Source organism: Streptomyces sp. ISL-96 (genome assembly GCF_018614035.1).
Classification (GTDB): domain Bacteria; phylum Actinomycetota; class Actinomycetes; order Streptomycetales; family Streptomycetaceae; genus Streptomyces.
The window spans coordinates 1-40,385 of the sequence record NZ_JAGGPA010000071.1 but is presented as its reverse complement, the minus strand read 5'-3'; the positions used below and the strand labels follow the sequence as shown (position 1 = coordinate 40,385).

Sequence of the window (40,385 nt, the reverse complement as noted above, 5' to 3'; positions counted from 1 at the left end):
GCGAAGTCCGGGCCTAGACGGCGACGGGGGCGGCGTCCGCGGGCGCGGGGACGCGCCCGGTGATGGCGAGGAAGGTGTCCTGGAGGGTGGCGTCGATGGAGCCGCCGTACCGGAGCTTGAGCGCTCTCGGCGTTCCCTCGGCCGCGACCAGCCCTTTGTCGACGACGACGAGCCGGTCGGAGAGCGCGTCCGCCTCGTCGAGGTAGTGGGTGGTGAGGAAGACCGTGGTGCCGTACTCGTCGCGCAGTCGCCGCACCAGGTCCCACAGGTCGGCCCGGCTGCCCGGGTCCAGGCCCGTGGTCGGCTCGTCGAGGAACAGCACCTCGGGCCGGTGGGTGAGGCCCATGGCGATGTCGAGCCGCCGCCGCTGACCGCCCGACAGTGCGGCGCACCTGCGGTCCATCAGTTCGGTGAGCGCTAGGTCGCGCGCCAACTCGTCGGCGCGGGCGGACGCTTCGGTCCTGGTGAGGCGGTAGAGGCGGCCCTGGGTGATCAGTTCCTCCCGTACGGAGACCTGTGGGTCCAGGCCGCCGGACTGGGCGACGTAACCGATCTTCCGCCGTACGCCCGAGGGGTCCCGCAGCAGGTCGTGGCCCGCGACGGTGGCGGCGCCGCCGGTCGGTGCGAGGAGCGTGGTGAGCATCCGCAGGGTGGTCGTCTTGCCGGCGCCGTTCGGACCGAGGAAGCCGAGGATCTCGCCGGGTTCGACGGTCAGATCGATGCCGCGGACGGCTTCGACAGGGCCCGCTTTGGTGGTGAAGGTCCGGGTGAGTCCGGCCGTGCTGATGATTGCCATGCGCCCCAGAAAAGCAGAGTCACTTAAAATTTGCAATGACCCCAAGTTTGTGTAGCTCCCACCGAAGCTACGATGGGCGCATGGCCGAGGGACTCAGAGAGCGCAAGAAGCGGCAGACCAGGCAGCACATCTCCGATGTGGCCACGGGTCTGTTCCTGGAGCGGGGCTTCGACGCCGTGACGATCGCCGAGATCGCCGAGGCGGCGGACGTCTCCGTCAACACCGTCTACAACTACTTCCCCGCCAAGGAGGACCTCTTCTTCGACCGCAGCAAGGGCATCGTCGACCGGCTGCCGCGCTATGTCCGCGGCCGGGACAAGGGCGAGTCGGCGGCCCGGGCCGTCCTGCGTGAACTGAACCGCGAGGTCGAGGAGGTCGCCCCGTCCATCGGACTGATCGACGGATATGCGAACTTCATGCGCGTCGTGCTGGAGGCGCAGGCCCTGCGCTCCCGGCTGTGGGCCATCCAGCAGGAGGTCGTCGAGAGCCTGGAGCTCACCCTGCGCGAGGAGACGGGCGCGGCGGCCGACGATCCGCTGCCGACCCTGATGGCCGGCCAGCTCGCCTGGCTCCAGTCCACCCTGATGGGATGGATCGGCGGCCAGATGGTCAAGGGCCGCAAGGCCGTGGAGGTCTCCCGCGAAGCTCTGGTCCTGCTCGACGGGATGGAGGAACTGCTGAGCGAAAAGGCGCTCAACTACGCGGTGCGGGCCACCGAATGACGCGTACCGGTGTGATGTCCGTCATCCGAGACGTGACGCGCATCTCTTCGCCGCCATACGGCCCCTCACGGGCGCTAACCTCCGCCGGAGAGCCTGAAGTAAACAGGCGTTAAGGCATAAGGAATCAAGGGGTGTGTCGTGGCCAGGAAGCTCGCCGTCATCGGGGCCGGACTCATGGGGTCCGGTATCGCGCAGGTCTCGGCGCAGGCGGGCTGGGACGTCGTTCTGCGCGATGTCACCGATGCCGCGCTGACCCGCGGCCGTGACGGCATCAAGGCCTCGTACGACAAGTTCGTGTCCAAGGGCAAGCTGGACGCCGCGGACGCCGAGGCGGCGCTCGGCCGCATCACCACGACCACCGACCTCGACGCGGTCGCCGACGCCGACATCGTCGTCGAGGCCGTCTTCGAGAAGCTTGAGGTCAAGCACGAGATCTTCCGTGCGCTCGACAAGATCGTCCGGCCGGACGCGGTCCTCGCGTCCAACACCTCCGCCATCCCGATCACCAAGATCGCTGCCGTGACGGAGCGTCCGGAGCGGGTCGTCGGCGCGCACTTCTTCTCGCCCGTACCGATGATGCAGCTCTGCGAGCTCGTACGGGGCTACAAGACCAGCGACGAAACGCTCGCCACCACGCGGGAGTTCGCCGAGTCCGTCGGCAAGACCTGCATCGTCGTCAACCGCGACGTGGCCGGCTTCGTCACCACCCGCCTCATCTCGGCCCTCGTGGTCGAGGCCGCGAAACTGTACGAGTCGGGCGTCGCCTCGGCCGAGGACATCGACATCGCCTGCAAGCTGGGCTTCGGGCACGCCATGGGCCCGCTCGCGACCGCGGACCTGACCGGCGTCGACATCCTGCTGCACGCGACCAGCAACATCTACACGGAGTCGCAGGACGAGAAGTTCGCCCCGCCGGAGTTGATGCGCCGGATGGTTGATGCCGGTGACATCGGGCGCAAGAGCGGGCAGGGCTTCTACAAGCACCACTGATGCCGTGTCAGCTTCTGGGTCACCCTCAGGAGTGAATTCGGTATCGGTTCGCTTACGGACGGCAACTTCCTGACCCGTAAGGCAGTCAGTTGGGTGCAGGGAAAGAAACACGACACGGAGAACTGACGCACTCTCAGGGAGCGCATATGCACATCAGGGGCGACCACGTCGAGCTGGTCGTCGGGGGCCGCCTCGACGTCCGCAGCGCGGCGGACGCCCGTACGGTCCTGCACTCGGCCGTCGACGACGGTGTCGGCGATCTGGTGCTGGACCTGACCGAGCTGGATTCCTGGGACGCCACCGGACTGGGCGTGATCATGGGCGCCCACCGGCGGGCCGGACGGGCCGGCCGCAGGCTCGTGCTGCGCGGCGTACCGGCCCAGATGCAGCGCCTGCTGGTGGCCACCAGGCTGCACCGCATCCTCGCCATCGAGGGCGGTCTCGCCGCCGAGTCGCTGCCGCGGGTCTGAGCGGTACGGCGTACGGCGCGAAGCGGCGCGATCCGTACGGCGGGCGCACATTCCTCACGAGACTGTGACGTCCCGGACGGGGTGGCACCCCTCTGGTTCCCGAATACTGTGCGAAGGTCTAGGGTTCGGTCGCCTGCTGATTGACGAACCCGAGTACGGCGGGCACCGGACCAGAAGCGACAGCGCGCGTGGGAAAGGCCGGGAGGGGCATCCGCACGCGACGCATCTGGGGGGCTTGACCATGGACCCGATGAACCCGATGAACCCGATGAACCAGGGGCCGGAAGAGCACGGCCACGACAACGACCTGCTCGGCGAGAGCGGCACCGGTGACGGATCGCGCCGGCCGCCACGGGACGCGCTGCCACCAACCCTTGCCCAGAGCGGTCCCGGCAGCCCCGGCAGTCCGGGTGGTCCCGGCAAGGGGAGCGGGCAGGCCTCTTCGGCACCCGCCCGCACCGTGCAGGTCGTCGCGGGCGACTTCCTGCTCACCGTCAACCCCGTCGACGGCAGCGAGATCGAAGTCTGCCCGCCCGGCGAGCGTCCCGCGCGGCCGGTCAGGCACAGCGCCGACGACCGCGCCGAACTGCTGCGGGCGTCCAGGCCGCCCGTACCGCCGGGGCCCGTCGTTCCCGAGCTGCCGCTCCTGGAGCGGCAGGAGGAGCGTGAAAGGCTCGTACGGCTGCTCGCACGCGGCCGATCCGTGCGGCTGACCGGGCCGTCGGGATCCGGGCGTACGGCGCTGCTCGATGCCGTCGCCGACGACTGCGCGGACCTCGCGCCCGACGGAGTCGTACGGCTCAGCGGAGCCCACCGCACGCCCGAAGAGCTGCTCCACGACCTGTTCGCCGCCGTGTACAGCGCGCCGCTGCACCGCCCGGACCGGGCGGGGCTGCTCGACCTCGTTCATGCCATCGGCGCGGTCGTCGTCCTCGACGACCTGGAGTTCGGCGGGGCGGCCCTGGACGAGCTGCTGGAGGCCACGCCCGAGTGCGCCTTCCTGCTCGCGGCGACGCCCGGCGTCGCGGCTCCCTCGCCCGACTCGCACATCGAGGAGGTCTTCCTCGGCGGTCTCGGCCGCAGCGCCAGCCTGGAACTCCTGGAGCGGGCCGTGGAGCGGCCCCTCACCGAGGACGAGGCGAACTGGGCGGGCGACCTGTGGTTCGAGTCCGAGGGACTGCCGCTGCGCTTCACGCAGGCGGGTGCGCTGCTGCGGCAGCGCGACCGGCTGCGCGCCGACCCCAACGCCTTCGACGAGTACGGGTACTTCAGCGAGCAGCCGTTCGACGCGCCCTTCGACGCGGAGGACGGCCACGACGTACCCCTGCCGTCGCTCGCCGAGGGCGCGATGCCGGCTGCGCTGCTCGCGTCCCGGCTGAGCGAGTCGGCGCGGGCCACGCTGCGCTTCGCCATCGCGCTCGGCGGGGAGGTGCCGCACCAGGCGCACCTGCCCGCCCTGGTGGGCGACACCCACGCGGACGCCGCGCTCGGCGAGCTGATGAGCTGCGGGCTGCTCTCGCCGGTCGGGGCGCGTTTCCGGCTGGCGGCCGGTGTGGCCGTACAGCTGGAGGCCGCCGGGTTCGCCGACGAGGTGGCGGAGCAGGCGCACACCGCCGCTCAGCACTACACCTGGTGGGCCGGGCACCCCTCGGTGTCGCCCGAGCGGGCGACCGCTGAGGCGGACGCGATGCTCGCGGCGATGGGCGCCCTGGTGCCGGGCACGGAGGCGGGGCATCCGAGCGCCGCCGTCCTGCTGGCCCGTACGGCGGCGCCCGCCTTCGCCGCCGGGCTTTCCTGGGGCGCGTGGGAGCGGGCGCTGCGGGCGGGTCTTGAGGCCGCGCGCATCGCGGGTGAGGTCGCCGAAGAGGCGTACTTCCACCACGAGTTGGGCGTCCTCGCGCTCTGTACGGGCAGTCTGGACCGGGCCCGGGCCGAGCTGGAGGCGTCCATCGCGATGCGCGGCGCCGTGGCCGACAAGAGCGGCACCGTCGCCGGACGCAGGGCGCTGGCGCTGGTCGAGGACCGCTCCGGCGCGGGTGCCGGCGGGCTCCTGCTCGGCGGACGTACGCCCGCGGGGGAGGAGGTGCCGACGGCTCGGTACGAGGAGTCGGCGTCGCCGCCCGGTGGCGTACCGGCAGCGGTCGTACCCCTGTCGCTGTCGGCCAGGCCGGGGGAAGGGGCGGGTGGCGACAGCACGTTGGTCACCCACCGCTCGGCGGAGGCCGGTGCGGGTGGCGGTGCTGGCATTGGTGGCCGTCTCGCCGTACTCACCGGCGCCCGGCGCAACATGGTCGCGGCGGGCGCGGGCGCGCTGCTCGTCGCCGTACTCGGCACTGTGGTGACGCTCGGCGCGGCCTCGGACGGCGAGGAGCCGCCGAACCGGGTGACGTCCGAGCAGTCGGCCAATGAGGACGACGGGCAGGACGGGCTGATCGCGGACGAGCCGACCCAGGGCTCGACGAGGCGTCCGGGGGACCCGGGCCGTCCGTCGGGGCCCGGTACGTCGGGACTGCCGCGGCCGGGGCACAGCGGTGGCATTGGGGCCTCGGGTGATCCGTCGAAGAGCGGCACGCCGAAGGACGACGACTCGTCTTCGCCGGGGAGCAAGCCGCCGGCCTCCGACGACCCGACGTCGAGTGGCCCAACCTCTGGCAGCCCGACGACGGGCGGCTCCAGCGGCGGGGGCTCCAGCGACGGTGGCTCGTCCGACGGCGGGACCTCCGACGGCGGGAGTTCCGACGGGGGTACGTCCGACGGTGGCACCACCGATGGTGGAACCTCCGACGGCGGTACGTCCGATGGCGGGACCACCGATGGTGGCACCTCTGACGGGGGTACGTCCGACGGCGGAACGACCGACGGTGGCACGTCCGACGGCGGTACGACTGACGGTGGCTCGTCCGACGGCGGGACCACGGACAGCGGGGGCACCACCACCGGAGACACCACGGACGGTGGCACCACCACGGGCGGCAGCAGCCCCAGCAACAGCGCCCCTGGGTCCACGAGCGCTTCGTAGGAGGGCGGGGTGGCTGGGGCTCTGCTCCAGACCCCGCTCCTCAATCGCCGGAGGGGCTGGACAGTGCCGCGTTGCGGCAACCATTCAGCACCTCCGGCGATTGAGGACGGTCAGAACAGACGGAGCTTGTCGTCCTCGATGCCTCGCATCGCGTTGTAGTCCAGGACCACGCACCCGATCCCGCGGTCCGTCGCCAGTACGCGCGCCTGCGGCTTGATCTCCTGCGCCGCGAAAATGCCCTTCACCGGCGCGAGGTGCGGATCCCGGTTGAGGAGTTCCAGGTAGCGCGTCAGCTGCTCGACGCCGTCGATGTCGCCGCGTCGTTTCAGTTCCACCGCCACCGTCGCGCCGTCCGCGTCGCGGCACAGGATGTCCACCGGGCCGATGGCCGTGGGGTACTCGCGCCGGATCAGCGAATAGCCCTCGCCGAGTGTGTCGATGCGGTCGGCGAGCAGCTCCTGGAGGTGCGCTTCCACGCCGTCCTTGATCAGCCCGGGGTCGACGCCCAGTTCGTGGGACGAGTCGTGGAGGACTTCCTCCATCGTGATGATCAGTTTCTCGCCCGCCTTGTTGATCACCGTCCAGGTGCCGGCATCGTCCCCTGTGCCCTCCTTGAGGGTGCACGGCGGCGACATCCAGTTGAGCGGTTTGTACGCCCGGTCGTCGGCGTGGATCGAGACGCTGCCGTCCGCCTTCACCAAGATCAGACGGGGAGCGGAGGGCAGATGGGCGGTGAGCCGGCCCGCGTAGTCCACGGAGCAGCGGGCAATGACGAGACGCATGGGGCGCAACGCTACTCGACGACCCGTGCTCTACGCGATTCGCCCAGTAAGACCCCCTTCGTTGTTGGCTGGTTGTGTCCCAATCTCCTGGTGCGGCCCGGACCGCACGCTTAACTTGGATGCAGGAGGTCGTCGTACGTGCACTCTGCGTCGTCGTCCGTCTTCCCTGCCCGTAAGACCCCGGCCCCGGGGTCGCGAGAGGAGAACCCATGTCGCTCGACGTCTCACCGGCACTGTTGGAACAGGCCGAGCGAGGCGATGTCGACGAAGCCGCATTCGTCGACTGCGTCCGGACCTCCCTGCCTTTCGCATGGGAGATGATCAGCTCTCTGGTGGCACAGCTGAAGGTCGACGGTGGAGAGTTCGCCGACAACCAGACGCCGCCGCCGGACGAGCAGGCACGTGGTCAGCTGCTGCGTGCACTCGCGAGTGACGCGATTCGCGGTGCGTTGCAGCGGCACTTCGGCGTACGTCTTGCATTCCAGAACTGCCACCGCGTAGCGGTGTTCCCGCTGGACTCCTCGTCGGACGAGCGGCTCGGCCGCTTCACCTCGATCAGGGGTCAGCTTCTCAACCAGTCGCCGGAACTTCGGGACTGCTGAGGCATTGCTGCCGCTCCGCATCGCGGGAGGTCCACTGATGCGGGGCGGCGGCGACCCCGCCGGCACGGCACAGAACGGCACGGCACAGAACGGCACGGCACAGCACAGCACGGTCAGGACAGCAGGGGCAGCACTTCGGACCCCAGCAGTCGTACGTTCTCCTCGGTGGCCGCCAGGTCGCCCGAGCCTTCCACGAGCAGCGCGAAGCGTGTGATGCCGGTCCGCTCCGAGGTCGCCGCCAGCCGGTCGGCGGCCAGCCGGGGCGGACCCACCGGATGCAGCTCGCACAGCATTTCCGTGTACGCGACCGGGTCCCGCATCGCGCGGTGCCGCCCGTCGACCGTCACATGGGCGTCGAGGCCCTGCTTGAGCCAGCCGGGCATCGCCTTGGTCAGCGTTTCCGTGCCGTCGGCCGCGCTGCTCGCGATCTGAGCCACTCCGGCCGAAACATGGCCCGCCCGCGCGACCTTTTCCGGCTCATGTCCGGCGGCCAGCGCGAGCCTGCGCCACAGCGCGACCATCTCCGCCTTGTCCTCGTCACCGCAGTGCATGCCGAGCAGCATCGGCAGCCCGCGCTCGGCGGCCATCCGTACGCTCTTCGGGGAGGTGCACGCGAGCACGACCTCGGGGCCGCCCGCTTCCTCTCCTTCGGCCGGCGTCTCGCGCAGCAGCTCGTCCGGCCTCGGTACGACGGCGACTTCGCGGAAGTCGAACCGCTCGCCCCGCGCTTCGACGCGCGGTTCGCGCAGCCAGCGCAGCAGCAGGTCCAGCGACTCGGGGAACCCGTGCTCGTACGCCGAAAGACCCTGTCCGAACACCTCCAGGTCCACCCACGGCCCGCCCCGCCCGACGCCGAGCGTGAACCGCCCGCCGGAGGTGAGGTGCAGCAGCGCGGCCTGCTCGCCCAGGGCGACCGGGTGCACGGTCGGCAGGACGCTGACCGCCGTACCCACGCGGATGCGCCGGGTGCGGCCGAGCAGTAGCGCGGCGAGTGTCACAGCGGAGGGGCACACGCCGTACGGTACGAAGTGGTGCTCCGCGAGCCAGACCGAGTCCAGCCCGGCTTCCTCGGCGACCTCGGCGGACCGCACCGCGCGGTGCAGCGCCTCCCCCTGGCCCTGGCCCGGAAACTGGGCCGCCAGTACAAACGTTCCGACACGCATCGCCTTCTGCCTCCTTACGGCCGACGCGGCTTCCCCCTTACTGGCAACAACGTCTGACACGTGCCAAAGGCACGGGTGCGCGTGAAGTTGTTGCGATTTTCCGGTAAGCCGCGCCCGGGGGAGGGCGGCCCGCACGCGCTGCGGTACGTGTACCCCTGCCCGATGGCCCTAGGCTTGGGTGAAACCACTGCCCGTCCGACCCGTGAGGTTTCAGGTGTCCCCGCGTCGCAACCGCCCCAAGGGCCGCGAGAATCCGACCGAGTCCCCAAGTGGCGTGGCAGGAGAGAGGTTCGGGGTCCAGAGCACCGAATCGTGGCAGGGCGAGGAGTGGTCGCTGCGCCACGTCGCCGGCGCGAGCGCGGCGGGCAAGCGCTACCGCTGTCCGGGCTGCGACCAGGAGATCCCGTCCGGGGTCCCGCACCTGGTGGCCTGGTCGGAGTACGGCGGTGTCGACGACCGCAGGCACTGGCACAAGGCCTGCTGGAACGCGCGGGACCGCCGCACCACGAAGGTGCAGCGGTCCCGTAATGCCCCGCGCTACTGACCGGCGCGGCGCGCGCGGCCCGCGCCGTCACACGTCGCGCTTGTCCAGGGCGAGGAACGCGCCGCCGAGCACCACGGCGGTCACGCCCAGCAGGATCCACAGCGGCTCCCAGCCGGCCGGCCCGGAATCGGTGACCGAGACGTCGTAGAAGGCGCTGAGCTGGTTGGGGATCGAGTACTCGAAGAGCGCCTTCTGAAGGTCGGCCAGCGTCTCGGAGAACATGAACATCGCCAGCACCAGCGGCAGCAGAACCACGCCGATCATGATGGTGATCGCGCCCGCCGAGTGCCGGATGAGCGAGCCGACGGCGAGGGACAGCAGCCCGAGCGTCGCGATGTAGAGGCTGACGCCGATCGTCGCGCGCAGCCAGTCCGCGCCGGTGGGCGTGCCGCCGTCCAGCGCGGCCGTCTGGATCGCCCCGACGATGGCGGTGGTCACCAGCGTGATGGCGAAGGCCAGCACGAAGAAGACGATCGACTTGGCCGTCAGCACGCGGGAGCGGCTCGGGCAGGCCGTGAGGGTCGTACGGATCATGCCCGTGCCGTACTCGGACGCGACGGTCATCACGCCGAGCGTGATCACCGGGATGGCGCCCAGCAGCACACCGAAGAAGCCGAGGCTGAGCACCGGGGTCTCGCCGAGCTCGGCGCCGGACGAGCTGACGGCCACCGTCGAGAGCAGTCCGATGCCGAGGACGAGCACGATCATCACGCCGAGCGTCCACACGGTGGAGCGCACCGACCGGATCTTCGTCCACTCGGAGGTGAGCGCGTCCCCGAGCGTCGCCCTGCGCACCGGGATAGGCGAGACGTACGACGCGACGCCCTGCTGCTGGTAGTGCTGCGGGGCCTGCTGCTGGTGCGGGGTCGTCATCGGGCGTCCTCGGGGCTGTCGGTGTCGCGGTCGCTGTCGCTCTTGGTCAGGTCGGGGGCAGGCGCGGGCGCGGCTGCGGGTACGGGAGGCGCCGCCGGGGCGGCAGCGGGCGCCGCGTACGGGTTCTGGCCGGGGGCCGGGTAGCCCGGGGCGGGTGCCGGGCCGCCGGGCAGCTGGACGCCCGCGAAGGGCTGTCCGCCGGCCTGGGGCGGCGGCGGGGCGTACCAGCCGTTCTGCGGCGGCAGGGGCTGGGCGTAACCGCCGGGGTGCTGAAACTGCTGGGGCTGCTCGAAGCCGGCCAGCTGGTCGGCCGTGGAGCGGTAGTCCACCGCGCCCTGGGTCATCCGCATGTACGCCTCCTCCAGCGAGGCCTGGTGCGGCGAGAGCTCCCACAGCCGTACGCCGGCGTCGTGCGCGAGGTCGCTGATCCGCGCCAGCGGCAGCCCGGTGACGCGCATCGCGCCGTCCTGCTCGGTCATGACGTGTGCGCCGGCCTCGGTCAGCACCGACGACAGCTTCTCGCGCTGCTGCGGCTCGGTCTGCGGCGTACGCACCCGGGCGAAGTCGGCGGAGTTCGCCGAGATGAAGTCCTTGACGCTCATGTCGGAGAGCAGCTGCCCGCGCCCGATCACGATCAAGTGGTCGGCTGTGACCGCCATTTCGCTCATCAGGTGGCTGGAGACGAAGACCGTACGGCCCTCGGCGGCGAGCGTCTTCATGAGGTTGCGGACCCAGAGGATGCCCTCGGGGTCGAGGCCGTTGACCGGCTCGTCGAAGAGCAGCACCTGCGGGTCGCCGAGAAGCGCCGCCGCGATGCCCAGGCGCTGTCCCATGCCGAGCGAGAAGCCGTTGGAGCGCCGCCTGGCGACGTCCTGGAGGCCGACGACCCCCAGCACCTCGTCGACGCGCTGGGCGGGGATGCCGGAGAGCTGCGCCAGCGACAGGAGGTGGTTGCGCGCGCTGCGTCCGCCGTGCACCGCCTTGGCGTCGAGCAGGGCGCCGACCTGGCGGGGGGCGTTGGGCAGCTTGCGGAAGGGATGGCCGCCGATGGTGACATGACCCGCGGTGGGCTCGTCGAGCCCGAGGATCATGCGCATGGTCGTGGACTTGCCGGAGCCGTTGGGGCCCAGGAAGCCCGTCACCATGCCCGGGCGCACCTGGAAGGAAAGGTTGTACACGGCTGTCTTGGCGCCGTAGCGCTTCGTCAGGCCGACTGCCTCGATCATTGTCTGAAGCCCCATCGACAGGTCGGGTGGTCGGGGCTGTGACCGTCTGGCCGAACGCGCCCCCGTAAGGGTTAGGAGGATAACCAGCGGCTGACGGTTCCTGCTAAGGCGGTACGCGGGGCGCCGGCGCTACGCGTCACGCTTCTTCAGCAGGACATATCCGCCCACCACGGCCGCCGCGACCCACAGCGCCATGATCAGCAGCCCGCCCCAGGGGCCGTACGGCGCGTCGTCATTGACCGGCGGAACCACCTGCATGATCTTGCTGCCCGCCTGGTCGGGGAGGTACTGGCCGACCTTCTTGGTCGCGGAGACGTTGCCCAGGATCGGGGCGAGCAGGAAGAAGAACGGCATCAGGACGCCGAGCGAGAGCACCTGGCTGCGCAGCATCGAGGCGACGCCCATCGAGAACAGCGCGATCAGGGTCATGTAGAGGCCGCCGCCGATGACCGCGCGCAGTACGCCCGGATCGCCGATGCTCGCCTTCAGGTCGCCGAGCATCGCCTGGCCGAGGAAGAAGGAGAGGAAACTCGTGGCCATTCCGACGACCAGTGCGAGGGTCGTGGCGACGGTGATCTTGCTGAAGAGGAAGGTGCCGCGCTGCGGGACCGCCGCGAGCGACATGCGGATCATTCCGGTGTTGTATTCGTTCGACACGACCAGCACACCGAAAACGATCATTGCGAGCTGCCCAAGACTCGTCCCCGCGAAACTCACAAAGGTCGGATCGAAGGCGAGCTTGTCCTCCGCGCTCATCCTCTGGAATTCGTTCCTGGAAAGAATACTGATCAGTACGCCGAGGCCGATGGTGACGATGGCGGCAAGGCTGAGTGTCCATACTGTGGACTGAACCGATTTGATCTTGGTCCATTCCGACTTGAGCACCTGTGCGACCGCCATGACTCAGGCCCCCCTCTTCTTCGTCTTCGGCTGCTGCACGCCGGCGCCCCAGCCGGCCCCTGGCGAACCGGGCCTCTCGCCGTCGGAATGCGCGTGGTACTCGACGGATCCGGCGGTCAGCCGCATGAACGCTTCCTCCAGCGAGGCCTGCTGAGGGCTCAGCTCGTGCAGTACGAGCTGATGCCTGGCGGCGAGATCACCGAGCTGCTCCGAGGTCACACCGTCCACTTCCAGGGACCCGTTGGCCGCGCTGACCGCCGTGATGCCGGCCTCGTGCATGACATCGCGCAGCCGCTCCTGCTGCGGGGACCGCAGGCGTACGTAACTGCGCGAGTTCTCCCGGATGAAGCCCGCCATCGACGTGTCGGCGAGCAGCCTGCCCTGGCCGATGACGACCAGGTGGTCGGCGGTGAGCGCCATTTCGCTCATCAGGTGGGAGGAGACGAAGACCGTACGCCCCTGGGAGGCCAGCGACTTCATCAGGTTGCGGATCCAGTGGATGCCCTCGGGGTCGAGCCCGTTCACCGGCTCGTCGAACATCAGGATCTCGGGGTCGCCCAGCAGCGCGCCCGCGATGCCCAGCCGCTGCCCCATACCCATCGAGAAGCCCTTCGCGCGCTTCTTCGCGACCGGCGTCAGGCCCACCGTGTCCAGGACCTCGGAAACCCGGCTGCGCGGGATGCCGTTGCTCTGGGCCAGGCAGAGGAGGTGGTTGTACGCGCTGCGGCCGCCGTGCATCGCCTTGGCGTCCAGGAGCGCGCCGATGTACTTCAGCGGATCCCTGAGGTCGGCGTAGTGCTTGCCGTCGATGCGGACGTCACCGGCGTTCGGGCTGTCCAGTCCCAGCAGCATGCGCATGGTCGTGGACTTGCCCGCCCCGTTCGGGCCCAGGAAGCCGGTGACCATGCCCGGCCGTACGGTGAAGGTCAGCTGGTCGACGGCCACCTTCTCGCCGTAACGCTTCGTCAGCCCCGTCAGCTCAATCATCCCGCCACGCTAAGGGCGCGCAAAGCCCCCCGCCACTGGAATGACGGGGGGCTTTCGCGGCACTTACGGCCTGATTGGTTCCGCTTCGGGCCTAGCGGGTCTGCTGGGCCGGGACGCCGCGCGTGATCGGCTCGTCGTCGGCCGGCGCGCCGGCGGCGGCGACGGCCGCACCGGTCAGCGTGGCCAGCATCTCGCGGACGTTGGTCAGCTGCGCGTTGATCGAGTCGCGGCGGTTGGTGAGCGCCGCCAGCTCGCGCTCCGATTCGCTGCGGATCCGGTCGGCCTTGGCGTTGGCGTCGGCCACGATGTCCTCGGCCTGGCGCTGCGCGGTCTCCACCGTCTGACGGGCGCGGCGCTCCGCGTCCGTACGCAGCTTCTCGGCCTCCAGGCGCAGCTGCTCCGCGCGGTGCTCGATCTCGGCCAGACGCTTCTCGGCCTTGGCCTGACGCGAAGCCAGGTCGCGCTCGGACTGCTCGCGGCGCTTCGCCAGGTTCGTCTCGAAGTCCGCGGCGGCCTGGGCGGCCTTGGCGCGGGTCTCCTCGAAGAGGGCGTCCGCCTCCTCACGCTTCTGCTGCGCGTCCTTCTGGGCCTCGCTGCGCAGCGTAGAGGCGTCACCCTTGGCCTTCTCGACGATACGAACGCCCTCGTCCTCGGCCTTCGCCTTGCGCTCGGAGGCAAACGATTCGGCGTCGTTGCGCACCTGCTGGGCGGCGGACTCGGCGAGCTCGCGGTGCTGCTCGGCGGCGCGACGGGCCTCCTCACGCAGGTCCTTCGCCTCCTCCTCGGCGAGCCGGAGGATCTTCTCGACGCGCGCACCGAGTCCGGCGTACGACGGCTCCGCGTCGCTCACCTGGGCCTGGGCGTTCTGCGTCTCGAGGTGGAGTTCCTCGATCCGCTTTTCCAGAGCAGTGATTCGGGCCAGAGCACTGTCACGGTCGGCGACGAGTTTGGTAATGCGGTCGTCCACCTGACCGCGGTCGTAACCACGCCGCACGAGCTCGAAGCCGAAGGGGGAGGAAGTGTCGCTCATGGGGTTCCTGGGTTCCTGTCGAATGTGACCGGTGAGGTGTTAGGGGGAATCCTAGGGGCCTAAGCGGCGTGTCATCGAGTCAATGCCCGTTTGATCTGGAGAATGACACCCCTTTTGAGTGGCTAACCGTCGGATGACTTGCCACCCGAACGGGTTGCGCCCGCCGCGGCGGCCGCTTTGACCCCGCCTGCCCCGGAGCCGCTGTTCGATGCCGCCTTGCCGCCCGCGGAAGGTGCCTCGAAGGACTCCAACGCCTCGAGTACGTCCTGGACACGGGAGATTTCAGCCTGAATGTCCTCCCGGCGGCGTACCAGCACATCGAGTTCGCGCTGGCCCTCTTCCACCATGCGCGCCGCCTCGGCCTTGGCCTCCGCGTGCATCCGCTCGGCCTCCCGTACCAGCTCGGCCTTCTTCAGACCGGCCTCCTTGAGCAGCGCCTCGGCCTTCCTGACCGCGGCGATGCGGACCTTGCCGGCCTCCGAACTCGCCTCGGAAATCATCGCCTTCGACTTCGCCTCGGCCTCGGCCTGCTGCTCCGTCGCCGCCTTCACGAGCTTGTCGACGCGCTCGCCCGCCGTCCGCAGCTGCTCGGACGTCTCCCGGCGGGCCCGCTCGTGCAGCTCCTCGATCTCGCTCTCGATGCGGGTACGCAGCTCCTCCGCCCGCTCCCTTATGGCGGTCGCGTCCCTGCGGGCACCGACCAGCAGTTCGTCGGCGTCCGTACGGGCCTTCTCCACCAGGGAGTTGCCCTCGACGGTCGACTCCGCGACCAGCCGCTCGGCCTCCTTGCGGGCCGCGCCGACCATCGTGTCGGCCTGCTCCTCCGCCCGTGTCGCGGCGAGCAGCGCCTCCTCCTGGGCCTTCGCGATCAACTGGTCGGCCTGCTCGGCGGCGTCCGAGCGGCGCTTGGACGCCGCCTGACGGGCCTCGTCGAGCAGCCGGTCCGCCTCGGTGCGGGCGTCGCCGCGCATGCGCTCCGCCGCTTCCTCGGCGTCCGCCTTGACCTTCTGGGCCTCGGACCTGATGCGCTCCGCCGCCTGCTGGGCGGAGCCCACCATCTCGGCGGCCTCCGCACGAAGGCGCTCGGCCTCGCCGCTCGCCTCGGCGATGAGCTGATCGGCCTGCGCCGCCGCGTCGCCGCGCCGCTTGTCGGCGGCCTTGCGCGCCTCGTCCAGGATCCGGTCCGACTCCGTCCGCGCCTCGGCGTGCACCCGCTCGGCCTCCGCGCGCAGCCGCTCCGCTTCGGCGTTCGCGTCGGCGATCAGCTTGTCCGCCTCGCCGCTCGCCTCGGAGACGAGCTTGTCCGCCTGGGAGGCGGCGTCGCCGCGCCGCTTGTCGGCCGCCTTGCGCGCCTCGTCGAGAACCCGCTCGCCCTCCTCGCGCGCCTCGGCCCGCAGCCGCTCGGCCCCGGCCTCGCCGTCCGCCTTGATCTGCTCCGCCTCGGCCCGCATGCGGGCCGCGTCCTGCCCGGCCGCCGTCAGCGACTGCACGGCCTCGGCCGCCATGCGCTCGGCCTCGCCCGTCGCCTCACCGACCAGCCGGTCCGCCTGCGCCGCCGCCTCGTTACGGATGCGGTTCGCGTCCTCACGGGCCTCGGCGCGCGAACGCGCCGCGTCCTGCTCGGCCGAAGCCAGCGCGTCGGAAGCCTCCGTGCGAAGCCTCTGTGCGTACTCGGAGGACTCCGAACGCAGCCGCTCCGCCTCCGTGATCGCGTCTGCGACCGTGCGCTCCGCGAGCGCCTTCGCGGCGTCCGTCTCCTCCTGCGCCCGGCGGCGCAGCCGGTTCGCGTCCTCGGTGGCCCGCTCCCGCTCCTCGTACGCGTCGGCGCGGAGCCGGTCCGCCTCCTCCTGCGCCTCGGTCTTCGTACGCTCCGCCACGTGCTCAGCGGCGGAACGCAGCCCGGCGATCTCCTGCTCGGCCTGCTCGTGCAGCCCGGCGACGGATTCCCGTACCTGCTGCGCGGTCTGCTCGGCGGCCGCGACCAGCTCGGTCGCCCGGTAGTCCGCCTCCTGGACCAGGCGCTGGGCCTCGGTCTGCGCGTCCTCGACCCGCTTGCGGGCGGACGCCAGCAGCTCCTCGCTCTGCTCGCGGGCCTGCGTACGCTCCCGCTCGGCCTCCTCGCGGGCGGCGGCCAGCGTCTCCTCGGCCTCCCGGCGGCGCCTCGCGGCCTCCTCCTGGGCGGCGGTCAGCGCCTCGGCGGCCTCGTTCCCGACGCGCTCGGCCGCGGCCGCGGCCTCCGCGCGAATCCGGTCCGCGCTCTCCTGCGCCTCCGACTTGAGCCGCTCGGCCTCGTTCGACGCCTCACTGCGCAGCCGTACGGCGACGGCCTCACCCTCGGCGCGCGACTGCGACGCGTCGGCGGCAGCCTCGTCCCGCAGCCGCTCCGCCTCCGTCTCGGCCTGCGCCTGGAGCGTACGTACCCGCTCGGCCGCTTCGGTCCGCAGCCGCTCGATCTCCTCGCCGGCCTCCCGGCGCAGCCGCTCGGCCTCGGTCCGCGCGTCGCCCAGCGCCTTCTCGGCGGCGGTGACGCGCTGCTCGGCCTCGGTGTGCAGCCGGGTCAGTTCCGCGGCGGCCTCCGCCTGGCGGGCCGCGATGGCGCGCTCGGCCTCCTCGCGCAGGGCGCGGGCGGCCTCCTCGGCGTCGGCGGTGGTGCTCGCCGCCTGCTCCTCGGCCTCGCTGCGCAGCCGGTCGGCCTCGGCGCGGGTGCGCTCCAGGGTCTCCTCGGCCTGCTTGCGCAGCGTCGTGGCGCGCTCGATGGCCTCGCCGCGCACACGCTCGCTCTCGGCGGAGGCGGACGTACGGAGCTCATCGGCGTCGCCCCGCGCCTTGGTCAGCAGCTCCTCGGCGGTCCTGGCCGCCTCCTCGATCTGCTGGACGGCCTCGCGGCGGGCCTCGCCGCGGATCCGCTCGCCCTCGGCGACCGCCTCGGACCGCAGCTGCTCGGCCTCGCCGCGCAGCCTGCGCGCCTCCTCCTGCAGCTCGACCGTCTTGGCCCGGTACTCCTTGGTGTCGTCCTTCGCCGCGCCCTTGAGCTGGTCGGCCTGGGCCGCCGCCTCGCTGCGCAGCCGCTCGATCTCCGCCTCGGCCTCGCGGCGGATCCGCTCGGCCTCCTCGGACGCCTTGCGGGTGGTCTCCTTGGCGTCGTTGGACGCCTTGGTGAGGACCTCTTCGGCGGTACGGGCGGCCTTGGCCAGCGCGGCCGCCGCATCCTCGGCGGCGACCGTACGGGCCTTCTCGGCGGCCTCGGCCACCAGCCGCTCGGCCTCGGCGACGGCGTCGGCGCGGGCCTGCTCGGCCTCCGCCTTCAGTGCCTCGGCGTCCTTCGTGGCCTCGCCGACCAGGCGGGCGATCTCGGACTTCGCCGTACGGGTGCGCTGTTCGTTGACGGACTCGGCCGTCGTCAGCTGCTTGGCCGCCGCTTCCTTCGCCTCGGTGAGGACCTTCTCGGCCTCGGCGCGCGCCTCGCGCAGCGCCGTCTCGGCCTCCTGCATCCGCTGCTCGGCGGTGCGGCTGAGCTCGGCGGCCTGCCGGCGTGCCTGCTCGGACTCGGCGGTCGTCGACGTACGCAGCTGCTCGGCGTGGGTCGTCGCCTCCTGCGCCTGGTTCGAGGCGGCGTTCAGCAGGCGCTCGGCGTCCTTGCGGGCGCGCAGCAGGATCGCTTCGGCTTCGGCGCGGGCGTTCTCCGCCTCGGAGCCGAGGCGCTGGCGGGCCTCCTGGGTGACCCGCTCGGCCTCCGCGCGGGCGGCGGCCAGTGCCTGCTCGGCCTCGGCGCGGGACTCCTCCAGGAGGCGGCGGGCCTGCGACTCGGTACGGGCGCGGAGCTGTTCGGCCCACGCCACGTTCTCGTTGACGTGCGCCTCGACGGTCTGCCGGCGCTCGGAGAGCTCCTGGTCGAGCCGCTGGCGGCGGGTGACCGCCTCCGTGTGCAACTCGGCCTGGAGCCTTGCCTGATGCTCGGCGTGCTCCTGGAGGATCCGCTGCGTCTGCGCCCGGGCGTCGCGCAGTTCGCGCTCGGCGTCGGTGCGCAGCTGATCGGCCTCGATCTGGGCGTTACGGAGCAACTGCTCGGCCTGGTAGCCGATGTCCGCCGCGTCGTAGGCAGGACGGGACGCGAGGTTGCGGCGCGCCTCGTGGAGCTTGGCGCGCAACACCTCGACCTGGTAACCCAGGTCCTCGGCGTGCTGAACCGCCTTCTCCCGCTCGGTCTTCAGCCGGTCCATCTCGGCTTCGAACCGCGAGAGATGGTCGGTTTCACCCCGCTGTTGGCTCTCCTGGCGTTCGTAGCCCCGCACTGCGCGGTCCCATCCGTCCCCTGGTCGCAACTCTTCCGAATACTCCGAACAAGCACCGCCCCGACATCGGGCGGCCCCCGGGGGAATGGTCTCAGATCAACAGTGAGGCATGGGTCACAGCCCCCGGTCCGGCCCCGGTCCGGCCCCGGACCGGAACCGCCCACTCTACCGGCGTGGAATACGGGGGACTGTGTTCCGGTCAGTGCTCCGGGGTTGAGGCGGGTGCCGAAGTGACCAGTTCCGTCAGTACGCCGTGGCAGTCCTTGGGGTGCAGGAACGTGATGCGCGAGCCCATCGAGCCGATGCGCGGCTCGTCGTAGAGGACCCGTACGCCCTTGTCGCGGATGTCCGCCGCGTCGGCGTCCACGTCCGGTGTCCCGAAGGCGATGTGGTGGACCCCCTCACCGTTCTTGGCCAGCCACTTTCCGACCGCGGAGTCCTCGCGGGTGGGCTCCAGGAGCTGGAGATAGGTGGCTCCGCCGTCGGACGTCTCGTTGATCTTGAGCATGGCCTCACGTACGCCCTGCTCCTCGTTGACCTCCGAGTGGTACACCTGGAAGCCATAGGTCGAGCGATAGAACTCGATGGTCTTGTCGAGGTCGAAACAGGCGATTCCGATGTGGTCGATTCGCGTCAGCATGGGACCAGTGCAGCGCTATTGGTGGTGGTTACGCAACGTGCGCGCGATCACACTCGCTGCCCGGTGACCGGGCCCGTACCGCTCAGTACATTGAGGTAAACCCTCGTTCACTCCTCATCCCAAGGGGCCGTGCCTCATGCCTGGAACGAACCGCACTACGTCAGTCATCGTCGCTGGTGCCCGTACACCCATGGGCCGACTGCTCGGCTCGCTGAAGTCCTTCTCCGGCGCGGACCTCGGCGGGTTCGCCATCAAGGCCGCCCTGGAGCGGGCCGGCATCGGCGGTGACCAGGTCCAGTACGTGATCATGGGCCAGGTGCTGCAGGCGGGCGCCGGGCAGATCCCGGCCCGGCAGGCGGCTGTGAAGGCCGGCATTCCGATGAGCGTGCCCGCTCTGACCATCAACAAGGTCTGTCTGTCCGGGCTCGACGCCATCGCCCTGGCCGATCAGCTGATCCGCGCCGGTGAGTTCGACGTGGTGGTCGCCGGCGGGCAGGAGTCCATGACCAACGCTCCGCACGTGCTGCCGAAGTCCCGTGACGGCTTCAAGTACGGCGCGATCGAGATGCTCGACTCGATGGCCCACGACGGGCTGACCGACTCCTTCGAAGGCATCGCGATGGGGGAGTCGACCGAGAAGCACAACACCCGGCTCGGGATCGCCCGCGGGCCGCAGGACGAGTTCGCCGCGCAGTCGCACCAGCGGGCCGCCGCCGCGCAGAAGAACGGGCTCTTCGAGGCGGAGATCACGCCCATCGAGATCCCGCAGCGCAAGGGCGACCCGGTTCTCTTCTCGAAGGACGAGGGCATCCGGCCGGAGACGACGGCGGAGTCGCTGGGGAAGCTGCGGCCCGCGTTCGCGAAGGACGGGACGATCACGGCCGGGACCGCCTCGCAGATCTCCGACGGTGCGGCCGCTGTGGTCGTGATGAGCAAGGCCAAGGCTGAGGCTCTCGGGCTTGAGTGGATCGCCGAGATCGGGGCGCACGGGAACGTGGCCGGCCCTGACAATTCGCTTCAGTCGCAGCCGTCGAACGCGATCGCGCACGCGCTGAGCAAGGAGGGGATCGGGGTTGAGGATCTCGACCTCATTGAGATCAATGAGGCTTTTGCGGCGGTTGCGGTCCAGTCAATGAAGGACCTCGGGGTGTCCCCGGAAAAGGTGAACGTCAACGGTGGCGCGATTGCCCTGGGGCATCCGATCGGGATGTCCGGTGCGCGGGTCGTGCTGCACCTCGCCCTTGAGCTGAAGCGGCGGGGCGGCGGCGTGGGCGCCGCCGCGCTGTGTGGCGGCGGCGGCCAGGGTGATGCGCTGATCATCAAGGTCGCGGGCAAGTAAACCCCGTAACCCTTCCGTAGTGCTTGATCGAGGAGCGGAGTTGTGATGCAGGACGTCCCCGAGCTGGTGGCTCAGGCGCGAGAGGGCCGGCCGCGTGCCGTTGCCCGGCTGATCTCGCTGGTCGAGGGGGCGTCCCCGCAGCTGCGTGAGGTGATGGCGGCGCTGGCTCCGCTCGCCGGCAACGCGTACGTGGTGGGGCTCACGGGGTCGCCCGGGGTCGGTAAGTCGACGTCCACGTCGGCGCTGGTATCGGCGTACCGGCGGGCCGGGAAGCGGGTCGGGGTGCTGGCCGTCGACCCGTCGTCGCCGTTCAGTGGCGGTGCGCTGCTGGGGGACCGGGTGCGGATGTCCGAGCACGCGTCGGATCCGGGGGTCTACATCCGGTCCATGGCCACGCGCGGGCATCTGGGCGGGCTCGCGTGGGCCGCGCCGCAGGCCATCCGGGTGCTGGATGCGGCCGGGTGTGACGTGGTGCTGGTCGAGACGGTGGGGGTCGGGCAGTCGGAGGTGGAGATCGCCTCGCAGGCGGACACGTCCGTGGTGCTGCTGGCGCCGGGGATGGGGGACGGGATCCAGGCCGCGAAGGCGGGGATCCTGGAGATCGGTGACGTGTACGTCGTGAACAAGGCCGACCGGGACGGGGCCGACGCGACGGCGCGGGAGCTCAATCACATGCTGGGGCTCGGGGAGTCCCGGGGGCCCGGCGACTGGCGGCCGCCGATCGTGAAGACGGTGGCGGCGCGGGGCGAGGGTATCGACGAGGTGGTCGAGGCGCTGGAGAAGCACCGGGCGTGGATGGAGGAGCGCGGGGTGCTCTCGGAGCGGCGGGCGAAGCGGGCCTCGCACGAGGTGGAGACGATCGCCGTTACCGCGCTGCGGGAGCGGATCGGTGACCTGCGGGGGGACCGGCGGCTGGGGGCGCTGGCGGAGCGGATCGTGGCGGGGGAGCTCGATCCTTATGCGGCGGCGGACGAGCTGGTGGCGGGGATCACGGAGGGGTAGGCGGGTCGGCTGTGGGGCGGGGGCGGGCCGCTCCGGGGGCGGCGTTCGGGACTGCATGATTTAGGCGCGGGCGGTGGCCCCGGCATGCGAAACCCGCGCCCTGCCCACAAATCACGCTTTACGTCCCGAACACCACCCCCTGCGCGTCCCGCCCCCTCGCGCCGGTGGGCAGCCTGCGGGCCGATGTGGTCGCCGCGTACAACGCCGCGAATTCGAAGAAGCTGCTGACGACGGTCAATTGGACGCCCGCGAACACCGCGGGGCTCCAGACCTCGGCGAAGAACCTGCCGCCTTGCAGGACCTACTAGTCGGAGTCGTTGTCGTCGTCCGCGTCGTCCTGGTCCGCGGTCACCTTGGCCGTCGCGGCGTCCACGTTCAGCTCGTGCTGCTTGCCGTCCTTGCCGTGGATTTCGGCCTCCCAGGCGTGGGAGCCCTCGTCGTCGTCCAGGTCGATGGACGTCAGCGTGCCCGGCTGCGCCTTGAGGGCCGCTGCCGCCGCCTCGGTCATGGTGACCTTCGTGTTCCGCGGGGCGCGGTCACGGTCGTCGTCGTCCGTGTGGGCGCTCACTACCTTTGCCGTCCTGGCGTCCACGTCGACGTCGTGCCACTTCGTGTCCTTGCCGAAGACGTCCATCTCCCAGACGGGCTCGTCGTCGTCGAGTTCGGCGCCGGTGACCGTGCCCGGTGTGGACTTGACGGCCGCAGTCTTCGCCTCTTCGAGGGTGACCGTGCTCGTGGTCGGTGCCGGCTTCGTGTCGTCGGCCGAGGTGGCGAACGCCGTGGCCGTGCCGCCGCCGATGAGCATGGCCGCAGCGGCGGTGGCAATGACGAGCTTGCGCTTCATGAGGGTTCCTCCCGAGCGGTTGGTTGCTACGGGGATCAATCTCGCTGAGTGATGCTGAAGGTGACCTGAAGCGTCTCTGATTGGCTTAGCGATCCCCAGTGCTGCTCGGGGATGCGAGCCGATCGCCTTCGTGCCCTGGTACTGAACGGCGGGACCGCCAGCCCTCGTGGCACGTCCCTCCGGACGCTGGTCGATGCGGTCTTGCGACCTCATCGAGGAGGGTGCCCGACGTCGCCTGGGCGTCGGGCGTGCGCGTGACACTCTGCCACAGGATCACTACGTTTCGCTAATCAGACTGGTGAGCCTGCTGAAGGCTTCTTCAGGTCCGGTTTGCGAACCTGGGCGCATGCGTTTGTTGATCGTGGAGGACGAGAGGCGGCTCGCGGTGGCCCTGGCCAAGGGCCTCACCGCCGAGGGGTTCGCCGTGGACGTGGTGCACGACGGGCTCGAAGGGCTGCACCGGGCCGGGGAGGGCTCGTACGATCTCGTCCTTCTCGACATCATGCTGCCCGGCATGAACGGCTATCGGGTGTGTGCGGCGCTGCGGGCCGCTGGGAATGACGTGCCGATTCTGATGCTGACGGCGAAGGACGGGGAGTACGACGAGGCGGAGGGGCTCGATACGGGCGCCGACGACTATTTGACCAAGCCGTTCTCGTATGTGGTGCTCGTGGCGCGGGTCAAGGCTCTGCTGCGGCGGCGGGCGAGCGCCGGGGCCTCGCCGGTCGTCGTTGTGGGGGATCTGCGGATGGATACCGGCAGTCGGCGCGTGTACGCGGGTGAGGACGAAGTCGTGCTCACCGCCAAGGAGTTCGCCGTGCTGGAGCAGTTCGCGGTGCGGGCCGGTGACGTCGTCAGCAAGGCCCAGATTCTGGAGCATGTGTGGGACTTCGCGTACGACGGTGATCCGAACATCGTCGAGGTGTACGTGAGCGCCCTGCGGCGCAAGCTCGGCGCCCGGCGGATTCAGACGGTCCGCGGCGCCGGGTATCGGCTGGTGGCGGCATGAGGCGGCTCTTCGGGTCCGTACGGGCCAGGGCGGCGCTCGGGGCGACCGTGGTCGTCGCGGTGGCGCTGGTGGCCGCCGGGCTGGCCGTGCTGCTGGTGCTGCGGGCCAACCTGATCGACCAGGCCGACCTCCAGGCCGAGGTCGACGCCCAGAATGTCGCCTCGCAGGTGGCTGTGGGGCGCCCGTACGGGGATCTGGAGTGGCCCGACGGCCGTCCGGTGCAGGTCGTGGGCGAGGACGGGCAGGTACTGGCCGTGAGCGAGGACCTGGAGGCGATCCAGGGGGCGGGGAGTTCCGGGGTCCGGGTCGGCGGCGGTGGGCCGGACCGGTCGGACGGGTCGGGCGAGGACGACGACGATGACGACCCCGGCCGGGGGGAAGTGTCGAGCGACGCGCCTTCGCTGTCGTCGGGGAGTGCGACGGTGGATGGCGAGCGGGCCGACTACCGGTTCGCCGCCGTCGAGGCGACGACGCCCCGGGGGCGGACCGTCACGGTGTACGCCGGTGCGCCGCTGGCCGCCGAGCAGGCCGCCGTCGGGACGGTGCGGGAGGCCATGCTGATCGGGCTGCCGGCGCTGCTCGTGGTGGTGGGCGGGGTGACCTGGCTGGTGACGCGGCGGGCGCTGCGGCCGGTGGAGGGGATCAGGCGCGAGATGGCCGCGATCACGGCCTCCGAGGATCTGTCGCGGCGGGTGCCGGAGCCCGACGCGCATGACGAGGTGGCGCGGCTGGCCGTGACGACCAATGAGACGCTGGCGGCGCTGGAGGCTTCCGTGGAGCGGCAGCGGCGGTTCGTCGCCGACGCCTCGCACGAGCTGCGGAGCCCGATCGCTTCGCTGCGGACGCAGCTGGAAGTGGGCGCCGCGCACCCGGAGTTGCTCGATGTCGAGGGCGCGGTGCGGGACACCGTACGGCTCCAGGGGCTGGCCGCTGATCTGCTGCTGCTGGCGCGGCTGGACGCGGGGGAGCGGCCGGGGCAGGGGCGCGTGGACCTGGGTGCGCTGGTGCGGGAGGAGGTCTCGCAGCGGACCGCCGACCGGGTGCCGGTGGCCGTCGAGGGCTCGGGCGTGTTCGAAGTGACCGGGTCGCGCGGGCAGTTGGCGCGGGTGCTCGGGAACCTGCTGGACAACGCGCAGCGGCATGCGAGGAGTTCGGTCGGAATCCGGTTGCGGGGGGTGGGTGGTGGTGCGGTGATCGTGGAGGTCGCCGACGATGGTGCGGGGGTGCCGGTGGGGGAGCGCGAGCGGATTTTTGAGCGATTCGTACGACTGGACGACGCCCGTGCCCGCGACGACGGTGGCGCGGGGCTGGGGCTGGCGATCGCCCGCGATGTGGCGACGCGGCACGGCGGCTCACTGAGGGTGGGTGAAGGAGAGGGCGGCGGTGCTCTCTTCACTTTGCGGCTGCCGGCTGCGGTTGCCTAGATTTTGCCTCGTCTGCCTCGCAGCTGCTCGACCACCGGGGTGAGGGCGGCCTTCATGTCGGCGAGTGCCTCGGGGGAGAGCATGCCGATGAAGTGGCGGCGTACGGATTCCACGTGGTGCGGAGCGACCTGCTGCATCGTTTCGCTGCCGTGGTCGGTGAGTACGGCGTACAGGCCGCGGCGGTCGGATTCGCAGTTCTCCCTGCGGACCAGTCCCGCGTTCTCCATGCGGGTGATCTGGTGGGAGAGCCGGCTCTTGGACTGGAGTGTGGCTGCGGCCAGGTCACTCATCCGCAGCCGGCGCTCCTTGGACTCCGAAAGATTGACCAGGATCTCGTAGTCGTTGATCGTCAGCCCGTACGGCTGAAGATCCTTTTCGAGCTGATAGGTCAGCAGCCTGTTGGCGTCCAGGTAGGTCCGCCAGGCGCACTGTTCGGCATCGGTCAGCCAGGGGGTGGCCGTCTCGGTCTCCATGTATGGATTCTACCTAAGAAGTTGAATGCTGGACGAAGTTACGGGATGTGACGCCCAGCCCGCGACAAGGGCGCAGACGTTCGACGTCACACTCCGCAGACTACCGCTCACAGCCCGAAGCGACGCTGGAGGTCCCCCAGCTGACCGGGAAGACGCGGTGCGCCCCCCTGCTGACCGTGCCCCGCACCATGCCCGCCGGGCACCCCCGCCTGGGACGGGACGGCGCCCGTGGCCTGCTCGGCCATGAGGAGTTCGGTGGACTGGAGCAGCACGGTGCCGGCCCCGACGAACTCGAACTGGTGCTCCTCGCCCGACGTACCGCCGATGCCGGTCAGTGACCTGATCCCGCCCATGACGCCCGCCATGTACTGGTGGTCGTAGTGGTGGCACGGGGACGGGCAGTCCGCCCAGCCCACCAGGGCCTGCGGGTCCACGCGGATCGGCGGCTCCATGAAGACCACCGGGCCGTTCGAGGCCGCCACGAACTTGCCCGTACCGATGAGGGTGAGGAAGCCGGGGACGATCGACTGCTTGAGCGCGAGCGTCGGCTCGTACGCCAGGAGGTTGCCGGAGCGGATGGTGAGGTTGCCGTTGTCGAGGTCGAAGCTGTTGACGTCGAACGCCCGGTCCGCGAGCAGCATCTTGCCCTGGCCCTCCGCCACCACCCAGTCGCTCGCGTGCAGCGGCGAGTGGAAGCTGGTGCGCAGGAGGCGGTCGAAGCGGCCGTGGCCGATGCCGTTGAAGTCGATGCGCCCGTAGTAGGCGATCATCTTCCCCTTCTGCAGGAACCACTGGCTCCCCTTGAGCTCCACGCAGAAGGTGTACGGATTGACATTGTCGTCGGAGGGGAGCGTGTGCGGGTCGAAGACGACAGGGCCTGCGGGCATGGGGGTTCACCTGTTTCTTGCGAGGAGGGCCCGGCGTTCACGCCGGTGAGGAGTCGCATCCGGGTATCGCGACGCGGAGCGTCGCCGCGTCCGGTTCAGGGCGCGGAGCGCCCGTACTGCTGTCACCATCGCCGAGGTGATCCGAACACGTGTGCCTGTGATCGCTGGTCGGGGTGGTGGCCGTGGAATCGGGGTGCGTTTGTGCTGCTGTCGTACATAGGGTCCTTCAGGGGGTTCGGGACGGCACAGTGTCCCGGTCGGGGTCGCGAGGGGGCGAGATGGCGCAGGTGACGGCGGCTGCGGAGGCCGGGCATGCCCGATACACCTACCGGCTGCGCGTGTCGTCCACCGCCCGCGCCGCCCTGGCGGCGGAGTGGGACCGATGCCGCTGGGTGTGGAACGAATGCGTCGCCAAGTCCAAGGCCGTACACCTGCACAACAAGTCCACCGGCCAGAAGGCCACGTGCGGCCCGGCTCAGCTCGACAGGATGCTGACCGAAGCCCGCGCCCGTACGCCGTGGCTGCGTGAGGGCTCATCGGTTCCTCAGCAGCAGATCATCCGCGACTTCGGCCGCTCTCGCGCCAAGGCGCAGAAGGACATCACAGAGCGCCTGCCCATGGCGCGCCGGGCCGGGATGCCGAAGTGGAAATCCAAACGCGAGGCACTGCCGACCCTCGACTACACCAAGCGCGGGTTCCGGTTGAAGGACGGCCGGCTGCACCTGGCGGGTGGCATCGTCGTGGCGGTGGTGTGGTCGCGGAAATTGCCGCCTGAGCCGTCCTCGGTGCGCCTGTACCAGGACAGCCTCGGGCATTGGTACTGCTCGTTCGTCGTCCCCGCCCAGGTCCAGCCCCTGCCGGAGACCGGCCACGCACTGGGCGTCGACTGGGGCGTGAAGGAGACCGCGACCACCACGTCCGACGCCCACGACCTGCCGCACGCCGAGCATGGCAAGAAGGCCCAGATGAAGCTGACCCGGTACGACCGGATGATGGCCCGTCGCATGCCGAAGAAGGGCCGGCCCGGATCGAAGGGCTACCGCGAGGCGAAGAAACTGCGGGCGAAGGCATACAAAAAAGTCGCGAGGCAGCGTGAGGACACCGGCCGCCAGTGGGCCAAGAAGGTTGTCCGCGACCACGACGCCATCGCTGTCGAGGACTTCCGTCCGAAGTTCCTCGCCAAGACCACCATGGCCCGCAAGGCCGCTGACGCCGCCATCGGCGCCACCAAGGCCGCTCTGACCGAGATGGGCCGTAAGCATGGGCGGGACATCCGTCTCGTACACCCCGCGCACACCACTATGGACTGCGGCCAATGCGATGCGAGAGCCAAGCACGCACTGCCGCTGGGTGAGCGCACTTACACCTGCACCGCGTGCGGAACCGTGTCCCCACGGGACAAGAACTCCGCACGCGTAATGCTCGTCCGGGCTGGTCTCAACCCGGCTGGTGCTGATGGCGGAAGACCTCCTGGAGCGCTGCTCCAGAAGGCGGCCTGAGCCAGGAATCCCCCTCCCTTCAGGAAGGGGAGGATTCAAAGCTTTTCCTCCGAGGCCTGTACGTACACCGCGCCGCTGCCGGACAGCTCCAGCTGGAACGCCTCGCCCGAACCGCGTCCCACCATGTCTCGCCAGCCGAGCGCGGTGGAGAGCTTGTTGCGTACGTCGCCGTGGTGCGCGACGTACGCCTGCGGGTCGACGTGAATCGGCCGCTGGGGTGTGATGGGGATCTCGATCACTCCGCCGTGCGCCATGACCGCCACCGCGCCGTGGCCCTTGAGCGTGGTGGTGAACAGGCCCTGGCCGGTCACCTGGCCGCGCACCATGCCCATGACGCCGCCCTGCGAGCCCATGAACATCGTGCCCTGGGTGAGGGTGCCGTCGAAGGCCAGCAGGCGGTCCGCCTCCACGCAGAGGGTGTCGCCGGTCAGGTTGATCACCTGGATGTGGTGGCCGCCGTGGCCGAACATCACCGTGCCTGAGCCCTCGACCGTCATGAGCGGGGTCGACTCGTTCGCGACCCGGCGGCCGATCATGGACATCACGCCGCCCTGGCCGCCCTGGATGTTGGGGGTGAAGGAGACGTCGCCCTGGTACGCGAGCATCGCGCCGCGCTGGCTGAACATCTTCTGGCCGGGCGCGACCCGCGCCTCGACCATCCTCGAATTGATCTCGCGGAACGGCATCAGACGTCGCCCCCGACGGTGTTGCGCTCGCTCGGCTGCACGTAGACGAGACCCTCGCCCTCGAAACGGATCTGGAACGCCTCGCCCGAGCCCTCGCCGATCAGCGTGCGAAAGTTCACGCCTGACTGGAAGTGCTGCTGGAGGTTGCCCTGGTGCGCGATGTACGCGCCGGGGTCGACCTGGAGCGGGTACTGGGCCGAGACGCGCAGGACGACCGCCGGGCCGTCGGACATGATCGCCGCCTGGCCGGTGCCTTCCACGGTCGTGGTGAACAGGCCGTTGCCGGTCGCGCCGCCGCGCAGCCCGGTGAAGGAGGTGCCGGTGCGCAGGCCCGCGTCCGTACACAGGAGATTGCTGGATTCGACGTACAGCTTGTCGCCGTGGAGCGATACGAGGTTGATCTCGCTCGCCCGGTCGGCGAAATAGCACGTGCCGTGGCCCTTCACCTCCATCACGGTCAGCTGCTCACCGGTCAGGCGGCGGGTCACCATGCCGCGCATGCCCTCACCGCCGCCGGACATCTTCTTGAAGGCCATCTGGCCGTCGTACGCGACCATCGAGCCGTTTTTCGCTTTGACGGCGTCGCCGGTCATGTCGACGGCGAGCACCTTGCTGCCTTGGAGTCGGAACTGAGCCACGTGGGTGACGGTACCTGGGACCCCGACCCTGACAAAGGGGTCGCAGAGCGGGCTGCCACAATGGGCGTGAGCTTGTGCTTCCATTCACAAGATCGACGACTGTTTCCGCGACGACGAAGGTTGCCCCTCCGTGGACATCAAGACCGCCAGCGCTCTCCACCGGCTCCGCCTCATCTCCTTGCCCGAGGCGCTCTCGTTCCCCGCGCTCCTGATCTTCGGGTCGCTGCTCAGTCGAATCTCGGACATCGACCTGGTGATGCCGCTCGGGATCCTGCACGCCGTGCTGTTCATCCTGTACCTCGTGCTGCTCGCGGACGTGTGGTACCGGGCGAAGTGGCCGGTCACCCGCGTCGCTCTTTTCGTCGTCCTCGCGGTGCTGCCGTTCGGCGGCCTGTACGGCGAGAAGCTCCTCAAGCGTGACGAGGAGGCGGGCGTCATTGCCGCCCGCGCCCGCAAGGAGGGCGTGGTCGGCGCATGATCGTCGCCTTCTCCGTCAGTCCGCTGGGCGTCGGTGAGGATGTCGGGGAGTACGTCGCCGACGCGGTGCGCGTGGTGCGCGAGTCCGGGCTGCCCAACCGTACCGACGCCATGTTCACCTCGATCGAGGGTGAGTGGGACGAGGTGATGGACGTCGTCAAGCGCGCCGTCGCCGCCGTCGAGGCGCGCGCCCCGCGCGTATCGCTGGTCCTGAAGGCCGACATCCGGCCCGGTGTCACCGACGGCCTGACCTCCAAGGTCGAGACGGTGGAGCGCCACCTCGGTGCCTGATCCGGCGCCCGGTTCGGTCTTGACCTGATGTGCCGACAGCCCCCGACCGCCACCGCGCGGTCGGGGGCTTCGTCGTTCAAACGGCCGGACGCCAAAAACCGCCCGCTCGGACGACCCGGTTCGACACGCCGCCAAATGTCCTCTTATGTGGGGGTATCGAACGCCCTCGACTGCGGGAGGCACAGTGCGGCCGGACGGCTACGACTACGACTACGACACCCACAGCCGGCTCGCCGGGCCGATGACCGACCCCGGCACCCGCCCGTACCGGGTTCAGTACCGGAGCCTGATGGCGCAGGAACCGCACCGAATACGCGCCGTCCTGCTGATGACGCTGGCTCCGCTGCTCTCGGCGCTCCTGCTGGTCTACCTCGTCTGGCCCACACACTGGACCGAACGCGAGGGCGGCGACCGGTGGCTGGTCCATCTCGACATGGTGATGCTGGTCTCGATCGGCCTGATCATGTTCTTCATGCTGGTCAACGTGGTGTCGATCGCACACGCCACGATGGTCGCCAGGGACCCGGTGCCGGTGACGCCCGAGCCGGGGACCCGGGTCGCGTTCCTCACGACGTACGTACCGGGCAAGGAAGCCCTGTCCATGGTGCGGGCCACGCTCGAAGGCGCGGTCGCACTCCGCCACGACGGGCCGCTCGACATCTGGCTCCTCGACGAGGGCAACGACGAGCAGGCCCGGGCGCTCTGCGCGGAGCTGGGCGTACGGCACTTCAGCCGCAGCGGTGTACCGGAGTGGAACACCAAGAAGGGCCCGCACCGGGCGAAGACCAAGCACGGCAACTACAACGCCTGGCTGGCCATGCACGGCGACGCCTACGACTTCTTCGCCTCCGTCGACACCGACCACGTGCCGCTGACCAACTTCCTTGAGCGGATGCTCGGTTACTTCCGCGACCCGGACATCGCCTTCGTCGTCGGGCCGCAGGTGTACGGCAACTACGAGAAGTGCGTCACCAAGGCCGCGGAGTCGCAGCAGTTCCTCTTCCACGCCCTGATCCAGCGCGCCGGCAACCGCTACGGCGCGCCCATGTTCGTCGGCACCAACAACGTCGTACGCGTCAGGGCCCTCAAGCAGGTCGGCGGCCTGTACGACTCCATCACCGAGGACATGGCCACCGGCTTCGAGCTGCACCGCAGGAAGAACCGCGAGACCGGGCGGTTCTGGCGGTCCGTCTACACCCCGGACGTGCTGGCCGTCGGAGAGGGACCGGCCTCCTGGACCGACTTCTTCACCCAGCAGCTGCGGTGGTCGCGCGGGACGTACGAGACGCTGTTCAAGCAGTTCTGGAAGGCGCCGCTGCGGGTGCCGCCGGGCCGGTTCCTCACGTACACGCTGATGCTCGTCTACTACCCGATGACCGCCGTCAACTGGCTGCTCGGCATCCTCAGCTGCGTCCTGTTCCTGTGGTTCGGGGCTTCCGGCACCCAGGTGTCGTCGTCGGTGTGGCTGATGCTCTACAGCGACGCGGCGGCCCTCCAGATCGGGCTGTACCTGTGGAACAGGCGGCACAATGTCTCGCCCCACGAGCCGGCAGGCTCCGGCGGCCTCGCCGGCATGGCGATGTCCGCGCTCTGCGCGCCGATCTACGCCAAGTCGCTGGGCTCGGCGGTGCTGCGTACGCGGGGCAGATTCGTGGTCACGCCCAAGGGCGGCGATGCGAGCCCCGACCGGTTGCTGACGTTCCGCATCCACCTGTTCTGGGCGGCTGTGCTGATCGTCTCCCTGGTCGCGTCGTTCCACCTCGGTCACACCCATGCGGCGATGCGCACCTGGTCCGTACTGGCACTGGTCATCGCGCTCTCGCCGGTCGCGGTGTGGTGCTGGACCTCGGCGCGGGAGCGGCGCGCCGCGGCCAGGGCCGTCAGGCCCGCCAAGGCGGCGGGCGCCGGCAGCACGGTGCCGGGTGAGGAGCCGGAGCCCGCGTTCGCCACGACGACCGGAGGGAACTGACCCATGGCCTACCGGCCGACGAAGAAGTTCAAGAAGACGCTGCTGGGCGGCGGAGCTGTCGTCGTGCTCGCGGGGCTCAACGCACCGGCGGCGCTGACCTTCGCCGAGGAGAAGTACCACGCGTACAAGATCGCCCAGCCCGGCTACAAGGCGCAGTACGGGTCCTGGTCGACCGTCGACATTCCGGAGGAATACCGTACGAACGCGATTCACGCGGCCCTGCTCAACAGCGGGAAAGTGCTCATCATCGCGGGCTCGGGAAACGAGGAGAAGAAGTTCGACGAGGGCACCTTCGAGACCGTGCTGTGGGACCCGAAGGACAACTCCTTCAAACTGGTCCCCACCCCCGAGGACTTCTTCTGCGCCGGGCACGCCCAACTGCCCGACGGGCGGCTGCTGGTGGCGGGCGGCACCGCGCGCTACGAGGTGCTGGGCGACAAGGTCATGCGGGCCGGCGGCGGGATGCGCGTCAAGAACGAGAACCCGGACAAGCCCATCACCTTCAAGAAGGGCACCCGCTTCCGCTCGCCGTCCGGGGTTGTGTACGTGTCGAAGTTCGACGTGACCGTGCCGAAGGCCAAGCGCGAATTCAAGATCTCGTACGCCAAGAGCGGGCGCATGCTGCCCTGGAAGACCACGGTCAAGGCGGCAGAGGCGCGGGTCTTCGTCGAGGCGGTGGAGGACGGGCCGAAGGCGGTCACGAAGCAGTCCGCGCAGTACGAGATAGAAGGGCTGAAGGGGGAGGACGCCGACAACGCGTACGGTCTCGCCGAAGCGATAACCATGGACAAGCAGGACTTCCAGGGGATCAGGGCGGCCTACGAGTTCGACCCGAAGGCGGAGAGGTACATACCCGTCGACCCGATGAAGGAGGCCCGCTGGTACCCGACGCTGGTCACCCTCCAGGACGGCAAGGTGCTCGCAGTCTCCGGGCTCGACGACGTCGGCGCGATCCTCGCGGGCGACAACGAGTACTACGACCCGAAGACGAAGAAGTGGTCGAAGGCACCCTTCCGGTACTTCCCGACGTACCCGGCGCTCTTCCTCACCAAGGGCGGCAAACTCTTCTACTCCGGGGCGAACGCCGGCTACGGGCCGGCCGGCAAGGGCCGCGAGCCCGGCATCTGGGACCTGAAGAAGAACACCTTCAAGAAGGTCGGGGGGCTTACGGACCTCGACCAGACGGAGACCGCCGCCTCACTGGTGCTGCCGCCCGCGCAGGACCAGCGGGTGATGATCCTGGGGGGTGGAGGCGTCGGTGAGTCCGACAAGGCGACGGGGCGTACGGCGATCATCGACCTGGACGAGGGCGACAGCCCGGTGTTCGAGCGCGGTCCGCAACTCCCGCAGGGCACGCGGTACTTGAACAGCGTGATCATGCCGGACGACACCATCTTCACGAGCGGCGGCTCGACCGACTACCGGGGGCGCGGCGCCAGCAACATCCTCAAGGCGCAGTTCTACGACCCGAAGACGAACGCCTTCAAGGAGGCGGCCGAGCCGACGGTGGGCCGCAACTACCACTCCGAGGCGCTGCTGCTGCCGGACGGCCGGGTGGTGACCTTCGGATCGGATTCGCTGTTCGGCGACAAGGACAACACCAAGCTGGGCAAGTTCGAGCAGCGGATGGAGATCTATACGCCGCCGTACCTCTTCCGGGACAAGTCGATGCGTCCGGCGCTGGGGGCGGGGCCGCGCGAACTGGCCGCGTCGGGGAGGGCGACGTACAAGACCGCGCATCCGGAGCGGATCGCGCGGGCCAGGCTGATGCGGCCGAGCGCGGTCACGCATACGACGGATGTGGAGCAGCGCTCGATCGAGCTCGGACTGAAGAAGGGCAAGGGCGAGGTGACGGTGGAGGTGCCGGGCGACAAGTCGCTGGTGCCGCCCGGCTGGTACATGCTCTTCGTCACGGACGGCGAGGGGACGCCGTCGGAGGCGAAGTGGATCCACGTGCGGTGAGCTTGCTGACTTACGCCTTGGCGCGGCGGGCGAGGCCGAGGGCGTAATCCGGCCACCAGGTGCCGGCCGCCGGGCCGCCGCGGCACTCGCCGTCCGAGTCGCCCGGCCGCTTGATCCACAGGTACGCGTCGAGCAGCGGGTCGCCGGTGCGGTCGCTGGGCGGCGTACCGAGGGCGCGGCCGGTGGGGTTGCACCAGGCGTCGGTGCGGCCGCCGGAGAGGGGGCCGTTGCCGTTGCGGCTGCTGTCGATCACGAAGTGGGTGCCGCCGAGGAGGGTGGAGAGCTTGGCGCCGAACGCCTTGACGGCGTCGTCCGTCTGGAAGTTGGAGACGTTGAGCGAGATGCCGTCGGCCCGGTCCACGCCGGACCGTTTGAGGGGCTCGACGAGCTTGCCGGGGTCGTCGATCCAGGCGGGGTTGCCGGCGTCTACGTACACCTTGGTCTTCGGCTGCTGTTTGAGCCGGTCGACGGCTTCGGAGAGGAGTTCGGTGCGCTCGTCGTGCTCTTCGGGTGGGGTGCAGCCGTCGACGATGTGGGGTACGGCGTCGGGTTCGAGGATCACGATCGCCGGGGCGGAGCCGATGCTGTCGGCGAACGAGCCGATCCAGCGGCGGTAGGTGTCGGCGTCGGCTGCGCCGCCGGCGGAGTGCTGGCCGCAGTCGCGGTGCGGGATGTTGTACGCGACGAGTACGAGGGTGCTGCCGTCCTTGGCGGCGCCGCGTACGGCGTTCCTGATGCCGGGCGCCGGGTCGTCCCCGGCGGGCCAGTCGGCGACCGGGCGCTCGGAGATGCGCCGCAGGATGTCGGCGTCGGCGGTGCGGCCCTGGGCGTCCCACGCCTTGACCTGGCGGGCGGCGTCGCTTTCCGGGTCTACCCAGTAGGGGGAGGTGTCGCGAGTCTGGCCCTGGTTCTGCGCGCCGGCGGATCCCTCGGGCCGAGGCTCGGCCTCCGATCCGGAACCGCTGGAGCAGCCGGCGGTGATGAGCGCCAGGATGGCGATGGCTGCGGCGGTGAGCGAGCGGGTCGGTCTGCGGCCGGACATCCAGCCCCCTTGGACGGTTCGACTGGTCGACTAGGTGGACCGGGCAATCGTTGCATAGTGCGCATATCGCCTTGGGCTGCGACACCGGGTGGTGCGGTGGCGGTGGGGTGCGGTGGGGTGCGGGTGGTGTGGCGGGTGCGGGTTGCCTGCGGCGCTGTTCCCCTACCCGCCCCTTCCCGAAACTGGGGGCAAGCCCCCAGACCCCTGTGACGCCCTGCGGGCGTGTCCTCAATCGCCGGACGGGCTGGATATGCTCCCGCACCCCTCCAGCCCGTCCGGCGCTTGAGGAGCAGGGTCTAGGCCTACAGCGCCGTCGACAGCGCGATACCCAGCGGCGTCCGCTCGTACAGCACCTGGTGGCCGTACCTTCGCGACACCACCAGCCCCGACCCCCGCAGCACCGACAAATGCTCCGACACCGTCGACGGCGCCAGCCCCAATCCGTGCGCCAGCGCAGACGTCGACGCGGGTTCGTCCAGCCCGCACAGCACATCCGCCCGCCCCCGCCCCAGCAACCGCGCCAGCGACTCCGGCGTACGCTCCGCCGCCCGCGTCCACAGCCCGCCGATCCCGCGCGCCGGATACGCGACGGTCGGCTGCCACGGCGGGTCGAAGCCGCTCACCACCTCCGGCCAGCAGAACACGCTCGGCATCAGCACCAGCCCCTGGCCGCCGAGCGTCCGCTCGTGCTCGCCGGGCCGGTCGATCGTGAGCGTACGGCCGTCGCCGGACCATGCGAGCCGCGGGTTCAGCTCCCCCAGCAGCCCCTCCAGGCCGACCTCCGCCAGCCGCCGCGAATGGAACGCCACATCCGCCTCCAGCAGCGCGCGCAGCCGAGGCCAGTCCGGTTCGACCAGGGCGCGCCACGCCCGCTCCAGCAGCGCGGCCATCTCCCGCACCGCGCGCGCCGGGTCCGCGAGCATCGCCCGCCCGGCCGGGCTGTCCGACGCTCCCGGCGTACACGCCAGCGACTGCGCGATGTCGGCCCGCGCGGCCACCGGATCGGCCGCCCGTACGGCCGCGATCTCCTCCTCGAAGGTGGCCGACGGCCCGATCGGCGGCGGCCCGAGACAGTCCGGGGTGTGCCCGCGCTGCGGCATCAGCAGCCACAGCGGCGTGAGGTCGAGACCGGCGGTGGCCTGGCGGATGCGGCGCAGCCAGGGCAGTTGGTAGCCGTGCCGCTCGGGCCGCGCGAGCGTCCGTACCGCCTCCTGCGTCTCCCAGAGCGGCGAGACGGCGAACCGGCAGCGGAGCAGATCGGCTTCACCGAAGTGCAGTCGGTACGCCATGCCTCTCCCGTACGGTCCCGCCGGACACAACATTCGGCGGCAGCCGAAAGTCTATGGACGCCGCCGGGCCCCGGCCAGGCTGCCCCCATGCCACCCATGCCGCCGTCGGGCTACGGCGCCGTCTTCCGGGTCCGGGAGTTCCGCGCCGTCTTCGCCGCGCACCTCGCCTCCCTCCTCGGCGTCGTCGTCTGCGAGATCTCGCTCACCGTCCTCGTGTACGATTTCACCGGGTCTCCGCTCATGAGCGCGCTCGCGTTCGCGGTCGGCTTCCTCCCCTACCTCCTCGGCGGCACGCTCCTCGCCGGGGTCGCCGACCGCTACCCCGCCCGGCGCGTACTCGTCGTATGCGACCTGATCTGCGCCGGCTGCGCCGCCCTGATGGTGCTGCCCGCCACCCCTGTCGCCGCGCTGCTCGCCCTGCGCTGCGCGGTCGCCGCCGTCTCGCCCGTGTTCAACGGCACCCGGATCGCGACCCTCGCCGACATCCTCGGCGACGGCGACCTGTTCGTCCTCGGGCGCTCACTCCTGCGCATCGTGTCGCAGAGCGCGCTGCTCGTCGGGTTCGGTGCGGGCGGGGTGCTGCTCGCGCTGATGCCCGCGCGGGCGGCCATCGGGATCACCGTCGTGACCTTCCTCGGCTCGGCTGTGGTGCTGCGGCTCGGGACCAGGCGCCGCCCTGCCCGCGGCAACCGGGGCGGCGGCGCCACCCTGCTGGGCGACTCGCTCGCCGGCGCCCGCGCGGTGTTCGCGCACCGCCGCATCCGTGCGCTGATGCTGATGTTCTGGGTGCCGCCGATGTTCGTCGTGGCGCCGGAAGCGCTGGCCGCGCCGTACGCCGACCAGATCGGCGTCGGCACCGCGGCAGTGGGGCTGCTGATGTGCGCGATGCCGGTGGGGCACATCGCGGGGGAGATCTGGGCCGGCTCGGCCCTCGGCCCCCGCACTCGGGAGCGGATCGTCGTACCGGTGGCGGCGGTGTGCCTGCTGCCGCTGGCGCTGTATGCCGTACGCCCCGGGGTGCCGCTCGCGTTGCTCGCGCTGGTCCTGACGGGGCTGGCATCGGCGTACACGCTCGGCCTGGACCAGTGGTTCGTCAAAGCCGTGCCGGAGGTACTGCGCGGGCGCGCCATGACCGTGATGACGGCGGGCATGATGACGGTTCAGGGGGTGGGGATGGCGGCGGCGGGCGCGGCGGCGGAGTTCTTTCCCGTACACCAGGTCGTGGCCTGCTTCGGGGTCGTGGGGACGGCTTCTGTGCTGGTGCTGCTGGCGGAGATCCGGCGTACCGAAGTCCGCGAGGGCGGCAGCGGCGGGTCGAAGGCGACCGAAGCGCGAGACGGGGATGTTCGCGATATGACCGGCCGGTAGGGTCGATGACGTGCCGAAGCCGCTAAGCCTCCCGTTCGATCCCATCGCCAGAGCCGACGAACTCTGGCAGCAGCGCTGGGGGCCCGTCCCCTCGATGGCCGCGATCACCTCGATCATGCGCGCGCACCAAATCCTGCTGGCCGAGGTCGACGCCGTCGTCAAGCCGTACGGGCTGACTTTCGCGCGGTACGAGGCGCTGGTGCTGCTCACCTTCTCCAAGCAGGGCGAGCTGCCGATGTCCAAGATCGGCAAGCGGCTGATGGTCCACCCGACGTCCGTCACGAACACCGTCGACCGGCTGGTGAAGTCCGGCCTCGTCGACAAGCGCCCGAACCCGAACGACGGCCGCGGCACGCTCGCGTCGATCACCGAGAAGGGCCGCGAGGTGGTGGAGGCGGCGACGCGCGACCTGATGGCGATGGACTTCGGGCTGAGCGTGTACGACGACGAGGAGTGCGCGGAGATCTTCGCGATGCTGCGGCCGTTGCGGGTGGCGGCGCACGACTTCGAGGAGAAGTAGGCGCACGGCTTCGACGAGAAGCAGGCGACGAAACGGGTGAGAAGCGGCAACCCGCGCGAAGATCGCCCGTCTGGCCCCGCTACGCTCGACGCCATGAAGTCGAATGTGCTGTCCCGATACCGGGTGATGGCGTACATCACCGCCGTGTGGCTGCTGGTGTTCACCGTCGCGATCATCGCGAAGTACGTGTTCCACGTCGGCGACACCATGCTGATCTCGCAGATCCACGGTGTGCTGTTCATCATCTACGTCGTCTTCGCCTTCGATCTCGGCACCAAGGCGAAGTGGTCGTTCGGCAAGCTGCTGTGGGTGCTGGCGGCCGGCTGCATCCCTCTGGCCTCGTTCTTTGTCGAGCCGAAGATCACCCGCGAGTCCCGTCTGCTGATCACGGACGCGCGCCCGGCGACGGCGAAGGCGTAACGACTCACCCGTTGTGATGGCGTTCCGACCGCCACAAGCGTGGCTTGTGGCGGTCAGCCATCGACATTTACTAGGACGTCCTAGTAAATTCGAAGGTATGGACGCTGAAGCGATTGAGGAAGGCCGCCGCCGCTGGCAGGCCCGTTACGACAAGGCCCGCAAGCGCGACGCGGACTTCACCACGCTCTCCGGAGACCCGGTCGACCCCGTGTACGGCCCGCGCCCCGGTGACACGTACGAGGGCTTCGAGCGGATCGGGTGGCCCGGGGAGTACCCCTTCACTCGTGGCCTGCACCCGACCGGCTACCGCGGCCGGACCTGGACCATCCGCCAGTTCGCCGGCTTCGGCAACGCCGAGCAGACGAACGAGCGCTACAAGATGATCCTGGCGAACGGCGGCGGCGGGCTGTCGGTCGCCTTCGACATGCCGACGCTGATGGGCCGGGACTCCGACGAGCCGAAGGCGCTCGGCGAGGTCGGACACTGCGGTGTCGCCATCGACTCCGCGGCCGACATGGAGGTCCTGTTCAAGGACATCCCCCTGGGCGACGTCACCACATCCATGACGATCAGCGGCCCGGCCGTCCCCGTCTTCTGCATGTACATCGTGGCGGCCGAGCGCCAGGGCGTGGACCCCGCCTTGCTGAACGGCACGCTTCAGACGGACATCTTCAAGGAGTACATCGCGCAGAAGGAGTGGCTCTTCCAGCCGGAGCCGCATCTGCGCCTGATCGGCGACCTGATGGAGCACTGCGCGCGCTCGATTCCCGCGTACAAGCCGCTGTCGGTCTCCGGTTACCACATCCGCGAGGCGGGAGCGACGGCCGCGCAGGAGCTGGCGTACACGCTGGCGGACGGCTTCGGTTACGTCGAACTGGGCCTGTCGCGGGGCATGGACGTGGACCACTTCGCACCGGGTCTTTCGTTCTTCTTCGACGCGCACGTGGACTTCTTCGAGGAGATCGCGAAGTTCCGCGCGGCGAGGAGGATCTGGGCGCGGTGGATGCGGGATGTGTACGGCGCTCAGACGGACAAGGCACAGTGGCTGCGGTTCCACACGCAGACGGCGGGCGTCTCGCTGACCGCGCAGCAGCCGTACAACAATGTCGTCCGTACGGCGGTCGAGGCGCTGGCGGCGGTGCTGGGCGGCACGAACTCCCTCCACACGAACGCGCTGGACGAGACGCTGGCACTGCCGAGCGAGCAGGCGGCGGAGATCGCGCTGCGGACGCAGCAGGTGCTGATGGAGGAGACGGGCGTCGCGAATGTGGCGGACCCGCTGGGCGGCTCCTGGTACGTCGAGCAGCTGACGGACCGCATTGAGGCGGACGCGGAGAAGATCTTCGACCAGATCAAGGAGCGGGGTACGCGCGCGCACGCGGATGGCCGCCATCCGATCGGTCCGATGACGTCGGGGATCCTGCGCGGCATCGAGGACGGCTGGTTCACGGGCGAGATCGCCGAGTCGGCGTTCCAGTACCAGCGGTCGGTGGAAAAGGGCGACAAGCGGGTGGTGGGCGTGAACTGCCACCACGGGTCGGTGACGGGTGACCTGGAGATCCTGCGGGTGAGCCACGAGGTGGAGCGCGTGCAGGTGCGCACCTTGGTGGAACGTAAGGCTGCGCGGGACGACGCGAAGGTACGGGCATCGCTGGACGCGATGCTGGCGGCGGCGCGCGACGGCTCGAACATGATAGAGCCGATGCTGACGGCGGTACGGGCGGAAGCGACGCTGGGCGAGATCTGCGGCGTACTGCGGGACGAGTGGGGCGTCTACACGGAGCCGCCGGGGTTCTGAGGGGGGCTTTGGGCGGCCCCGGGGCGGTGATTGCTTCTGCGATGGGGGCCGCCACTCGTAAGTGTGGCGTCGGAGGCCCGCCGGTAAAGGGCGCTCCTGCGTCGCGTCGCCTGCGGCGATTGCGCTGCGCTTCACCCTTGACCGTCGCCCCTCCGCCGCAATGCTTCTGGGGGGCGGCCCCCGGGGGGAGCCCACGGGGAGGTCCGGCGATTGGCCGTTCACCGTCGCCGCCCGAGGGTGTGTGGGTGGGGCGCATGAGCTCTAGGCCCGGACTTCGCGGGTCGCTGAAAAGGTTCGCCGCAGCGGCTCTTCGGCGTCCGAACCCGACCGGATCGGACCGGCATTGCGATCGCCGTTGCGGACCGGACTGAGCGGCGATCGGTCGTGACCAGTTGATCTTCACGATCGGGTG

37 protein-coding genes are annotated in these 40,385 nt (G+C 70.1%); 20 read left to right on the top strand and 17 right to left on the bottom strand.

Annotated elements, in window-relative coordinates; genetic code table 11:
• Positions 1-13: 13 nt before the first annotated feature.
• Positions 14-796, bottom strand: a complete 783-nt coding sequence (locus J7E96_RS32930; RefSeq protein ID WP_215136881.1) for an ABC transporter ATP-binding protein — start codon at positions 794-796, stop codon at positions 14-16.
• Positions 797-876: 80 nt separating this feature from the next.
• On the opposite strand from J7E96_RS32930, the gene J7E96_RS32925 reads away from it, so the two are divergent.
• The 4 genes from J7E96_RS32925 (at position 877) to J7E96_RS32910 (ending at position 5,997) form a co-directional block, all read left to right on the top strand.
• Complete coding sequence (locus J7E96_RS32925; RefSeq protein WP_215136879.1) at positions 877-1,518, top strand: TetR/AcrR family transcriptional regulator; 642 nt, start codon at positions 877-879, stop codon at positions 1,516-1,518.
• A gap of 138 nt (positions 1,519-1,656) precedes the next feature.
• On the top strand, positions 1,657-2,508 hold the full coding sequence (locus J7E96_RS32920) for a 3-hydroxyacyl-CoA dehydrogenase family protein (RefSeq protein ID WP_215136877.1): 852 nt from the start codon (positions 1,657-1,659) through the stop codon (positions 2,506-2,508).
• Positions 2,509-2,654: 146 nt separating this feature from the next.
• Positions 2,655-2,978 (top strand): STAS domain-containing protein, encoded by a 324-nt coding sequence (locus tag J7E96_RS32915; RefSeq protein ID WP_069926899.1) that lies wholly within the window; start codon positions 2,655-2,657, stop codon positions 2,976-2,978.
• Between the two features lie 259 nt (positions 2,979-3,237).
• On the top strand, positions 3,238-5,997 hold the full coding sequence (locus J7E96_RS32910) for an ATP-binding protein (protein ID WP_215136883.1): 2,760 nt from the start codon (positions 3,238-3,240) through the stop codon (positions 5,995-5,997).
• A 110-nt stretch (positions 5,998-6,107) separates the two neighbouring features.
• On the opposite strand, the gene nucS is transcribed toward J7E96_RS32910, so the two are convergent.
• The gene (gene nucS / locus J7E96_RS32905) at positions 6,108-6,779 is read right to left on the bottom strand and encodes an endonuclease NucS (protein ID WP_028813196.1); all 672 of its coding nucleotides are present in this window, start codon (positions 6,777-6,779) and stop codon (positions 6,108-6,110) included.
• A gap of 209 nt (positions 6,780-6,988) precedes the next feature.
• Here nucS and J7E96_RS32900 point away from each other — a divergent pair, with 209 nt between their 5' ends.
• Positions 6,989-7,381, top strand: a complete 393-nt coding sequence (locus tag J7E96_RS32900) for an SCO5389 family protein (RefSeq protein WP_215136875.1) — start codon at positions 6,989-6,991, stop codon at positions 7,379-7,381.
• A 113-nt stretch (positions 7,382-7,494) separates the two neighbouring features.
• Here J7E96_RS32900 and J7E96_RS32895 read toward each other — a convergent pair whose 3' ends face one another.
• Positions 7,495-8,544 (bottom strand): LLM class flavin-dependent oxidoreductase, encoded by a 1,050-nt coding sequence (locus J7E96_RS32895; protein WP_215136873.1) that lies wholly within the window; start codon positions 8,542-8,544, stop codon positions 7,495-7,497.
• Positions 8,545-8,758: 214 nt separating this feature from the next.
• On the opposite strand from J7E96_RS32895, the gene J7E96_RS32890 reads away from it, so the two are divergent.
• On the top strand, positions 8,759-9,088 hold the full coding sequence (locus J7E96_RS32890; protein ID WP_215136871.1) for an ATP/GTP-binding protein: 330 nt from the start codon (positions 8,759-8,761) through the stop codon (positions 9,086-9,088).
• A 27-nt stretch (positions 9,089-9,115) separates the two neighbouring features.
• Here the strand turns inward: J7E96_RS32890 and J7E96_RS32885 are convergent, their stop codons facing one another.
• The 7 genes from J7E96_RS32885 to mce all read right to left on the bottom strand — a co-directional run bounded on the left by J7E96_RS32885 (position 9,116) and on the right by mce (position 19,036).
• Positions 9,116-9,961, bottom strand: coding sequence for an ABC transporter permease subunit (locus J7E96_RS32885; protein ID WP_215136869.1), 846 nt, complete (start codon positions 9,959-9,961; stop codon positions 9,116-9,118).
• A complete protein-coding gene (locus J7E96_RS32880) occupies positions 9,958-11,187 on the bottom strand; it encodes an ABC transporter ATP-binding protein (protein ID WP_215136867.1) in 1,230 nt (409 codons plus the stop codon). Before J7E96_RS32880 ends, J7E96_RS32885 begins: the two co-directional genes overlap by 4 nt.
• 129 nt (positions 11,188-11,316) lie before the next feature.
• The gene (locus J7E96_RS32875) at positions 11,317-12,087 is read right to left on the bottom strand and encodes an ABC transporter permease (RefSeq protein WP_215136865.1); all 771 of its coding nucleotides are present in this window, start codon (positions 12,085-12,087) and stop codon (positions 11,317-11,319) included.
• Between the two features lie 3 nt (positions 12,088-12,090).
• Complete coding sequence (locus J7E96_RS32870) at positions 12,091-13,074, bottom strand: ATP-binding cassette domain-containing protein (protein ID WP_215136862.1); 984 nt, start codon at positions 13,072-13,074, stop codon at positions 12,091-12,093.
• A 91-nt stretch (positions 13,075-13,165) separates the two neighbouring features.
• Positions 13,166-14,104 (bottom strand): cellulose-binding protein, encoded by a 939-nt coding sequence (locus J7E96_RS32865; RefSeq protein ID WP_215136860.1) that lies wholly within the window; start codon positions 14,102-14,104, stop codon positions 13,166-13,168.
• Positions 14,105-14,226: 122 nt separating this feature from the next.
• Positions 14,227-18,396 (bottom strand): polarized growth protein Scy, encoded by a 4,170-nt coding sequence (gene scy / locus J7E96_RS32860; protein WP_215136858.1) that lies wholly within the window; start codon positions 18,394-18,396, stop codon positions 14,227-14,229.
• Positions 18,397-18,595: 199 nt separating this feature from the next.
• A complete protein-coding gene (mce, locus tag J7E96_RS32855; RefSeq protein ID WP_214969568.1) occupies positions 18,596-19,036 on the bottom strand; it encodes a methylmalonyl-CoA epimerase in 441 nt (146 codons plus the stop codon).
• A 136-nt stretch (positions 19,037-19,172) separates the two neighbouring features.
• On the opposite strand from mce, the gene J7E96_RS32850 reads away from it, so the two are divergent.
• The 3 genes from J7E96_RS32850 (at position 19,173) to J7E96_RS32840 (ending at position 21,685) form a co-directional block, all read left to right on the top strand.
• Positions 19,173-20,375 carry an acetyl-CoA C-acetyltransferase gene (locus J7E96_RS32850; protein ID WP_215136856.1) on the top strand — a complete coding sequence of 401 codons (1,203 nt, stop codon included), beginning with the start codon at positions 19,173-19,175 and terminating at the stop codon, positions 20,373-20,375.
• Positions 20,376-20,420: 45 nt separating this feature from the next.
• Positions 20,421-21,377 (top strand): methylmalonyl Co-A mutase-associated GTPase MeaB, encoded by a 957-nt coding sequence (meaB, locus tag J7E96_RS32845; RefSeq protein WP_215136854.1) that lies wholly within the window; start codon positions 20,421-20,423, stop codon positions 21,375-21,377.
• A 164-nt stretch (positions 21,378-21,541) separates the two neighbouring features.
• A complete protein-coding gene (locus J7E96_RS32840; protein WP_215136885.1) occupies positions 21,542-21,685 on the top strand; it encodes a hypothetical protein in 144 nt (47 codons plus the stop codon).
• Here the strand turns inward: J7E96_RS32840 and J7E96_RS32835 are convergent.
• Positions 21,682-22,221: a PepSY domain-containing protein gene (locus tag J7E96_RS32835; RefSeq protein WP_215136852.1), complete on the bottom strand. Its 540-nt coding sequence runs from the start codon at positions 22,219-22,221 to the stop codon at positions 21,682-21,684. The genes J7E96_RS32840 and J7E96_RS32835 overlap by 4 nt on opposite strands.
• Positions 22,222-22,567: 346 nt before the next feature.
• On the opposite strand from J7E96_RS32835, the gene J7E96_RS32830 reads away from it, so the two are divergent.
• Both J7E96_RS32830 and J7E96_RS32825 read left to right on the top strand, forming a co-directional pair.
• Positions 22,568-23,230: a response regulator transcription factor gene (locus J7E96_RS32830; RefSeq protein ID WP_215136850.1), complete on the top strand. Its 663-nt coding sequence runs from the start codon at positions 22,568-22,570 to the stop codon at positions 23,228-23,230.
• Positions 23,227-24,654 carry a HAMP domain-containing sensor histidine kinase gene (locus J7E96_RS32825; RefSeq protein ID WP_215136848.1) on the top strand — a complete coding sequence of 476 codons (1,428 nt, stop codon included), beginning with the start codon at positions 23,227-23,229 and terminating at the stop codon, positions 24,652-24,654. Before J7E96_RS32830 ends, J7E96_RS32825 begins: the two co-directional genes overlap by 4 nt.
• Here J7E96_RS32825 and J7E96_RS32820 read toward each other — a convergent pair.
• Positions 24,651-25,127 carry a MarR family winged helix-turn-helix transcriptional regulator gene (locus J7E96_RS32820; protein WP_215136846.1) on the bottom strand — a complete coding sequence of 159 codons (477 nt, stop codon included), beginning with the start codon at positions 25,125-25,127 and terminating at the stop codon, positions 24,651-24,653. The genes J7E96_RS32825 and J7E96_RS32820 overlap by 4 nt on opposite strands.
• Positions 25,128-25,234: 107 nt before the next feature.
• Positions 25,235-26,014, bottom strand: a complete 780-nt coding sequence (locus J7E96_RS32815; protein ID WP_215136844.1) for an AIM24 family protein — start codon at positions 26,012-26,014, stop codon at positions 25,235-25,237.
• 278 nt (positions 26,015-26,292) lie between these two features.
• Here J7E96_RS32815 and J7E96_RS32810 point away from each other — a divergent pair, with 278 nt between their 5' ends.
• The gene (locus tag J7E96_RS32810; RefSeq protein WP_215136842.1) at positions 26,293-27,513 is read left to right on the top strand and encodes an RNA-guided endonuclease TnpB family protein; all 1,221 of its coding nucleotides are present in this window, start codon (positions 26,293-26,295) and stop codon (positions 27,511-27,513) included.
• Positions 27,514-27,548: 35 nt separating this feature from the next.
• Here the strand turns inward: J7E96_RS32810 and J7E96_RS32805 are convergent, their stop codons facing one another.
• Positions 27,549-28,199 carry an AIM24 family protein gene (locus J7E96_RS32805; protein WP_215136840.1) on the bottom strand — a complete coding sequence of 217 codons (651 nt, stop codon included), beginning with the start codon at positions 28,197-28,199 and terminating at the stop codon, positions 27,549-27,551.
• The gene (locus tag J7E96_RS32800; RefSeq protein ID WP_215136839.1) at positions 28,199-28,837 is read right to left on the bottom strand and encodes an AIM24 family protein; all 639 of its coding nucleotides are present in this window, start codon (positions 28,835-28,837) and stop codon (positions 28,199-28,201) included. The genes J7E96_RS32805 and J7E96_RS32800 overlap by 1 nt, the downstream gene beginning before the upstream one ends.
• A 130-nt stretch (positions 28,838-28,967) precedes the next feature.
• Here J7E96_RS32800 and J7E96_RS32795 point away from each other — a divergent pair, with 130 nt between their 5' ends.
• The 4 genes from J7E96_RS32795 (at position 28,968) to J7E96_RS32780 (ending at position 33,536) form a co-directional block, all read left to right on the top strand.
• Positions 28,968-29,315: a DUF3817 domain-containing protein gene (locus J7E96_RS32795; RefSeq protein ID WP_215136837.1), complete on the top strand. Its 348-nt coding sequence runs from the start codon at positions 28,968-28,970 to the stop codon at positions 29,313-29,315.
• Complete coding sequence (locus J7E96_RS32790) at positions 29,312-29,605, top strand: MTH1187 family thiamine-binding protein (protein ID WP_214899393.1); 294 nt, start codon at positions 29,312-29,314, stop codon at positions 29,603-29,605. The genes J7E96_RS32795 and J7E96_RS32790 overlap by 4 nt, the downstream gene beginning before the upstream one ends.
• 145 nt (positions 29,606-29,750) lie before the next feature.
• Positions 29,751-31,574 (top strand): glycosyltransferase family 2 protein, encoded by a 1,824-nt coding sequence (locus J7E96_RS32785; RefSeq protein ID WP_215136835.1) that lies wholly within the window; start codon positions 29,751-29,753, stop codon positions 31,572-31,574.
• A gap of 3 nt (positions 31,575-31,577) precedes the next feature.
• On the top strand, positions 31,578-33,536 hold the full coding sequence (locus J7E96_RS32780) for a galactose oxidase-like domain-containing protein (RefSeq protein ID WP_215136833.1): 1,959 nt from the start codon (positions 31,578-31,580) through the stop codon (positions 33,534-33,536).
• A gap of 10 nt (positions 33,537-33,546) precedes the next feature.
• On the opposite strand, the gene J7E96_RS32775 is transcribed toward J7E96_RS32780, so the two are convergent.
• A complete protein-coding gene (locus tag J7E96_RS32775) occupies positions 33,547-34,578 on the bottom strand; it encodes a glycoside hydrolase family 6 protein (RefSeq protein ID WP_215136831.1) in 1,032 nt (343 codons plus the stop codon).
• Between the two features lie 302 nt (positions 34,579-34,880).
• Positions 34,881-35,867: a DUF5937 family protein gene (locus J7E96_RS32770; RefSeq protein WP_215136829.1), complete on the bottom strand. Its 987-nt coding sequence runs from the start codon at positions 35,865-35,867 to the stop codon at positions 34,881-34,883.
• A gap of 87 nt (positions 35,868-35,954) precedes the next feature.
• Between J7E96_RS32770 and J7E96_RS32765 the strand changes: the two genes are divergently transcribed.
• From J7E96_RS32765 to J7E96_RS32750, 4 genes are all read left to right on the top strand, one after another.
• Positions 35,955-37,235, top strand: coding sequence for an MFS transporter (locus J7E96_RS32765; RefSeq protein ID WP_215136828.1), 1,281 nt, complete (start codon positions 35,955-35,957; stop codon positions 37,233-37,235).
• Between the two features lie 10 nt (positions 37,236-37,245).
• Complete coding sequence (locus tag J7E96_RS32760; protein WP_215136827.1) at positions 37,246-37,755, top strand: MarR family winged helix-turn-helix transcriptional regulator; 510 nt, start codon at positions 37,246-37,248, stop codon at positions 37,753-37,755.
• A gap of 93 nt (positions 37,756-37,848) precedes the next feature.
• Positions 37,849-38,175 carry a DUF3817 domain-containing protein gene (locus J7E96_RS32755; RefSeq protein ID WP_215136826.1) on the top strand — a complete coding sequence of 109 codons (327 nt, stop codon included), beginning with the start codon at positions 37,849-37,851 and terminating at the stop codon, positions 38,173-38,175.
• Between the two features lie 97 nt (positions 38,176-38,272).
• Complete coding sequence (locus J7E96_RS32750) at positions 38,273-39,973, top strand: methylmalonyl-CoA mutase (RefSeq protein ID WP_215136825.1); 1,701 nt, start codon at positions 38,273-38,275, stop codon at positions 39,971-39,973.
• Positions 39,974-40,385: the final 412 nt, after the last annotated feature.

Excerpts from the sequence above, each read along its gene's own strand:
- J7E96_RS32930 (WP_215136881.1), bottom strand. The coding sequence starts at position 796 with ATGGCAATCATCAGCACGGCCGGACTCACCCGGACCTTCACCACCAAA.
- J7E96_RS32925 (WP_215136879.1), top strand. The coding sequence starts at position 877 with ATGGCCGAGGGACTCAGAGAGCGCAAGAAGCGGCAGACCAGGCAGCAC.
- J7E96_RS32915 (WP_069926899.1), top strand. The coding sequence starts at position 2,655 with ATGCACATCAGGGGCGACCACGTCGAGCTGGTCGTCGGGGGCCGCCTC.
- J7E96_RS32910 (WP_215136883.1), top strand. The coding sequence starts at position 3,238 with ATGAACCCGATGAACCAGGGGCCGGAAGAGCACGGCCACGACAACGAC.
- nucS (WP_028813196.1), bottom strand. The coding sequence starts at position 6,779 with ATGCGTCTCGTCATTGCCCGCTGCTCCGTGGACTACGCGGGCCGGCTC.
- J7E96_RS32900 (WP_215136875.1), top strand. The coding sequence starts at position 6,989 with ATGTCGCTCGACGTCTCACCGGCACTGTTGGAACAGGCCGAGCGAGGC.
- J7E96_RS32895 (WP_215136873.1), bottom strand. The coding sequence starts at position 8,544 with ATGCGTGTCGGAACGTTTGTACTGGCGGCCCAGTTTCCGGGCCAGGGC.
- J7E96_RS32885 (WP_215136869.1), bottom strand. The coding sequence starts at position 9,961 with ATGACGACCCCGCACCAGCAGCAGGCCCCGCAGCACTACCAGCAGCAG.
- J7E96_RS32880 (WP_215136867.1), bottom strand. The coding sequence starts at position 11,187 with ATGATCGAGGCAGTCGGCCTGACGAAGCGCTACGGCGCCAAGACAGCC.
- J7E96_RS32875 (WP_215136865.1), bottom strand. The coding sequence starts at position 12,087 with ATGGCGGTCGCACAGGTGCTCAAGTCGGAATGGACCAAGATCAAATCG.
- J7E96_RS32870 (WP_215136862.1), bottom strand. The coding sequence starts at position 13,074 with ATGATTGAGCTGACGGGGCTGACGAAGCGTTACGGCGAGAAGGTGGCC.
- J7E96_RS32865 (WP_215136860.1), bottom strand. The coding sequence starts at position 14,104 with ATGAGCGACACTTCCTCCCCCTTCGGCTTCGAGCTCGTGCGGCGTGGT.
- mce (WP_214969568.1), bottom strand. The coding sequence starts at position 19,036 with ATGCTGACGCGAATCGACCACATCGGAATCGCCTGTTTCGACCTCGAC.
- J7E96_RS32850 (WP_215136856.1), top strand. The coding sequence starts at position 19,173 with ATGCCTGGAACGAACCGCACTACGTCAGTCATCGTCGCTGGTGCCCGT.
- meaB (WP_215136854.1), top strand. The coding sequence starts at position 20,421 with ATGCAGGACGTCCCCGAGCTGGTGGCTCAGGCGCGAGAGGGCCGGCCG.
- J7E96_RS32835 (WP_215136852.1), bottom strand. The coding sequence starts at position 22,221 with ATGAAGCGCAAGCTCGTCATTGCCACCGCCGCTGCGGCCATGCTCATC.
- J7E96_RS32830 (WP_215136850.1), top strand. The coding sequence starts at position 22,568 with ATGCGTTTGTTGATCGTGGAGGACGAGAGGCGGCTCGCGGTGGCCCTG.
- J7E96_RS32825 (WP_215136848.1), top strand. The coding sequence starts at position 23,227 with ATGAGGCGGCTCTTCGGGTCCGTACGGGCCAGGGCGGCGCTCGGGGCG.
- J7E96_RS32820 (WP_215136846.1), bottom strand. The coding sequence starts at position 25,127 with ATGGAGACCGAGACGGCCACCCCCTGGCTGACCGATGCCGAACAGTGC.
- J7E96_RS32815 (WP_215136844.1), bottom strand. The coding sequence starts at position 26,014 with ATGCCCGCAGGCCCTGTCGTCTTCGACCCGCACACGCTCCCCTCCGAC.
- J7E96_RS32810 (WP_215136842.1), top strand. The coding sequence starts at position 26,293 with ATGGCGCAGGTGACGGCGGCTGCGGAGGCCGGGCATGCCCGATACACC.
- J7E96_RS32805 (WP_215136840.1), bottom strand. The coding sequence starts at position 28,199 with ATGCCGTTCCGCGAGATCAATTCGAGGATGGTCGAGGCGCGGGTCGCG.
- J7E96_RS32790 (WP_214899393.1), top strand. The coding sequence starts at position 29,312 with ATGATCGTCGCCTTCTCCGTCAGTCCGCTGGGCGTCGGTGAGGATGTC.
- J7E96_RS32785 (WP_215136835.1), top strand. The coding sequence starts at position 29,751 with ATGTGGGGGTATCGAACGCCCTCGACTGCGGGAGGCACAGTGCGGCCG.
- J7E96_RS32780 (WP_215136833.1), top strand. The coding sequence starts at position 31,578 with ATGGCCTACCGGCCGACGAAGAAGTTCAAGAAGACGCTGCTGGGCGGC.
- J7E96_RS32775 (WP_215136831.1), bottom strand. The coding sequence starts at position 34,578 with ATGTCCGGCCGCAGACCGACCCGCTCGCTCACCGCCGCAGCCATCGCC.
- J7E96_RS32770 (WP_215136829.1), bottom strand. The coding sequence starts at position 35,867 with ATGGCGTACCGACTGCACTTCGGTGAAGCCGATCTGCTCCGCTGCCGG.
- J7E96_RS32765 (WP_215136828.1), top strand. The coding sequence starts at position 35,955 with ATGCCACCCATGCCGCCGTCGGGCTACGGCGCCGTCTTCCGGGTCCGG.
- J7E96_RS32755 (WP_215136826.1), top strand. The coding sequence starts at position 37,849 with ATGAAGTCGAATGTGCTGTCCCGATACCGGGTGATGGCGTACATCACC.
- J7E96_RS32750 (WP_215136825.1), top strand. The coding sequence starts at position 38,273 with ATGGACGCTGAAGCGATTGAGGAAGGCCGCCGCCGCTGGCAGGCCCGT.